The sequence below is a fragment of the Anaerostipes hadrus ATCC 29173 = JCM 17467 genome (assembly GCF_030296915.1).
Classification (GTDB): Bacteria; Bacillota; Clostridia; order Lachnospirales; family Lachnospiraceae; genus Anaerostipes; species Anaerostipes hadrus.
In genome coordinates this window covers 1,448,870-1,506,540 of record NZ_AP028031.1, presented here as the reverse complement: position 1 = coordinate 1,506,540, position 57,671 = coordinate 1,448,870, and the positions used below count along the sequence as shown (strand labels likewise).

The 57,671-nt window shown below is 38.4% G+C and carries 55 protein-coding genes, 2 pseudogenes and 1 riboswitch (1 of these 58 cut by a window edge); of the genes and pseudogenes, 55 read left to right on the top strand and 2 right to left on the bottom strand.

The window, feature by feature from the left end; genetic code table 11:
- The first annotated feature begins 27 nt into the window (after positions 1-27).
- From QUE18_RS07395 to QUE18_RS07335, 13 genes are all read left to right on the top strand, one after another.
- Positions 28-624, top strand: a complete 597-nt coding sequence (locus QUE18_RS07395) for a hypothetical protein (RefSeq protein ID WP_005335616.1) — start codon at positions 28-30, stop codon at positions 622-624.
- 67 nt (positions 625-691) lie between these two features.
- Positions 692-937 carry a hypothetical protein gene (locus QUE18_RS07390; protein ID WP_015530244.1) on the top strand — a complete coding sequence of 82 codons (246 nt, stop codon included), beginning with the start codon at positions 692-694 and terminating at the stop codon, positions 935-937.
- Entirely contained in the window at positions 919-1,413 is a 495-nt protein-coding gene (locus tag QUE18_RS07385; protein WP_009203307.1) for an antirestriction protein ArdA, read from the top strand. Before QUE18_RS07390 ends, QUE18_RS07385 begins: the two co-directional genes overlap by 19 nt.
- A 23-nt stretch (positions 1,414-1,436) precedes the next feature.
- The gene (locus QUE18_RS07380; protein WP_005335611.1) at positions 1,437-1,925 is read left to right on the top strand and encodes an antirestriction protein ArdA; all 489 of its coding nucleotides are present in this window, start codon (positions 1,437-1,439) and stop codon (positions 1,923-1,925) included.
- 114 nt (positions 1,926-2,039) lie between these two features.
- Positions 2,040-2,429 (top strand): conjugal transfer protein, encoded by a 390-nt coding sequence (locus QUE18_RS07375; protein WP_021865983.1) that lies wholly within the window; start codon positions 2,040-2,042, stop codon positions 2,427-2,429.
- Positions 2,416-4,866, top strand: coding sequence for a conjugal transfer ATPase TcpF (gene tcpF, locus QUE18_RS07370; RefSeq protein WP_009203308.1), 2,451 nt, complete (start codon positions 2,416-2,418; stop codon positions 4,864-4,866). The genes QUE18_RS07375 and tcpF overlap by 14 nt, the downstream gene beginning before the upstream one ends.
- A gap of 5 nt (positions 4,867-4,871) precedes the next feature.
- Entirely contained in the window at positions 4,872-7,001 is a 2,130-nt protein-coding gene (locus QUE18_RS07365; protein ID WP_040344134.1) for a CD3337/EF1877 family mobilome membrane protein, read from the top strand.
- Complete coding sequence (locus QUE18_RS07360; RefSeq protein WP_009203310.1) at positions 6,998-8,002, top strand: bifunctional lytic transglycosylase/C40 family peptidase; 1,005 nt, start codon at positions 6,998-7,000, stop codon at positions 8,000-8,002. Before QUE18_RS07365 ends, QUE18_RS07360 begins: the two co-directional genes overlap by 4 nt.
- A gap of 14 nt (positions 8,003-8,016) precedes the next feature.
- A complete protein-coding gene (locus tag QUE18_RS07355; RefSeq protein WP_005335602.1) occupies positions 8,017-8,922 on the top strand; it encodes a conjugal transfer protein in 906 nt (301 codons plus the stop codon).
- Positions 8,923-9,047: 125 nt separating this feature from the next.
- Complete coding sequence (locus QUE18_RS07350) at positions 9,048-9,995, top strand: helix-turn-helix domain-containing protein (RefSeq protein ID WP_008788620.1); 948 nt, start codon at positions 9,048-9,050, stop codon at positions 9,993-9,995.
- Positions 9,996-10,127: 132 nt separating this feature from the next.
- Entirely contained in the window at positions 10,128-11,942 is a 1,815-nt protein-coding gene (locus tag QUE18_RS07345; RefSeq protein ID WP_005335600.1) for an ABC transporter ATP-binding protein, read from the top strand.
- Between the two features lie 5 nt (positions 11,943-11,947).
- On the top strand, positions 11,948-13,681 hold the full coding sequence (locus QUE18_RS07340) for an ABC transporter ATP-binding protein (RefSeq protein ID WP_009203311.1): 1,734 nt from the start codon (positions 11,948-11,950) through the stop codon (positions 13,679-13,681).
- 38 nt (positions 13,682-13,719) lie between these two features.
- Positions 13,720-14,103 carry a metal-dependent transcriptional regulator gene (locus QUE18_RS07335; RefSeq protein ID WP_005335597.1) on the top strand — a complete coding sequence of 128 codons (384 nt, stop codon included), beginning with the start codon at positions 13,720-13,722 and terminating at the stop codon, positions 14,101-14,103.
- Here QUE18_RS07335 and QUE18_RS07330 read toward each other — a convergent pair.
- On the bottom strand, positions 14,100-14,456 hold the full coding sequence (locus QUE18_RS07330) for a helix-turn-helix domain-containing protein (protein ID WP_005335595.1): 357 nt from the start codon (positions 14,454-14,456) through the stop codon (positions 14,100-14,102). The two genes, QUE18_RS07335 and QUE18_RS07330, sit on opposite strands and share 4 nt — an antisense overlap.
- 581 nt (positions 14,457-15,037) lie before the next feature.
- On the opposite strand from QUE18_RS07330, the gene QUE18_RS07325 reads away from it, so the two are divergent.
- The 40 genes and pseudogenes from QUE18_RS07325 to QUE18_RS07130 all read left to right on the top strand — a co-directional run bounded on the left by QUE18_RS07325 (position 15,038) and on the right by QUE18_RS07130 (position 54,000).
- Entirely contained in the window at positions 15,038-15,454 is a 417-nt protein-coding gene (locus QUE18_RS07325; RefSeq protein ID WP_005335591.1) for a sigma-70 family RNA polymerase sigma factor, read from the top strand.
- A gap of 2 nt (positions 15,455-15,456) precedes the next feature.
- Positions 15,457-15,693: a helix-turn-helix domain-containing protein gene (locus QUE18_RS07320; RefSeq protein WP_005335589.1), complete on the top strand. Its 237-nt coding sequence runs from the start codon at positions 15,457-15,459 to the stop codon at positions 15,691-15,693.
- A gap of 495 nt (positions 15,694-16,188) precedes the next feature.
- The gene (locus QUE18_RS07315; RefSeq protein ID WP_009203312.1) at positions 16,189-17,040 is read left to right on the top strand and encodes a metallophosphoesterase family protein; all 852 of its coding nucleotides are present in this window, start codon (positions 16,189-16,191) and stop codon (positions 17,038-17,040) included.
- 297 nt (positions 17,041-17,337) lie between these two features.
- On the top strand, positions 17,338-18,951 hold the full coding sequence (locus QUE18_RS07310; RefSeq protein WP_009203313.1) for a recombinase family protein: 1,614 nt from the start codon (positions 17,338-17,340) through the stop codon (positions 18,949-18,951).
- A gap of 22 nt (positions 18,952-18,973) precedes the next feature.
- Positions 18,974-19,174, top strand: a complete 201-nt coding sequence (locus QUE18_RS07305; protein ID WP_040344139.1) for a hypothetical protein — start codon at positions 18,974-18,976, stop codon at positions 19,172-19,174.
- Between the two features lie 49 nt (positions 19,175-19,223).
- Positions 19,224-20,030 (top strand): annotated as a pseudogene (locus tag QUE18_RS13830) (AAA-like domain-containing protein); the annotation flags it as partial.
- Between the two features lie 459 nt (positions 20,031-20,489).
- On the top strand, positions 20,490-21,314 hold the full coding sequence (locus tag QUE18_RS13825) for an AIM24 family protein (protein ID WP_242852708.1): 825 nt from the start codon (positions 20,490-20,492) through the stop codon (positions 21,312-21,314).
- A gap of 170 nt (positions 21,315-21,484) precedes the next feature.
- On the top strand, positions 21,485-22,273 hold the full coding sequence (locus tag QUE18_RS07290) for an electron transfer flavoprotein subunit beta/FixA family protein (protein WP_008391176.1): 789 nt from the start codon (positions 21,485-21,487) through the stop codon (positions 22,271-22,273).
- Between the two features lie 10 nt (positions 22,274-22,283).
- A complete protein-coding gene (locus tag QUE18_RS07285; RefSeq protein WP_009203316.1) occupies positions 22,284-23,477 on the top strand; it encodes an electron transfer flavoprotein subunit alpha in 1,194 nt (397 codons plus the stop codon).
- Between the two features lies 1 nt (position 23,478).
- Positions 23,479-24,900 carry an FAD-binding oxidoreductase gene (locus tag QUE18_RS07280; protein WP_009203317.1) on the top strand — a complete coding sequence of 474 codons (1,422 nt, stop codon included), beginning with the start codon at positions 23,479-23,481 and terminating at the stop codon, positions 24,898-24,900.
- Between the two features lie 39 nt (positions 24,901-24,939).
- Entirely contained in the window at positions 24,940-26,118 is a 1,179-nt protein-coding gene (locus QUE18_RS07275; RefSeq protein WP_009203318.1) for a YkvI family membrane protein, read from the top strand.
- Between the two features lie 134 nt (positions 26,119-26,252).
- Positions 26,253-26,358: riboswitch (TPP riboswitch) on the top strand.
- A gap of 168 nt (positions 26,359-26,526) precedes the next feature.
- Positions 26,527-27,330, top strand: a complete 804-nt coding sequence (gene thiD / locus QUE18_RS07270; RefSeq protein WP_009203319.1) for a bifunctional hydroxymethylpyrimidine kinase/phosphomethylpyrimidine kinase — start codon at positions 26,527-26,529, stop codon at positions 27,328-27,330.
- Positions 27,331-27,333: 3 nt separating this feature from the next.
- Positions 27,334-28,506 carry a putative hydroxymethylpyrimidine transporter CytX gene (gene cytX / locus QUE18_RS07265; RefSeq protein WP_009203320.1) on the top strand — a complete coding sequence of 391 codons (1,173 nt, stop codon included), beginning with the start codon at positions 27,334-27,336 and terminating at the stop codon, positions 28,504-28,506.
- A gap of 172 nt (positions 28,507-28,678) precedes the next feature.
- Positions 28,679-29,335, top strand: a complete 657-nt coding sequence (locus QUE18_RS07260; protein ID WP_009203321.1) for an SGNH/GDSL hydrolase family protein — start codon at positions 28,679-28,681, stop codon at positions 29,333-29,335.
- A gap of 72 nt (positions 29,336-29,407) precedes the next feature.
- Positions 29,408-30,952, top strand: coding sequence for a nitrite/sulfite reductase (locus tag QUE18_RS07255; RefSeq protein WP_009203322.1), 1,545 nt, complete (start codon positions 29,408-29,410; stop codon positions 30,950-30,952).
- A 12-nt stretch (positions 30,953-30,964) separates the two neighbouring features.
- Positions 30,965-31,582 carry a precorrin-2 dehydrogenase/sirohydrochlorin ferrochelatase family protein gene (locus tag QUE18_RS07250; protein WP_009203323.1) on the top strand — a complete coding sequence of 206 codons (618 nt, stop codon included), beginning with the start codon at positions 30,965-30,967 and terminating at the stop codon, positions 31,580-31,582.
- 18 nt (positions 31,583-31,600) lie between these two features.
- On the top strand, positions 31,601-32,572 hold the full coding sequence (hemB, locus tag QUE18_RS07245) for a porphobilinogen synthase (RefSeq protein ID WP_040344141.1): 972 nt from the start codon (positions 31,601-31,603) through the stop codon (positions 32,570-32,572).
- 1 nt (position 32,573) lies between these two features.
- Positions 32,574-33,857, top strand: coding sequence for a glutamate-1-semialdehyde 2,1-aminomutase (hemL, locus tag QUE18_RS07240; RefSeq protein WP_008391157.1), 1,284 nt, complete (start codon positions 32,574-32,576; stop codon positions 33,855-33,857).
- Complete coding sequence (hemA, locus tag QUE18_RS07235) at positions 33,839-35,083, top strand: glutamyl-tRNA reductase (RefSeq protein WP_009203325.1); 1,245 nt, start codon at positions 33,839-33,841, stop codon at positions 35,081-35,083. Before hemL ends, hemA begins: the two co-directional genes overlap by 19 nt.
- A gap of 3 nt (positions 35,084-35,086) precedes the next feature.
- Positions 35,087-37,429, top strand: a complete 2,343-nt coding sequence (gene hemC, locus QUE18_RS07230; protein ID WP_008391155.1) for a hydroxymethylbilane synthase — start codon at positions 35,087-35,089, stop codon at positions 37,427-37,429.
- 29 nt (positions 37,430-37,458) lie between these two features.
- Positions 37,459-37,995 (top strand): phosphatase PAP2 family protein, encoded by a 537-nt coding sequence (locus QUE18_RS07225; RefSeq protein WP_008391154.1) that lies wholly within the window; start codon positions 37,459-37,461, stop codon positions 37,993-37,995.
- Between the two features lie 137 nt (positions 37,996-38,132).
- On the top strand, positions 38,133-38,378 hold the full coding sequence (locus QUE18_RS07220; protein WP_008391153.1) for a DUF6465 family protein: 246 nt from the start codon (positions 38,133-38,135) through the stop codon (positions 38,376-38,378).
- Positions 38,379-38,599: 221 nt separating this feature from the next.
- Positions 38,600-39,964, top strand: a complete 1,365-nt coding sequence (locus tag QUE18_RS07215) for an MATE family efflux transporter (protein WP_008391151.1) — start codon at positions 38,600-38,602, stop codon at positions 39,962-39,964.
- Between the two features lie 35 nt (positions 39,965-39,999).
- Positions 40,000-41,037: a selenide, water dikinase SelD gene (gene selD / locus QUE18_RS07210; protein WP_008391149.1), complete on the top strand. Its 1,038-nt coding sequence runs from the start codon at positions 40,000-40,002 to the stop codon at positions 41,035-41,037.
- A gap of 97 nt (positions 41,038-41,134) precedes the next feature.
- Positions 41,135-42,097, top strand: coding sequence for a GTP 3',8-cyclase MoaA (gene moaA / locus QUE18_RS07205; RefSeq protein WP_008391147.1), 963 nt, complete (start codon positions 41,135-41,137; stop codon positions 42,095-42,097).
- 5 nt (positions 42,098-42,102) lie between these two features.
- Positions 42,103-42,585: a cyclic pyranopterin monophosphate synthase MoaC gene (moaC, locus tag QUE18_RS07200; RefSeq protein WP_008391145.1), complete on the top strand. Its 483-nt coding sequence runs from the start codon at positions 42,103-42,105 to the stop codon at positions 42,583-42,585.
- Positions 42,570-43,508, top strand: coding sequence for an MOSC domain-containing protein (locus QUE18_RS07195; RefSeq protein WP_008391143.1), 939 nt, complete (start codon positions 42,570-42,572; stop codon positions 43,506-43,508). The genes moaC and QUE18_RS07195 overlap by 16 nt, the downstream gene beginning before the upstream one ends.
- 15 nt (positions 43,509-43,523) lie before the next feature.
- Positions 43,524-44,198 (top strand): molybdate ABC transporter permease subunit, encoded by a 675-nt coding sequence (gene modB / locus QUE18_RS07190; RefSeq protein ID WP_009264884.1) that lies wholly within the window; start codon positions 43,524-43,526, stop codon positions 44,196-44,198.
- A gap of 10 nt (positions 44,199-44,208) precedes the next feature.
- Positions 44,209-44,868, top strand: coding sequence for a sulfate/molybdate ABC transporter ATP-binding protein (locus tag QUE18_RS07185; protein ID WP_008391140.1), 660 nt, complete (start codon positions 44,209-44,211; stop codon positions 44,866-44,868).
- Positions 44,813-45,721, top strand: coding sequence for a molybdate ABC transporter substrate-binding protein (gene modA / locus QUE18_RS07180; protein ID WP_009203326.1), 909 nt, complete (start codon positions 44,813-44,815; stop codon positions 45,719-45,721). Before QUE18_RS07185 ends, modA begins: the two co-directional genes overlap by 56 nt.
- A 20-nt stretch (positions 45,722-45,741) precedes the next feature.
- Positions 45,742-46,776 (top strand): molybdopterin-binding protein, encoded by a 1,035-nt coding sequence (locus QUE18_RS07175; RefSeq protein ID WP_009203327.1) that lies wholly within the window; start codon positions 45,742-45,744, stop codon positions 46,774-46,776.
- A 2-nt stretch (positions 46,777-46,778) separates the two neighbouring features.
- Positions 46,779-47,138 carry a winged helix-turn-helix domain-containing protein gene (locus QUE18_RS07170; protein WP_009203328.1) on the top strand — a complete coding sequence of 120 codons (360 nt, stop codon included), beginning with the start codon at positions 46,779-46,781 and terminating at the stop codon, positions 47,136-47,138.
- Between the two features lie 6 nt (positions 47,139-47,144).
- Positions 47,145-47,381: a putative Se/S carrier protein gene (locus tag QUE18_RS07165; protein ID WP_008391133.1), complete on the top strand. Its 237-nt coding sequence runs from the start codon at positions 47,145-47,147 to the stop codon at positions 47,379-47,381.
- Positions 47,382-47,395: 14 nt separating this feature from the next.
- Positions 47,396-48,001, top strand: coding sequence for a sulfurtransferase-like selenium metabolism protein YedF (gene yedF, locus QUE18_RS07160; protein WP_009203329.1), 606 nt, complete (start codon positions 47,396-47,398; stop codon positions 47,999-48,001).
- Positions 48,002-48,010: 9 nt separating this feature from the next.
- Positions 48,011-48,811 (top strand): annotated as a pseudogene (gene yqeB / locus QUE18_RS13820) (selenium-dependent molybdenum cofactor biosynthesis protein YqeB); the annotation flags it as partial.
- 72 nt (positions 48,812-48,883) lie between these two features.
- Entirely contained in the window at positions 48,884-50,002 is a 1,119-nt protein-coding gene (locus QUE18_RS13815; protein WP_242852709.1) for an aminotransferase class V-fold PLP-dependent enzyme, read from the top strand.
- A 13-nt stretch (positions 50,003-50,015) separates the two neighbouring features.
- On the top strand, positions 50,016-51,428 hold the full coding sequence (gene yqeC, locus QUE18_RS07145; RefSeq protein ID WP_242852703.1) for a selenium cofactor biosynthesis protein YqeC: 1,413 nt from the start codon (positions 50,016-50,018) through the stop codon (positions 51,426-51,428).
- Positions 51,429-51,459: 31 nt separating this feature from the next.
- On the top strand, positions 51,460-52,650 hold the full coding sequence (locus QUE18_RS07140; protein ID WP_009203332.1) for a MalY/PatB family protein: 1,191 nt from the start codon (positions 51,460-51,462) through the stop codon (positions 52,648-52,650).
- A 43-nt stretch (positions 52,651-52,693) separates the two neighbouring features.
- Positions 52,694-53,293: a Na+/H+ antiporter NhaC family protein gene (locus tag QUE18_RS07135; protein WP_242852704.1), complete on the top strand. Its 600-nt coding sequence runs from the start codon at positions 52,694-52,696 to the stop codon at positions 53,291-53,293.
- Positions 53,290-54,000, top strand: coding sequence for a Na+/H+ antiporter NhaC family protein (locus QUE18_RS07130; RefSeq protein WP_009203334.1), 711 nt, complete (start codon positions 53,290-53,292; stop codon positions 53,998-54,000). Before QUE18_RS07135 ends, QUE18_RS07130 begins: the two co-directional genes overlap by 4 nt.
- Before the next feature lie 119 nt (positions 54,001-54,119).
- On the opposite strand, the gene sstT is transcribed toward QUE18_RS07130, so the two are convergent.
- Positions 54,120-55,358, bottom strand: a complete 1,239-nt coding sequence (gene sstT, locus QUE18_RS07125) for a serine/threonine transporter SstT (protein WP_015530457.1) — start codon at positions 55,356-55,358, stop codon at positions 54,120-54,122.
- A 295-nt stretch (positions 55,359-55,653) separates the two neighbouring features.
- Here sstT and trpS point away from each other — a divergent pair, with 295 nt between their 5' ends.
- Complete coding sequence (trpS, locus tag QUE18_RS07120; protein WP_009264871.1) at positions 55,654-56,712, top strand: tryptophan--tRNA ligase; 1,059 nt, start codon at positions 55,654-55,656, stop codon at positions 56,710-56,712.
- A 152-nt stretch (positions 56,713-56,864) separates the two neighbouring features.
- Positions 56,865-57,671: the 5' portion of an acyl-CoA carboxylase subunit beta gene (locus QUE18_RS07115; RefSeq protein ID WP_009203336.1), read on the top strand. It continues 579 nt past the right edge of the window; the window shows 807 of its 1,386 coding nt (coding positions 1-807); its start codon is at positions 56,865-56,867; the stop codon falls past the right edge of the window.

Sequence of the window (57,671 nt, the reverse complement as noted above, 5' to 3'; positions counted from 1 at the left end):
AAGCAGAATTTGAAAGGAGTGTTTTGTGTGAAAGAAAGTACAAAAGCCTATTTAGTAGATATTTATAACAGTATTCCTAAAAAAACAAAGGCTACTTGCTTAAAATTTTACTATCAATATCACAATGTTAATGTCAATGTATATTTTGACGCATTTGATAATCAAAGTGTAGTATTGAGCATTGTTCTTTCCGCTAAAAAGAAATATTATTATACGCCTTTAAATATTTTGAATACTGGTATGATAACAGAGTATTTGAGTGAAATTCCTCCTCAAATACTTGAAAAGATTTTAGTTGACAATCATTTAGATGATTTCTATGAAAATATGGAAAAACATCTTTTAGAGGATAAACCACATTTTAATTACTATAATGAGGACACATACTTTGTCAACACTATAAAATATGCTAAAAGTAAATTGGATTTACCTTTCTGGTGGTATCTTCGTAAAGTACCTATGTCGGATGATACTCTATATAAATTAAATGCTAGAGCAGATATTACATTTGATATATTAAGAAAAATACAGCAAGAAGGATATACTTTAGTCAGAACACCAGACCCAGAAAAGCGAAAAGAACTTACTTTAATTTTGAAACAAATAGGAATCAAATTATCATAGACAAAGAGCAGTTAATTCTTTTGAGTTAGCTGCTTTTTCTATGCAAATTTTAAGATTGGAGGACAACATGAAAACAGATATATTTGAGGATATGAAAGAGCGTGTCGGCTGTGAAAATATTTCCGACCTTCCCTACCGCAAACGTATGGTGTGGGAAATCATCAAGCAGCACTCACCACTTGATTATCCAAAAGAACAGTTAGAAAAGTTTTCTCATTATGTATTCGGTGTAGATTATGCTGTTATAATGGGAATACTGGATATGATGAAAGGAAGTGACAGACCATGCAGGAAATGCGAATCTACCTGTTAAACAATACAAAACCGTATCGTGAGGGTGACGAAGAATATTCCGGTGCTTGGTTCAACTGCCCTGTGGACTTTGAGGAAGTCCGAGAAAAAATCGACGTAGAACATGAAGAACAGATTGAGATTGCAGACTATGAGCTGCCCTTTGACTTACACAGTGATATGCCACTTTGGGAAATCAACGCCAACTGCCGCATGGTGCTGGAATTGGAGGGTACGCCTATCGGCAATGAAATGAAAGCCATTCAGCAGAAATGGTTTTCCAGCTTCGAGGAATTTATCGACCACAAGGACGAGATACGCTACTATGATGTGGGTGACGGTGCAGCTCTGGCAGAATACCTTATCCGTGAAGAATATGTTTTTGGTGAGATTCCTCACGAACTATTGAAACATATCGACTATCACTCCTATGGTAGTGAGCTGGAAATGGACGACAGATACTTATTTACCACAAGCGGCGTATTCCGCTATCAGTAAAGGGGTGATGTGGTATCGAAGAAATGCGAATCTATATCGCCAATCTTGGGAAATACAACGAGGGTGAGCTTGTGGGTGCGTGGTTTACGCCGCCCGTTGATTATGACGAGATGGCAGAACGTATCGGCTTGAATGACAGATACGAAGAATACGCAATCCATGATTATGAGCTACCCTTTGAGATTGACGAGTACACACCCATTGAGGAAGTCAACCGCCTGTGTGAAATGGTGGAGGACTTACCAGAAGACATACAGGACGAATTATCGGAACTGCTAGGCTATTACAGCAGCTTGGAAGATTTGTGCGAACATGCAGACGATATTATCCATTATCCCGATTGTGACGATATGACAGACGTTGCCTATTACTTCATAGATGAATGTCAAAGTCTGGGTGAGATACCAGACAGAATCCGCAGTTACATAGACTATGAAGCCTACGGGCGTGACCTTGATTTAGAGGGGCGTTTTGTCGTCACTAATCATGGCGTGTTTGAATGTCCGTATTAACAATTACAACTGAATTTTTTTATCTGCCAGTGAAATGACACTGGTTATTTTTTTGCAGCAGCCTTGAAACATAGGCTGCTGTTTCCATTTTAGAACAGAAAGGAGCTGTGAAAATTGAAGAAAATCAAAAGCTATACAAGCATATGGAGCGTGGAAAAAGTCATTTATGCAATCAACGATTTTCAACTCCCGTTCCCGCTCACATTCAGTCAGATGGCTTGGTTCGTGGTGTCGCTGTTTGTGGTGATTCTCTTTGGGGAGCTACCGCCCTTTAACATGATTGACGGTGCATTTCTCAAATACTTTGGAATCCCTGTGGCGTTCACTTGGTTTGTATCGCAAAAGACCTTTGACGGAAAAAAGCCTTTTGGATTCCTAAAATCCTGTGTGAGCTTTTTCCTCCGACCAAAAGTGACCTATGCAGGAAAAGCTATCAAACTGAAAAATCAGAAATTCAATACAAGCGTGACCGCAGTTAGGAGTGTGATGTATGTTCCCGATTAAGTACATAGAAAACAATCTGGTGTTCAACCATGACGGTGAGTGCTTTGCCTACTATGAGCTGACACCTTACAATTATTCGTTCCTGTCACCAGAAGAAAAATACATGGTGCATGACAACTTCCGTCAGCTTATCGCCCAGAACCGTGACGGAAAAATCCATGCCCTACAGATTGCCACAGAGGACAGCCTGCGTGCAGTACAGGAGCGTTCCAAAAAGGGAATCACAGGCAGATTAAAAGAGATTGCCTGTAAAAAGGTAGATGAACAGACAGAAGCGTTGGTTGAAATGATTGGTGAAAATCAGATTGACTACCGCTTTTTTCTTGGCTTCAAGCTGCTGGTAAATGAGGAAGAAATCAGCTTCAAGGGTATGCGAAAATCAGCAGCTATGACCTTTGCGGATTTTATCTATGAAGTCAATCACAAGCTGATGGGTGACTTCGTTTCCATGAGTAATGATGAAATCAACCGTTTCCTAAAGATGGAAAAACTCTTGGAAAGCAAAATCTCACGTCGCTTTCAGTTCCGCAGACTAGATAAGAACGACTTCGGCTACCTCTTGGAACATATCTACGGGAATACCGGCGTTGCCTACAGTGATTACAGTTATGACCTCCCGATAAAAAAGTCAAAGCGTGAAACACTGGTGAAGCGATATGACCTTATCCGTCCGACACGCTGCATGATTGAAGAAAACCAGCGATACCTAAAGATTGAGCGTGAAGATCAGACAACTTTTGTTGCCTACTTCACGATTAACAATATCGTGGGTGAGCTGGATTTTCCGTCAAGCGAGATATTTTATTATCAGCAACAGCAATTCACGTTCCCCGTTTCCACTTCTATGAATGTTGAAATCGTTACCAACAAAAAGGCTCTGACGACTGTTAGGAACAAAAAGAAAGAGCTGAAAGACTTGGATAATCATGCTTGGGAATCCAACAACGAAACGGGAAGTAACGTCATGGACGCTCTGGATTCGGTGAATGAACTGGAAACAAATTTAGACCAGTCCAAAGAATCCATGTATAAATTATCCTACGTTATCCGTGTGGCGGCTGATACTCTGGAAGAATTGAAACGCCGCTGTGATGAAGTCAAAGATTTCTATGATGATTTGAATGTCAAGCTGGTTCGCCCATTCGGTGATATGTTGGGGTTGCATGGTGAGTTTATCCCGTCCAGCAAAAGATATATCAATGATTATATCCAATACGTCACTTCGGACTTTCTCGCCGGACTTGGCTTCGGTGCAACACAGCAGCTTGGGGAAACGGACGGTATCTATATCGGCTATAACCTTGATACAGGAAAGAACGTCTATCTAAAACCTAGCCTTGCAGCACAGGGCGTAAAAGGTTCTGTGACAAATGCTCTTGCGGCTGCTTTTCTCGGTTCGCTCGGTGGTGGGAAGTCTTTCTGTAACAACCTTATCATCTATTATGCGGTGCTGTTTGGAGGAAAAGCGGTCATTGTAGACCCAAAATCAGAGCGTGGCAACTGGCAGGAAACGCTACCCGACATTGCACAGGAAATCAAGATAGTTAATCTCACCAGTGAGGACAAAAACAGAGGACTTCTTGACCCGTATGTGATTATGAAGCGAACAAAGGACGCTGAAAGTCTGGCAATCGACATTCTGACATTCCTTACAGGTATTTCGTCCCGTGACGGTGAGAAGTTCCCTGTATTAAGGCGTGCAATCCGTTCCGTGACACAGAGCAAAAAACGAGGACTGCTCCGTGTCATTGATAAATTAAGGAAAGACGGTTCTCCTGTGGCAGAAAATATCGCAGACCATATCGAGAGCATGACCGATTATGACTTTGCACACCTTTTATTCTCGGACGGTGATGTGGAGCAGTCCATCAGTTTAGACAGGCAGCTCAACATCATACAGGTGGCAGACCTTGTGTTGCCGGATAAGGACACGAAGTTTGAAGAATACACCACAATGGAATTATTGTCCGTGGCTATGCTGATTGTCATTAGTACCTTTGCCCTTGATTTTATTCATTCCGACAGGAGCATTTTTAAGATGGTGGACTTGGACGAGGCGTGGACGTTCCTACAGGTGGCACAGGGGAAAGCATTGTCTAACAAGCTGATTCGTGCTGGACGCTCCATGAACGCTGCTGTTTACTTTGTTACACAAAACTCTGGTGATGTGGACGATGAAAAGATGAAGAACAATATCGGCTTAAAGTTTGCGTTCCGTTCTACAGACATAAAGGAAATCAAGAATACTCTTGAATTTTTCGGTGTGGATAAGGAGGACGAGGGCAACCAGAAACGACTTAGGGATTTGGAAAACGGACAATGCCTGTTTCAAGATTTGTATGGGCGTGTGGGCGTTATCCAGATTCACCCTGTATTCTCTGACCTGTTCCATGCCTTTGATACCAGACCGCCAGTGCAGACGGAAGAAATGAGGTGAAGCCTATGGACAAGAGAAAAATAGTCCGTTATCTGCTTATCACGCTTTCGGTGATTCTCGGTGTGCTGGTATTTTTATCTATCACGGGTACGGTAGCTCATGCGGCTGGTCTGGTAGACAATACGGTGAGTGACGCTAACACCTATTCCAAATATCCGCTGGAAAACTACCAGCTTGATTTCTATGTGGATTCAAGTTGGGATTGGCTGCCGTGGAACTGGCTTGACGGTATCGGCAAAAGTATTCAGTACGGACTATATGCCATCACAAACTTTGTCTGGACGGTGAGCTTATACATTTCCAATGCGACAGGTTATGTGGTACAGGAAGCCTACAAGCTGGACTTTATCTCTGATACTGCAAGTTCTATCGGAAAGAACATTCAGACATTAGCTGGTGTGACTTCCAATGGCTTTTCCAGTGAGGGATTTTATGTAGGATTCCTGCTTATCCTCATTCTGGTAATGGGAATCTATGTGGCATACACAGGACTGTTAAAAAGAGAAACCACAAAAGCCATTCATGCGGTTATCAACTTTCTTGTGGTATTTATCCTGTCAGCGTCCTTTATTGCCTATGCCCCAAACTATATCAGCAAAATCAATGACTTTTCCGCAGATATAAGCAGCTCGGCATTATCGCTCGGTACAAAAATCGTGCTGCCCGATTCCAACAGCAAAGGAAAAGACAGCGTAGATTTAATAAGAGACAGCCTGTTTTCCATACAGGTGAAACAACCGTGGCTGCTTTTACAGTACGGGGAATCGGATATAGAAACGCTCGGCTCTGACCGTGTGGAAAGCCTGTTATCGGCAAACCCAGACACAGACGACAGAGAGGATGTTGTGATTGAAGAAATCGAAGATAAGGACAACGCTTATTTGAGCGTCACAAAGACCATGACCCGTTTAGGTATGGTGGTGTTCCTGTTTATCTTCAATATCGGAATCTCGGCGTTTGTTTTTCTGCTTACGGGCATGATGATTTTCTCGCAGGTGTTATTTATCATCTACGCCATGTTTCTGCCGATTAGTTTTGTTTTGTCCATGATACCGACCTATGAAGGCATGGCAAAAAAGGCTCTTACGAAGCTGTTCAATACCGTTATGATGAGAGCTGGAATCACACTGATTATTACCACAGCGTTTAGTATCTCGACTATGTTTTACTCCATTTCCTCCGGCTATCCGTTTTTCATGGTGGCATTTCTACAGATAGTCACCTTTGCCGGAATCTATTTTAAATTAGGTGACTTGATGACAATGTTCAGCCTGCAATCCTCCGATACACAGCAAGTCAGCAGACGAATCATGCGACACCCGTATATGTTCCTCAACCGCAGGGCAAGACGCTTGGAGCGTAAAATCGGTAGGACAATGGCGGCTGGTGCTGCTGGTGGTGTAGCTGGTGCTGCGGCGGCTTCTGCTTCTACAAAAAAGGCAGACAATACCAAACAGACAGGTAATACGCATACCAGAGCAAATCACAATACTTCTGCTTCTTCCAGTGGAGGTAACAGCAAGCCGCCAGCTCTGCCGGATTCCAAATCACAGAAGCCGTTTGCATTGCCGGATAAGAAAAGTCAGACGGATTCCTCACAGACCGTACATAGTTCACAAAGCAATACACAGGAATCACAGTCTACCTCAAAGCGTGGAATTGTGGATAAAAAATCGGTATCGAAACAGCCGCAGTCAGACAAAAAGAATCCGCAGCGTCCGATTGTGGATAAGGAGCGACAAAGCAACGGATCAGCGACAAAGAGAGCTGCCCCGGTGCATGAGCGACCAGCCACAACGCCTGTTCCTGTAAAATCGGATTCACAGGCGGCAGCTTTAAAGCCGGAGCAGAATGTCAAAGAGCGTCCTGTCACAGTGACAAAGGAGCAGCCGCAATCAAGCAAGAGTAAAGAGCCTGTGACAAAATCACAGGAGAATGTAAGAACACAGGTTGTCAGAGAATCCCGTCCGGCAGATAAACAGGCTTCATCAGCAGTAAATAAACATTCACAAGCTACCACAGATATTTCAAGGCAAACGGTACAACGTCAGAAGCAGACAAAGACGGTTCAGAAAAAGACCACAAATCAATCAACAATGAAGAAATCTACAAGTAAGAAAGGCGGCAAGAAATGAAGTTAAGGCATTTTGCTGTGTTCGGTGGGATTTTCACAGTGATTATCTGTCTGCTTCTGTTTCTGTTTATCGTGACCTCAGATGATGAAGAAAGTGGTTCTTCCAGTCTTGATTTTTCTGGACTGAACCTATCAGCGGAAGTATTGAAACATCAGTCTACGGTAGAAAAGTATGCAAAGGAATACAGAATCTCTGACTATGTGAACTATCTGCTTGCGATTATGCAGGTGGAATCCGGCGGCACTGGCACGACAGACGTTATGCAAGCCAGTGAATCTTTAGGATTACCGCTTAACTCCCTATCCGTGGAGGATTCCATCAAACAGGGGTGTAAATACTTCTCGGAGCTTTTGAAATCCGCAGAAGCAAAAGACTGTGACATCAACACAGTGGTACAGTCCTATAACTATGGTGGCGGCTTCATTGATTATGTATCAAAACACGGAAAGAAGTACACCTTTGAGCTGGCGGTCAGCTTCGCAAAAGGTAAATCCGGCGGTGTCAAAGTCACCTATAAGAATGACATTTCCATAAAAGAAAATGGCGGCTGGCGTTACAAGTACGGGAATATGTTCTATGTGAAATTAGTCAGTCAGTATTTGGCTGTGCCTAGTCTCAGTGACGCTACCGCACAGGCAATCTTCAATGAAGCGTTGAAGTATCAAGGCTGGAAATATGTGTATGGCGGCAGCAATCCCAACACTAGCTTTGACTGTTCTGGTCTTACGTCTTGGTGCTATGGAAAAGCTGGTATCAGCTTACCTCGTACCGCACAGGCACAGTATGACGCTGCACAGCACATACCGCTGTCACAGGCAAAGGCTGGTGACTTGGTGTTCTTCCATTCAACCTATAACGCTGGAACATACGTCACTCATGTAGGAATCTATGCTGGAAACAACAGAATGTATCATGCTGGCGACCCTATCGGATATGCAGATTTAACAAGCTCGTACTGGCAGCAACACTTGATTGGTGCCGGACGGGTGAAAACCAATTAGAAAGGAATGGTGCTATGCTATTTAAGAAAAAGGATAAGGAATCAAAACCAAAAAAGGAAAAGAAAGTGCCTGTGATGAAAGTTGGCACGCATAAAAAAACCGTGATTGCCTTATGGCTGGTGTTGATTGCCAGTATCAGCTTTGGGGTGTATAAGAATTTCACCGCCATTGATATGCACACGGTACATGAGAAAGAAGTCATTGAGCAGCGTATTGTTGATACCAACAAGATAGAGAATTTCGTCAAGGCATTTGCGAAGTCCTACTATTCTTGGAGCAACACGCAGGAATCCATTGAGAAAAGAACCACAGCCATTAACCAGTACCTTACAAAGAGCTTGCAGGATTTGAATGTTGATACTGTCTGTATGGACATACCTACAAGCTCTACGGTAACGGACGTTAAGATTTGGGAGGTTGAAGCGACTGGAACGGACGACTTTACCGTTGTCTACTCGGTAGATCAAACGGTAACAGAGGGAGAGACTTCTATCGGTTACACTTCCGCTTACATGGTGGTAGTTCATGTAGATGGTGACGGAAATCTGGTTATTACACAGAATCCGACCATCAGCAGCATACCAACAAAATCCGGCTATGAACCAAAAGTCAAGGAATCGGACGGAACGGTGGACGCTGCCACTACAGAGGAAGTGACAGAGTTTTTGGAAACATTCTTTAAGCTGTACCCTACCGCAACGGAAAAAGAGCTTGCCTACTATGTATCGGGGAATGTGCTTGAACCTGTCAACTGTGACTATATGTTCTCGGAGCTGGTAAATCCTATCTTTATACAAGATGGAGAACAAGTGAAAGTATCGGTATCGGTAAAGTATCTCGACCAGAGGACAAAAGCAACGCAAATTTCACAGTTTGACTTAACGCTGGAAAAAGATAGTAACTGGAAGATTGTAAAATAACATGAAGAAAAGCGTGCATTTTCACATAAATCGGATTTGCACGCTTATGTTTTTATTGTTTTGGGATAAAAAATACAGTATGATAATAGTTAGATGTTGCTAATCGACATATGGAGGTACATAATGTGAGTTCTACATTTAATAAAGACTGGTACAGTGATAAGGCAAAAATTATCAAGCAAGATGAAAATTTTATGATTATAGATTATGGGTGTCAAGGGAAAGGAATTGTTACAAGTTACACGCTTTTTGATGGTATTCAACTCTCTTTTTTGGACTTTGATACAGACATAAGTATGCCTTCTCAAAAATTCAATCCTAATATTATTTCAATTACACATTGTCGCTCTGGACGCTATGAATGTGAGTATGCCAATCATACAGTTTCGTATTTACCAGAGGGATATTTTAGTGTGACTGGAACACAACATTTACCAGTTTCTTTCTCGTTTCCATTAAAAAAATATTATGGACTTAGCCTTGTGATTGATAAACAATCCTTATCAGAAGAAATCAAAAAAATGATGGAAACTATTCCGCTTAACCTTGATAAAATTGGTTCAACATTAGGGATTGAGAATAATGGATATTTAAGTTCCACTCCACCTAAATTACATCATTTATTTTCTGAATTATATGAAGCACTTAACATAGAACAATTAGGATATTTCAAAATTAAAGCAATTGAATTACTTTACCATATAGACCAGCTAACTAAAAATCATGGCTGTGATTTCAAATATTATGATAAACGTCAGATTCAAGCTACTAAAGAAATTCAAACATATATGATAACTCATTTAGATGAACGAGTATCGTTAGAACAACTCGCCTTTCGGAATCAAATTAACTTATCACTGTTTCATAAAATTTTTTTACAGATATATGGTGACACACCATATTCATATTTAAAGAAATATAAGATGAATATTGCAGCACATTGGCTTTTAAATGAAAATATGAAAATTGGAGATATAGCGGTAAGTCTTGGATATAATAATGCTAGTAAATTTGCAATAGCATTTCAATCTGTTTATGGTATTTTACCGAAAGATTACAGAAAACAAAAATAACACTTTTGGGCTATTTTTACCCAAATATACTAGAGATGGAGTAGAAGAAAAATAGTATTTCCTTTAGAATACGTGGTGTGGTTAGATTAAGCTAACCCACCACGTATTTTATATTTAAGGAGGATTCGTACTATGGCAAACAAAAAGCCAAAACAAAACAAACCCAAAACGGGTTTAGCACGATGTTTAGAATTAGCTTCCAATAAGAAAGGATTAGTATTTTTATCGGCTATACTTTCCTCGTTAGCGGCTATAGCGTCGTTTGTTCCGTATATTGCGGTATATTTTATTATTAGTTCCATTTTAAAAGTCTATCCTAATTTAGAATTGCTGGATATGAGCAAGGTTATGAATTATGGCTGGATAGCTTTAGCTGGTATTATTGCTAATATACTATTATATTTTTTAGCAATTTTCAGTTCTCATATGGCAGCATTTGGAACACTTTATGAATTAAAACTTCACTTCGCAGAACATATTACCAAAATTCCTTTAGGTTATCACTTAACCATAGGTAGTGGTCGTTTAAGAAAAATAATGGATGAAAACATTGAGAGCATTGAGGGTTTCATTGCACATCAATTTCCAGATTTTGTTGCTTCTGTAACTGCGCCTATTGTTATGGTTATTATTCTACTGGCTATTGATTGGCGATTTGGTATTGCTTCATTAGTTGGAATTGTGCTTGCTTTTGTCGTACAATTCAGTGGATTTGGTAGCGGAGCAATGAAAGAAAACATGGGAAAATATCAGATCGCATTGGAAGATATGAACAATGCTTCTGTAGAATATGTTCGTGGTATGCCTGTTGTGAAAGCATTTAATCAAACAGCTTCTTCATTTGCTCGTTTAGAACATGCTATTAAAGAATACACAGAATGGGTTCTAAAGTTCTCTCTAGGTTGGCAAAATTATATGCCAGCGTTTACTACCATCATTAACAATATATATTTGGTTATCGTTCCTGTAGGTATTTTGTTAGGAGCTAATGCACAAGATTATAAGAGCTTTACTATGACATTTATATTTTACTTGCTTTTTGTTCCGGCAATCGCTGGTATTTTAAACAAAATAATGTATATCTCTGAATCATTTATGCAAATTGACGGAAATGTAGCAAGAATGGACGAAATTTTCAATATACCTGTTCTACCACAAACTACCAGTCCTAAAAAAACTCAAAAAGATGATGTTGTGTTTGATAATGTTAGCTTTACATATACAGGAAAAAAAGAAGAAATGGCTATTGAAAATGTATCTTTTAAAGCCAATCAAGGACAAATAACAGCTATTGTTGGCTTATCTGGTGGTGGAAAAAGTACAATTGCAAATTTAATTTCACGCTTTTGGGACGTTACAGAGGGAAGTGTAAAAATCGGCGGTGTTGATATAAGAGATATTTCAGAAAAAGACTTAATGAATCATGTTAGCTTTGTATTTCAAGATATTTTCTTATTCAAGCAGAGTATTTTAGATAATATTCGCATGGGAAATCCAAACGCTACAGAAGAACAAGTCATTGAAGCCGCGAAAGCTGCACAATGCCATGAATTTATTTCAAAACTTCCTAATGGCTACAAAACTGTATTTGGAACAAAAGGTATTCATCTTTCTGGCGGTGAGCGTCAACGTATCGCTATTGCTAGAGCTATTATCAAAGATTCCCCTATTATTGTTCTTGATGAAGCAACTGCATTTAGCGACCCAGAAAATGAGTATTTAATTCAAAAAGCATTCGAGAAACTTATGCAGAATAAAACAGTTATTATTATTGCTCACCGTTTATCTACGATTCGTAATGCTGACAAAATTATTGTTATGGAAAAAGGTCATCTAGTTGAAGAAGGTAAACATAATGAATTAGTTGCTGCTGGTGGACGTTATTCGCAAATGTGGAACCATTACACAGAAGCGGTTGATTGGAAAATCAGCGGAAAGGCGGTGTAATAAAGATGAAAAAACTAAAAGAGTTTCTTTTTCTATCAGATAAAGGTTATAAAGATTTAAAAAAAGCTATTGTTGCTTGTACGATAACAAATCTAGCCTTAATGCTACCGTTTTGTGTTACAGTAATGTTATTTAATGAATTACTGAACCCGTATGTAGGAAAGCAAATTGCATGGAATCATATATGGTTGCTTTGGGGAATTGGAGTTGTTTCTGCTGTTTTGGTGTTTTTAGCAGCAAGAAATGATTATAGAAAGACATACATTGCGTCTTATCAAGAATCAAATAAAACAAGACTTAATATTGCAGAGCATTTAAGAAAATTACCAATGAGTTTCTTCAATACAAAGGATTTGTCAGAATTGACAACTAACATGATGTCTGATTGTAGCAGCATGGAATCAATGTTAAGTAGTACAATTCCACCTCTCATTGCAAATGGTATTACTGTTACTCTTACTTGTATTTTACTTGCTTTCTTTGATTGGCGTTTAGCGTTATGTATGTATATTACGCTGCCAGTTGCATTTTTGATAATTTGGTTAAGTAAGAACTATCAGAAAAAATTATTTGAACGACAAGTACAAGCAAAGCTAGACGCTTCTAGTCAAGTACAAGAATACCTTGAGGGAATGAAAATTATTAAATCATGTAATTTAAGTGGTTCTCACTTTTCTGCTCTTAACAAAGCATTATTATCTATGAAAAAGATTGCTGTGAAAGTAGAAATGATTTGTGGCGTATTTATGTCGAGTGCAAGCATGATTTTGCAAGCCGGAATTGGTATTGTCATTTTTGTTGGAACAATGTTGTTAGTTAAAGGTGAAATAGAACTGCTCCCATTACTAATGTTCTTTTTGATGGTTACTCGTATATATGGACCAATTCTTGCGATTCTTTCACAATTAACTACATTACTAAATCTTAATGTTGTTACAGAAAGAATGCGTACTCTTTTAAGTACATCTGTAATGCAAGGAAATGATAAAGAAATTGAAAATTGTGATATAGAGTTGGAACATGTTACATTCAGATATAATACAAAAGATGTCATTAAAGATGTGACTTGTAAAATTCCACAAGGAAGTATCACCGCATTGGTAGGTTCATCTGGAAGCGGGAAAAGTACAATTTCAAAATTGATTGCAAGATTTTGGGATATACAGAAAGGTACAATTCGTGTTGGTGGTAAAGATATACGAACAATGGAGCCAGAAAGTCTTATGCGAAAAATGGCTTTTGTATTTCAAGACGTAACATTATTTAATGATACTGTTTTTAACAATATCAGTATTGGAAACCCTAACGCCACAGAGGAAGAAGTTATGGCGGCTGCTAAAGCTGCATACTGTGATGAATTTGTGCGTAATATGCCATACGGTTATCAAACTGTTTTAGGTGAAAATGGTAGTACATTATCTGGTGGTGAAAGACAAAGAATATCTATTGCACGTGCTTTATTAAAAAATGCTTCAATTATTTTTTTAGATGAAGCAACTGCTTCTCTTGACCCGGAGAACGAAGTTTTAGTGCAAAAGGCTATAGCTCAATTGGTTGAAAACAAAACAGTAATTATGATTGCTCACCGTTTAAGAACAGTTGTAGACGCAGACCAAATATTAGTATTAGATGATGGCAAATTAGTTGAATATGGCACACATAATGAATTGATGAAGAAAAAAGGTGTATATCAAAAATTGTATCATATTCAGCAAGAAAGTCTTGGGTGGACAATTTAAAAACTGATTGAATCAAATATTTAAGAGGTGATAATAATGTGACATTGGGAAAGTCATTAGAAGATTATTTAGAAACAATACTTATACTTAAAATCAAAAAAGGCATGGTTCGCTCTATTGATGTGGCTGATTATATGGGATTTTCAAAGCCTCGTGTAAGTCATGCAGTAAAGCAACTTAAAACACAAGGATTCCTACTAATGGATAATAATGGTCAATTGCTTTTAACAGACAGTAGGCAGGCTATGGCTGAGAAAATTTATGAGCGACATTGCTTTTTTACAAAATATCTTACAGAAATGGGTGTAGACCCAAAACTAGCAGAATCAGACGCTTGCAAACTGGAACACGTAATCAGTGACGAGTGTTTTCAAAAATTAAAAGAATCAACTCGTATAGGGAGTGAAAAAGAGGAAGTTTAATCTTCCTCCACTTCCCTAGATTTAATAATTCCGTCAGCGACACTTTCCATGATAACTAAATCTTTATCAGACAGGTTATCAAGCTGCTTTTCTAACTGTATTCTTCTGGTGCTTTTCGCCAGATCAGAAGCAGGAAGAAAAAAAGCGTCTACTGATACATTCAATAAATGAACAATGTCATAAAGCACTTGTAAACTTGGGTGATGCCCCTTATTTTCAATATTTGTCAGATAACGTGGGTCAATCTCAATCATTGCTCCCACTTGTTCACGGGTTAGACCCTGTTTCATACGAGCTTCTTTGATGGCAAGACCAAAAGCTCTGAAATCGTACTTATCTTCTTTTTTACGCATATGTAATCACCTCAATACATTTTACTGTTCCTGTTGATTTTCTAACAGGTATAGAAAAACGTGTTATATGGTTTGTCAGTTCCTAGTGTGTTAAAAGAACAAAATTACTGTTATACGGTAAATAAAAAAAACCGTTATCGGCAGTAACCTTTTTGCTTATCCAAAAATATTTCTGATTTGATGGCGGTCAAGATAAAGCCGCCGTTTTTCTTTTTCCTCAATTCGGTGGATAAATCATATAAGGTTTTTTTGTTTTGCGGCTCTAGGAGGTAGCCGCATTGAAAGAATCTCATAATCGACATTTTATGACATACCCTTTATTGTCAAAAAAACTGAAATTACCATAGCAGGACAATACACCCTTGAATGTGGTTTTTTACATCATATAACAGGTACAAATGATAAAGCACAAGAACGCTATACAGCCTTTTCTCTTGTGCTTTTTTCGTGCGTAAAAATATTTTTCAAGTTCATTTCTGAAAACGCAACAAATAGCTGCTGCGTGGGTAGCTACTGTGCGGAAAGGGGGATAGAGGGAAAACACCCTCATCTACTCTCACGCAGAAAGGAGGTGAATCAGCATGAAGTCATCTTCTTTCCAACAGGCTATTCAAGCACAGTTTGATTGCCTTACAAAGAAAGTCATTAAAAGAGCAGCAATGAAGTATAACCGTGATATTTCAAGACGCTTGAAACATGAAGTTCCGTTTTCTGAAATTTCAGATTTGGAATTGAACAAAGCAGGCGTTTATGACAAGTATTCCAGCGATTATACAGCGTTCAATGTTCTTGGCATGGAAGTACAAGTATCTGACGACCAGTTAAGCAAAGCACTCAAATGTTTGCCAGAGAGAAAACGCAATATCATTTTGTTGTCATACTTTATGGATATGTCTGACGCAGAAATCGGAGAGCTTATGAACGTGGTACGCACTACTGTTTACCGTCACAGGACAAGCACTCTGGAAGAATTACGAAAAATGATGGAGGAGGAATAAGCATGGACAAAGACCAAAAACATATACCGTTTGCTGTGATTGTGGCGGCTACGAATGGTGATGAAACTGCAATACAGGAAATCTTGGATTTCTATGACGGGTACATATCAAAGTTGAGCTTACGCAAATTGTATGACGAATACGGTAACGTCTACATGGTAGTGGATTCTGAATTAAAAGGCAGAATACAGGCAGCAGTCATGGATATGATTGCAAACTTTGAGATAGTCGTAATCTAATCATTCAGACGGGCGGAGCATTTTCCCCTTTCCTCTGCTCCGCTTGTCAATCTATGAAAGTCCATTATCTAGGTAGTGGATTTTCATAGACTGGCAAATACAGTCGGTAGTTCTTTGACAACTGAATAAAGCAGTCAGATACGTTTGATATGCAGCGAGCCAGCGGAAATTGTACGCCATGACCTAAAAAAGCGAGCGATTCATGCAATGATCCGAGAGCGACTTGTGGAATGGTCGTTCTGCCATGACCTGTATATCTGAATAATGATACACTCGCATGGTGCGGTTCTGCTCATAGGAATGAGAATGGTGAAAGTCCAGTGGAGCTTCCAAAGCCATCTGACTGCTTCGGAAACACACAGTAAAGGAGGTGCATAAGGCAAAAATTTTGCAGTCTGTATGTCAGATATAAGCTGCTGATAATCTATCTCTGATATGGTATACTTTTAACTATGATTAGGAAGAAATGCTGTATTAAAAGGGGTAGAAAGTGATATGAAGATATTGTATGTTACAGATTTACACGGAGATAAAAAGAAGTACAGAAAGATTCTGGACGTAGCCATTGAAAAGGAAATCAAAGTCATTGTAAATGGCGGGGATATGTTACCAAAACAATGTGACCGCCACAGTGAGCAATCGTTTTTTATCAATGGATTCCTTGATGAATATTTTGAGGAACTGAAAAAGCAGGACATCACATACCTTGCCATGCTTGGAAATGATGATTTACTGGCAGCAGATGAAATGTTTGACAATCTTTGCGACAGATTTGAAAATGTCTGCAATATAGCTGGTAGGAAATTTTCTGTCAATGGATATGAATTTATCGGCATGAACTATATTTTAGACCATCCGTTCGGTTGTAAAGACAGGGTTGTTACAGAAACACATTATATTCCGCAGCGTCAGTTAAGTCCTGTAGCCGGAATCTCTAATGCTGTTGATTATGACAGGATTTACAACTGGCTGGAATATTCCAGAACAGAATTACCGCATATGTGTGATGTGCTGAAGAAACTTCCATTGCCGGACGATAGACAAAAAGCGGTTTACGTTATGCACATGCCGCCTGCGGGATTGAGATTAGGACAGTTGCGCTATCAAGATTTGGATATATGCTCTGTTGATATTTACGAATTTCTGAAAGAAAAACAGCCACTTCTTTCTCTGCACGGACATATACATGAAAGTCCTGACACAGAGAAAGGAAAGTGGATAAACCAGATTCATCAGACAACCTGTATTCAGACTGGACAGACGGAACTTAATGACAAATACATGGTTTATGCGGAGATTGATTTGCAGGAAAAGAAGTATGAACGCAAAGTAATCAGTGTAGATTAGCAGAAAGACACCAGAAATGGTGTTTTTTTGTTGGAAGAAATGAGGTGGGATTATAGGAAAAACAGTACAGTCCAATACAATAAAAATAGGAAATACGACCTTTTATGTAACGTCAGTGTTCTCCGGTACAGTGGATTTGCAGCATTTGATTAAAAGGCTGATTCAAAAGGAAATCGAGCAGGAAAACAATGGATATTAAATTGAGAACAGTGTAATAAGCGGCTGAAAATAATTAAGTAGCGTGGTATAATATTAACAGGATATAAGTTGTTTGTTTGCTGTTGGAAAGGAGTAAAAATGACGAAACAGCAAGCAAGATTAAGAGTTAGATTATATGCACGTTTATCCAAAGATGATGGTGACGCTGATAAAGAAAGCAACAGTATCACAAACCAGTTGCAAATGCTCCGATATTATTCAAAGGAAAAAGGATTTGAAATCATTGACGAGTATGTAGATGATGGCTATTCCGGCACAACATTCAACAGACCGGATTTAAACCGCATGATTGAGGACGCTATGGAAGATACACAGCCTAGTGGAATCATGGTAAAGGATATGTCAAGGTTCGGTCGCAACAATGCCATGTTCATGTATTACGTGGAAGAAATCTTCCCGAACAATGACATTCTCTTTATCGCACTGAATGATGATGTTGACACAAGATATGAGGATAACGAGATGATGCCATTCAAATCTATTATGAATGAGTATTATGCACGTGATACCTCAAAGAAAATCCGAAGCGTCAAGAAAACAACTGCTTTAAGTGGCGGGTTCTGCGGTTCATTCGCTCCGTATGGTTATAGGGTTGACCCGAACAATAAGCGTAAACTACTGATAGACCCGGAAACAGCGCCTATCGTCAAGCGTATTTTTGAAATGTCGAAACAGGGAAACAGTGTTCATCAGATAGCAAGAACATTGTGTGAAGAAAAGATTTTGATTCCGAGAGCCTACAGAGCAATGAAGAATGGCACGCTGGAAACAAGCACAGGGTTCCGATTCCCTACCGACTGGGTTGGAAAAAATGTTAAGATGATTTTGGAAAATCAAGTGTATCTCGGTCATATGGTATCGCACAAGACACAGACAAAATCATTCAAGAACAGAAAACTGGTAGCGGTTCCTAAGGAAGATTGGATTGTTGTAAAAAACACCCATGAAGCTATCATTGATGAAGAAACCTTTGAACTGGTACAGAAATTCATCAGTGTAAAGAAAAGACCAAATAAGACTGGACGACCAAATATGTTTGTGGGGCTTGTAAAATGCCCGGACTGTGGACGCAATATGGCGTTCTCCAATCCAAACGGGAGAGAGCCGAGATTTCGTTGCAGGACATATGCCAGAAACAGCAACCTCTGCACAACTCATGCAATTTCCTATGACGCATTAGTGAAGATTGTCATGGACGACATTCAAAAGCATATCAAGAATATGGAAACATTAGGCGACCAGTTCATTGAAGAAATGAGGGTGTTGAGTGAATCCGGCGGCGGTAAGAAAATCAAGCAGTTTAAACAGGAATTGGAACTGGCAGAAAAGCGTATTGCTGAAATTGACAGTATCATAATGAAGCTGTTTGAGCAGAATGTAGCAGGAAAGATTTCTGATGGACGTTTTGAGAAAATGTCTGTAACTTATGAAAATGAGCAGAGAGAACTTGAAGAAAGGCGTAAGGCATTAAAAGAGAAAATCGAAGCCGAGGACTACAAGACGAAAAATACAAACAAATTTTTAGAAACCATACGCAAGTATGAAAATGTAACAGAGTTAAACCGTTCTATGCTGGTTGAACTGATTGACAGTATATATGTGTATCAAGCAGAGGGAACCGGCAAAGAACGTACTCAAAAAGTGGAAATCAATTATAGATTTCTTTGTGAGTCCCAATGTGGTATTGCATGATGGAAATGGGAGAGTCGGGCGTATGATCATTCTAAAACAATGTCTGGATCATAATATTGTTCCAGTGATCATCCGTGATATTCATAAAGCAGAATATAATCGATATCTTAATAAAGCACAGCACGAACAAGACTATAAAGGATTAGAAGCTTATTTTGAAAAAGAACAGAAATATTATCAGGAAAGCACAATCCCAATGATATTTGATTTTGATGAATTGTAGAATAAGGGTGTAATTAATAGAGAGTGGACAAGAAAGGAGGTTGGGGTTTATGGCTAAGAAGTTTTGTACAACAGGAACATGTATCCCGGAGAAAAATTATATGGTTGATCTTAGCAACAGGATTCAGCAGATTATCAATCAATATATCGAATCAGGACAATACTTTACGATCAATCGAGCCAGACAATATGGTAAGACAACCTTGCTTTATCTTCTGGAAAAAGAATTGCGAAAACAAGATTATCTGGTTTTGAGTTTAAGTTTTGAAGCTGCCGATGAATATTTTGAATCTCTGGGAAGTCTTGCCGAAGGACTTTCACTTGATATTGAAGAGTGTTTGCGAGAGCAGAATGTAGATGAAAAAGTTTTAGAGGAATGGAATCATTCAATCTCTGAGAGATTTCCTATGAGATCATTAGGAACAAAAATCAGCAACCTATGCAGAAAATGCGGTAAAAAGGTAGTTCTAATGATCGATGAAGTAGACAAAAGTTCAGACAATCAGATTTTCTTATCTTTCCTTGGACTTCTAAGAGAGAAATATTTAAAATGTCAGCAAGAAAAAGATGTAACATTTCATTCTGTAATTCTTGCAGGTGTTTACGATATTAAAACATTAAAGTTAAAACTACATCCACAAGAAGAATCGAAATATAACAGTCCATGGAATATCGCAGTTGATTTTAATATTGAGATGAGCTTTTCTGTAAGTGATATTCAGACAATGATACAAGAATACGAGCAGGAACATCGTACAGGTATGGATGTAAAAGAAATCAGTCGGATTTTATATGATTATACGTCAGGATATCCATATTTGGTTTCAAAGATATGTCAGTTATTAGATGAAAGAGTATCCGATGTTCAAGTGTGGACAAGAGAAGGAATTTTAAGTGCAGTCAAGGTTTTGTTAAAAGAACCAAACACATTGTTTGATGATATGACCAAAAAGTTGTTAGATCATCCACAGTTAAAAGAAATGCTTCAAAACATTTTATTTGCAGGAGTTGACTTCCCATTTAAACGAGAAACACCGATTATAGATTTGGGAGTTACGTTTGGCTTCTTAAAGGATAAAAATGGAATTGTAGCAGTATCGAATCGGATTTTTGAAACACAGTTATATGATATGTTTTTATCAGAAACAGCAGTTAATAATCAAATGTATATGAAGGTATCATCTGATCGAAATCAATTTATTGTATCTGGAATGTTGCAAATGCCATTGGTAATGCAAAAGTTTTATGAATATTATGAAGAAATTTATTCAGAAAAAGATCAAAAGTTTATAGAAGAAACAGGAAGGGGAAAGATTATGTATAAAATCAGCAATTTCAGTGACAACGACGATGTAAAGATCATCGACAAATCAGGACCGTTTGAAGTCATCGAATACCAGAGAGACTTAAGTGTTATGCCAGAAGATGCTCAGTTAGCATTTTTTTGCAGCCAGATGAATGTAAGAAAACGACAGTTGAAATGTGAATTATCCAAAGGAAATGTAACGATTCAGTCAGGTGCCATGCAGTGGATGGCAGGAGATGTCTCTGTGACAACAGGAATTAAAGGAGCAGGAGATTTTTTATCCAAGACGATCCGAGGAAAAGTAACTGGAGAATCTGTGATCAAGCCAGAATATACTGGAGATGGAACTCTTGTTTTAGAACCTACATATAAACATATCATTTTATTAAATCTTGACGAATGGGGAAATTCGATCGTATTAGATGACGGATTGTTTTTAGCATGTGAATCTACGTTAAAACAAAAAGCAGTCAGAAGAAAGACATTTTCTTCTGCATTTGCAGGAGGGGAAGGATTCTTTAATCTTGGATTAAAAGGAAGTGGAGTTGTGTGCATAGAATCTGATTGTCCAAGAGAAGAATTAGTCGAGATCACATTAGAAGATGATGTTGTAAAGATTGACGGAAACTTGGCAATCGCATGGAGCGGAAGTCTTGATTTTACGGTAGAACGAGCAGGAAAATCTTTGCTTGGTTCTGCGGCCAGTGGAGAAGGATTGGTTAATGTATACCGTGGAACAGGAAAAGTATTATTAGCACCAGTTGGGAATCAGGCGATGAAACCTCAACAAGTGATAGAAAAAGAGCCAGTGATCGTCGGTGACGATGACGAATAGAAGAAAAAATAGATAAGGAAATAGCATTTGTTACGAAAAAATAAACAACAGATGCTATTTTTTTGTATGATTAACTCGACAATAAAAAAATGGTGTCGTATAATGAGTAGTGTTACGTTAATCAGTTAAAGTGAAAGAGTGACAAATAATACGAAAGAAGCAGCAGAACAATGAAAATTCTAGTATGTATGAAACAGGTACCGGCAGGTACTAAAGTTGACATTGACCCAGAAACAGGGGCAATGAAGCGTTTATCCGGGGAGACAAGAACGAATCCTTATGATTTATTTGCCTTGGAAGCAGCATTACAATTAAGAGAGAAAGTAGGAGGAAGTGTTACAGTTCTCACCATGGGACCTCCACAGGCTGAGGAGATGATGAGAGATGCGTATACGATGGGAGCAGATGATGCAGTCATTTTATCTGACCGCAAGTTTGCAGGAGCAGACGTGCTTGCAACATCTTATGCACTATCTCAGGGAATCACTGCGATCGGAGATATAGATCTTATTATTTGTGGAAAGCAGACAACCGATGGAGATACCGCTCAGGTTGGGCCAGCGATCGCAGAGCATTTAGGAATCCCACATGCAGCATGGGTGTCTGAGATCGTAGATGCAGACAGCGAGTCTATTCAGGTAAAACAGGATTTAGTCAGTGTATCACAGACTTCAAAGATTCCATATCCATGTCTGATCACAGTTGACAAAGACATGTGTGTACCAAGATTACCATCTTATTTACTGCAGAAACAGTCCAAAGACCGCCCAGTGAAGATTATGACATTTGAAGATATGGCAGATCAGAACTTAAGCAAATATGGACTTGTCGGATCACCAACCGCAGTAGAGAAAATGTTTGCACCGCCAGAAGTAGAAAAGCAGGTTTATTTTGACGGAGATGCAAAAGAAAAGACAAAACAATTATTTGACGTATTAGTGAATAAGAAAGTGATTTAGGTGAGATGACATGGAACTAATAAAATTTGATGCAAAACGCTGCAGTCTATGTGGTAAATGCGTGGAAAAATGTCCGTTTGGGGCATTAAGTTTTGAAGATAATGGGATTGTTGTCGGGGACACTTGCCGAATGTGTGGAATGTGTGTCAGACAATGTCCAGAAAAAGCAATCAGTTTTGAGCAGAAAGCAGGATCATTTGATAAAGACAAATGGAAAGATTTTTTGATCTTTGTAGAACAGGAACGTGGAGACATTCATCCGGTTGCATTTGAATTGATCGGTGAAGCAAGAAAGATGGCTTCGAAAGTAAATTTTAAAGTCAAATGCGTGATCGCAGGTGGAGCAGGAACCATTGAGAATGCACATAAACTTCTAGACTATGGAGTTGATCAGGTCTTTGCATATGAGGATGAATCATTAGAAGGATTCAGAGCAGACTGTTATACAGATGTTGTTGCAGAATGTATCGCAGCACAGAAACCAAGTTCTGTCTTGATCGGAGCAACAGCACTTGGAAGATCATTAGCCCCAAGACTGGCAACAAGATTCCATACAGGATTAACAGCTGATTGTACAACCCTTGATATTAAGTCAAACACAGACATGGTACAGATTCGTCCAGCATTTGGTGGAAATATCATGGCTCAGATTTCTATCACAAAATCAAGACCACAGTTTGCAACTGTAAGATACAGAGTTATGGATTCGGCACAGAAGGTTGAGAGCACAAAAGGAGAGGTTATTGTCTGTTCAGTGAAGGAAGAGATGAAACAATCCCCGATCGAGATCTTAAAATCCGAAGTGATCGAGAAGACAAAGAACATTGAAGATGAAGATGTCTTAGTTGTAGCAGGACGAGGGGTCCGCAATGAAAAAGATGTGGAAATGTGTGAAGAATTAGCCAAAGCTTTAGGTGGACAGTTAGCATTTACAAGACCGATGATCGAGAATGGTTTTGGGGATGTTGCACATCAGGTTGGATTATCTGGAAGAACTGTTCGTCCAAAACTGATCATTACTTGTGGAGTTTCTGGTGCGATTCAGTTTACATCTTGTATGACAGGATCTGAATGCATCGTAGCGATCAACAATGATCCAGAAGCTCAGATTTTCAATGTGGCACACTATTGTATCGTAGATGACCTGTACAAAGTCGTTCCATATCTGACAGAATTAGTAAAACAACAGAAAGGGGACGAATAAGATGCCATATCCATATAAGAAGATGACCCAGGAAGATTTTGATAAGATCATTGAGATCACAGACAACGAACGTGTATGGGTCGGCGATGAGATCGCAAAAGAATATTACAAAGACGAGATGCCGGAATATGGAGTATTTCCACCGGAATTATACGTGGAAGTATTGAATAAAGAAGAAGTTTCAGAAATCATGAGATATGCTTACGAGCAGAATATTCCAGTTGTCTGCCGTGGGGCTGGAACAGGACTTGCAGGTGGAGCAACTTGTAAATACGGTGGAATCATGTTATCTGTGATGCGTATGAATAAGATTTTTCCAGTGGATCACAAGAACCAGACGATCACGGCACAGCCAGGAGCATTGTTAATTGATATTCAGGCGGCAGCTAAAGAAGAAGGATTATTCTACCCACCAGATCCAGGAGAAAAAACAGCTTCTATCGGTGGAAATGTCATTACCAACGCAGGTGGAATGAAAGCGGTAAGATATGGTCTTACAAGAGACTTTGTCCGTTGTATTGAAGCAGTTATGCCAGATGGTTCTATTATGAATTTCTCATCCAATGTCGTAAAGAATACAACAGGATTTGATGTGAAAGATTTAGTGATTGGTTCTGAGGGAATCTTATGTATTTTGACAGAAGTTACGTTAAAGTTATTGCCTGCACCAACATGTTCAAGTACATTGGTTATGCCATTTAGAAGCTTGGAAGAATGCGCTGATATGGTGCCAAAAGTATTAGATCTGCCATTTGTTCCAACAGCGATTGAATTTTTGGAAAGAGAATTGATCGATATTGTAGAAAGAAGTCTACATAAACTGTTTCCAGTGAAACACGGAGAAGCGGTATTGATCGTTATGTATGATGCATCAAGCAAAGAAGAACTTGATCGTGCAGTAGAAGCAGCTGCAGAAGCGGCATTAGAAAATGGAGCTTTAGATTGTAATATCGCAGGAACGCCAGAACGTGCGGCATCTGTGTGGGAAGTACGAGGAGCAATTCTTGAAGGAATGAAGGCAGATTCCGTTGCACAGGAAGAATGTGATGTTGTTGTTCCAAGATCAGAGATTGCAGAATATGTAAAACAGGCAAAGAAGATTGCATCTGCACATGGAATCCGCGTAGAGCCATGTGGTCATTGCGGAGATGGAAATATTCATACCGAAATGCTTCGTGGACCAGAGATGAGCGATGAGGATTGGAAGAAGGCAACCCATGAATCATTAACAGAATTATATGCATTATCAAAAAAACTTGGTGGACAGTTATCCGGAGAACATGGAATAGGAAACGGACGTCTTGATTTCTTAGAGGAATTTGCGGGACCAAGAATGATCGAACTATACAAGTCTATTAAACGTGCATTTGATGACAAGCTGATCTTGAATCCAGGAAAAATGATCAAGATCGATGAAAACTAGAATATCAGACTACATTAAGAGAAAAGAGAGGACGACAAAATGAGCGGCAAAAAAAGTTTACTAGTTGACAAGAGTAAGATGCCTCTTGCCATGGGAATCGCATTCGTGGCATTTACGACACAGTTTGGAGGTGGATTTGCTTCCGGAGCACAGATTTATCAGTATTTTATCAACTACGGAATCTGGTGTCTGTTAATGCCACTGATCACACAAGGATTATATGCATTATTTTTCTGGTATGGAATGCGTTATGCATACAAACATAAAACATATGATTACAGAAGTTTTTCTGACAGTTTATATGGAAAGACAAGACCGATCATGTCAAATCTATATGAAATCTGTTATCTGATCATGATCGGAACGGCATCCGCTGCAGCATTTGCAACTGGTGGATCAACACTTCAAATGCTATTTGGAATCCCATACTGGGTATGTACATTGATCATAGCGGCATTTATTTTCGTGATCGCACTTTTTGGAACAAGTGTCGTAAGAAAATGTGCATCTACTTTAAGTGTACTGATCTTGATCGGATTAGTTCTTGTATTAGTACCAAACATCATCGTACAGTGGGATGCGATCACAGCAGCAATCTCTAACTTAGTATCAGGAAAGATGCCTGTGATCTCTGGAGAAAGCGGAGCTTTTGGAGCAGCCTTATATTCTGCAGTTTTATATTTCTTCTTCCAGTTAGCATCTGTATCTGTTATGTACCAGCATATGGAACCTGTGACAGATAAGAAGCAGATCAACAAAGCAGCCATTGAGATTTTTGTATTTAATTTCTTTGCAATGGAATTATCCATCATCGGATTATTAGCCGTTGCATACGCAGCAGACCTTGTAACAGCAACAGTTCCTATGTTAGTTTTAGTACAAAATGGAGTATCTTCAGGATTATTAACACCGATCATCTCTGTTTTGATCATCCTTGGATCTATTTCAACGGCGGTAAACATGATCTCTGGAATCGTAACAAGATGTGTCAATGCAGTAGAGCGTCGTATGAGATCTGAGCAGGAAAGACAGAATGGACATTTAGTAAGAAATGCCATTGCAACACTGATCTTTACATTTTTAGCATTTGCGATCGCACAGTTTGGATTGTTGGCTGTTGTAAAACAGGGATATGCGTACCTTGGATATGCAGCATTTATCACATTGTTTATTCCATTTATTATTCATGTGATCGTGACAAAAGGAAAAGAGATTTAAAATTTATTATGAAAAAGTTAGGGTTAACGATATTTCCAAGAAAGGCAAGAAAAATAAGTTGAAAATTAAAAAAAGCAATAAAGTACGAAAATAGGAACTTGCTTTTTAGAGAAACTTGCTATATACTTATTAAGTTATAAAAACAGGGAGCTTGTTAAACAGGCTGAGAGGAAAGTAAAACTTTCGACCTTTGAACCTGATTTGGGTAATGCCAACGTAGGAAACGAAGATGATAAGTCGCGAACATACGGAAAGTTACAAAATCAGTAGCTTTCCGTTTTTTTCGTATGATAAAGGATTCCTATTATGGAAGAATTTACAATGATACGAAACAATGCGGTCAACTGGGAGCACCACTTTTGATCGCAATAGAAAAATAATGCATAAGAGAGAAAAGGAGAGATACTTATGAGAACAGCATTATCAATCGCTGGAAGTGATTCCAGTGGAGGCGCTGGAGTTCAGGCTGACTTAAAGACCATGACAATGAATGGTGTATTTGCAATGAGTGCGATCACAGCACTGACAGCCCAGAATACAACCGGCGTAACAGGAATATTAGAAGCAGATCCAGAATTCTTAAAGAAACAGATCGACGCAGTTTTTGAAGACATCAGACCCGATGCAGTCAAGATCGGGATGGTTTCCTCAAGCGGACTGATTAAAACGATCGCAGAAAGATTACAGCATTATAAAGCGGAAAATATCGTTGTTGATCCAGTGATGGTAGCAACAAGCGGATCACGATTATTAGAAGAAGATGCCGTAGATACATTAAAGAAAGAATTATTACCGATCGCTACGGTAATTACACCGAATATTCCAGAAGCTGAGATTCTGTGTGGAATGGAGATCCACACAGAAGAAGACATGGTAGCGGCTGCAAAAGCGATCTATGAAGATCTTGGATGCGCAGTGTTATTAAAAGGTGGTCATAATATTAACGATGCAAATGACCTTTTATATACAAAAGAAGAAGTTTCCTGGTTTAAAGGAAAAAGAATCAATAACCCAAATACACATGGAACAGGATGCACTCTTTCAAGTGCTATCGCAGCAAATCTTGCCAAAGGTTTTGACCTTAAGATTTCTGTACAGCGTGCAAAAGACTATATTTCAAGAGCATTGGCAGATATGTTGGATCTTGGAGCTGGAAGCGGACCAATGAATCATGCATTTGATTTAAAAGATGAATGGAAAGAGGAGGCATAGACAATGGGTAGCAGAAGAACATCAATTTTTGAAAACGGACTGATCTGGTTTGGAGCCGGAGTGTCCTTGGCAGAAATTTTAACAGGTACATATTTCGCATCTTTAGGATTTTCTACAGGATTATTAGCAATCATCATTGGACATATCATTGGATGTGGTATGATGTTTTTTGCCGGATTTATCGGTGGAAAGACAAGAAAAAGTGCAATGGAAACGGTAAAAATGAGTTTTGGATCAACGGGAGCTTTGTTATTTGCAGTGTTAAATATCCTGCAGTTAGTTGGATGGACAGCGATCATGATCTATGACGGATCATTAGCAGCAGCAGGAATCTTCAATATTGCGAACTGGGTATGGCCAGTCATTATCGGAGGATTGATCATTATCTGGATTCTGGTAGGAATTGAAAATTTAGGAAAGATTAATACGGTTGCAATGGCAGCATTATTTATTTTGACATTAGTTTTAAGCTTTATTATTTTCGGACATGGTTCATTAAAGCCGGTTGCAAATGATGGATTAACTTTCGGAGCAGCTGTAGAACTTGCAGTTGCCATGCCATTATCATGGCTGCCACTGATCAGTGACTACACAAGAGAAGCTAAAGAACCAACGAAAGCAACATGGGCAAGTGTGATCGTTTATGGATTGGTCAGCTGCTGGATGTATGTGATCGGTATGGGAATCTCTATCTTTACAGGAGAATCCGATATCGCACAGATCATGGTAAAAGCAGGACTTGGAATTGCAGGATTATTAATTATCGTATTCTCAACTGTAACAACAACATTCTTAGATGCTTGGTCTGCCGGAATTTCCAGTGAATCCCTATCTAAGAATATCAATGGAAAATGGATCGCAGTCGCGGCAACAGTGATCGGAATGATTGGGGCAATTGTTTATCCGATGGACGATATCACAGATTTCTTATATCTGATCGGATCAGTCTTTGCACCAATGATCGCTGTACAGATCGCAGATTTCTTTATCCTTCATCAGGATTTTTCAAGAAAATCTGTATGCATTCAGAACATGCTTGTATGGGTTGTTGGCTTTATTGCATACCGCTGGCTGATGGGTGTCGATACGATCCTTGGAAACACACTTCCTGATATGGTGATCACGATTGTTTTAAGTGTGATCGTAAGTTTATTGTTTGGGAAGAAGAATGATTAAGACCTTTATAAATTAATCTCATATAATAATAACGTATAATACCTTATAGGAAAAATCTATATCCTATAGGGTATTTTTCTATTTAAAACCTATTGACAATCAAACTCACATTTCTTATAATCATATTATTCCTATTAGAATTATATGAAATGCAACGAAGAAGGTGACAGACATGAAAGAGATATTATGCTTTGGAGATTCCAATACATATGGATTGATCCCAGGTACAACAAGAAGATATGACAGAGAAACAAGATGGACAGGAATTTTAGCAGAGAAACTTTACGATAAAGGATATCGAATTATAGAAGAAGGATTATGTGGAAGAACCAGTGTATTTGACGATGCAACAAGAGATGGAAGAAATGGAGCGAAAGTACTTCCAATGCTCTTAGAGACACACGCACCACTTGACCAGGTTGTTTTAATGCTTGGAACCAATGACTGCAAAACATATAACCATGCAAGTGCAGATCGCATCGGAAAAGGAATCGAAAAACTGATCCAGCAGATCAGAAAAGCTGATCCAGCGATCGATATTTTATTAGTATCTCCGATCGAATTAGGAGAAGATGTATGGAAACCAGGATTTGATCTTGAATTTAATCAGCATTCTGTGAAAGTATCCAAGCAATTAAAACAGACTTATTTAAAGATTGCATGGAAGTACGGATGTGATTTCCTTGCAGCAAGTGATGTAGCCAAGCCAAGTAAGGCAGATATGGAACATATGAATGAAGAAGGACATAAAAACCTTGCAAAAGCAATCGAATCATTTCTTGTAGAAAAGGAAAGAAATCATTCAAACAATTATGTAAATGTGGTATGATAAGACAAATGTGGTATTTTATAAGGATTCACATAATAAAAGAAACAAAATGTTCAGAAAGGAATTTTACATATGGAAACGATCAATCCACAGGAATGGAAACAAGACCTGCCAGCATTTAAAGAAAAGACAGACCAGTTTTATGCAGGAGAACTAAGTAAAGCAGATTACAAAGGATTTTCCGGTGGTTACGGAAGTTATGCACAGAAAGATGGAAAAGCAAGTATGATCCGTCTTCGTATGTCAGGTGGCCATTTAACAAAAGATAAATTGAAATTTATCGCAGACAGTATTAAAACATATAATGTAGATAAAGTTCACCTGACGACATGTCAGACGATTCAGTTACATAACTTACAGCCAGAAGCAATTTATGGAATCATGGAAGGTGGATTAGATCATGGCATTGTCACAATGGGTGGAGGTGGAGATTTTCCACGTAATGTAACCGTATCTCCATTGTCAGGTGTTGAAAAAGGAGAATATTTTAACGTTCTTCCATATGCCGAAGCAGCTGGAGAATATTTGATGACATTTATCAAAAAAGAAGTTATGCCAAGAAAATTAAAAGTTGGATTTTCAAACGGGCCAGCTAATGAGACACATGCAACATTCCGTGATCTTGGATTTGTGGCAAGGGAAGATGGAAACTTTGATGTTTACAGTGCTGGAGGACTTGGTAACAATGCGAGATTTGGACTGAAAGTTGCTGAGAATGTACAACCAGAGAAGATTCTTTATTATATTTGTGCAATGAGAGAAACATTCATCGCACATGGAAATTATAAACAACGTGGAAGAGCAAGAACGCGTTATATGCAGGAGACTTTAGGTGAAGAAGGATATATCAAAGCTTTCCATGAGAAATTAGATGAAGTTTTCGCATCCGGACAGGATCTTGATCTTCATGTAGAAATTTCTGAAGTGAAGAAACAGGGAGATGGAAGTAAAGTATCTGGTAAACGAGTGATCGATCAGAAACAGGAAGGATTATATGCAGTTTCTTATCACCCATTCGGTGGCTGTCCAAAACCTGAGAAATTAAGAGAAATCTATGATGTGATCAAAGATATGGATGAAGTGGAAGCAAGAATTTCACCAGATGAGACAATGTACATCATCAATCTGACAGGAGATGAAGCAAAGAAAGTTTTAGATGCGACAGATGATGGTGCAGAAACGTTGTTTGAGACATCTGTATCTTGTATCGGAGCAACGATCTGTCAGGTTGGATTAAGAGATTCTCAAGGATTATTACACAAAGTGATCGAAGCAGAAAGAGAAGCTGGATTAAAGGATGGTTCACTGCCTAAGATTCATATTTCTGGATGTATGTCTTCTTGCGGAACACATCAGATCGGAGAGATCGGATTCCACGGAAGTATGAAAGTAATTGATAAAGTTGCTCATTCTGCATTTGTACTTCATATCAATGGATCTGATCTTCAGGGAAAAGAGAAGATGGGAGAAGAAGTTGGGATCATTTTAGAAGAAGATATTCCACAGTTCTTGGTAAAATTAGGACAGGCAGTTGAGAGTGAAGAACTTGACTTTTCACAGTGGAATTTAAAACATCCAGAAGGAATCAAGGAAATCGCAAAAGAATATATAAAATAGGACACAGAGATAATGGCATATTTTCCAATGTTTGTACAACTAAAGAAGAAAAAATGTCTAGTGATCGGCGGTGGTAAGATCGCACTTCGTAAGATTGAAGTTTTAAAAGATTTTGAAGCAGATATTACCGTGATCGCACCAGAGATGATAACACAGATTCGGCAGATCGATCAGATTTGCCGAATCTTTCGAACGTTTATGGAGAAAGATTTTAATGAGGCAGATTTTGTGATCGCAGCAACCGATGATCAAAAAACAAATCATGAGATCAGCCAGATCTGCAGACGAAAGAAGATTCCTGTCAATGCGGTCGATCAGAAAGAAGATTGCAGCTTTATTTTTCCATCCTATGTAAAAGAAGGAGAAGTTGTCGCTGCATTTTCAAGTGGCGGGCAGAGTCCGTTGATCACACAGTATTTAAAAGAAAAGATCAAACCAGATTTGAATAAAGAATTAGGACAACTCGCACAGATCTTGGGAAGTCTGAGAAAGCTTGCAAAATCATGCATTGCCACAGAACAGGAACGAAAGGCATTTTATAAAGAATTATTACAAATCGGATTAGAGGATATTGATTCATTGGAAGAACAACGAATCAATGAAATCATTCAAAAATATATATCAGAGTGAAATCGAGGAACAGTAAAAATGGAACGTACAAGAAGATTAAGAACAAGCAACTATATGAGAGATATGGTAAGAGAAAATCATGTGAGAATTGACGAATTGATCTATCCAATCTTTGTTACAGAAGGAGAAAATATTAAACATCCTGTAGAATCTATGCCAGGGATTTATCAGTATTCGCTGGATCGTTTATCAGAGGAAATTAACAGGATCAAAGAAGCGGGGATCAAAGCAATTTTAATCTTTGGAATCCCAGATCATAAAGATGAAGTCGGAAGTGGTGCATACGCTGAAGATGGAATTGTGCCAAAGGCGATCCGCCAGATCAAAAAAGAATATGAAGAACTTTTGATCATTGCGGATGTATGTCTTTGTGAATACACATCTCATGGACACTGTGGACTTGTGAAAGACGGAGTGATCTTAAATGATGAAACACTTCCGCTTCTTGCAAAAGCATCTGTAAGTTATGCAAAAGCAGGGGCAGATATCATTGCGCCAAGTGATATGATGGATCTTCGAGTGAAAGCTATTCGTGAAGCTTTAGATGAAGCAGGATTTGTATACACACCGATCATGTCTTATAGTGCCAAGTTTGCGTCAGGATACTATGGACCATTTCGTGATGCAGCACATTCTGCACCAGGATTTGGAGATAGAAAAACATACCAGATGGATCCGGCAAATGGACAGGAAGCTCTAAGAGAGATCGGGGAAGACATCGAAGAAGGAGCAGACTTGATCATTGCCAAACCAGCACTTGCTTATATGGATATTATGAAAGAAGCATCTATGAAATACAATATTCCGATCGTTGCATACAATGTAAGCGGAGAATATGCTATGGTAAAAGCAGCTGCGGCCAATGGATGGATCGATGAGAAAAAGATCGTTATGGAAAATATGGTCGGATTAAAACGTGCTGGTGCAAAGATGATCATTACATATCATGCACTTGATGTTGCAAAATGGCTGAAAGAAGAGGGAAGATAAAATGAAAGATACAAGATCAAAAGAATTATATGAACGAGCAAAAGTACATATTCCGGGAGGGGTAAACAGTCCAGTTCGTGCATTCCGTGCGGTAAATCGTACTCCAAGATTCATGGAATCTGCAAAAGGAGACCGTATTATTGACGCCGATGGAAATGAATATATCGATTATGTATGTTCATGGGGACCTGGAATCTTAGGACATGCTCATCCTCAAGTCATCAAAAAAGTCATGGACTCTTGTGAAAACGGTTTGACTTTCGGAGCACCAACAGAGAAGGAAGTGATCCTTGCAGAATTGATCAGTGAATTGATCCCGTCTATGGAAGTAAGCCGTCTGGTAAGTTCTGGAACAGAAGCTGTTATGAGTGCGATCCGTGCAGCCAGAGGATTTACAGGGAGAGATAAGATCGTTAAATTCCGCGGATGCTATCATGGACATTCCGACAGTTTGTTAGTAAAAGCAGGATCGGGAGCACTTACAACATCTGTTCCAGATAGTGCTGGAGTTCCAAAAGATGATACGAAGAATACATTAGTCGCAGAATACAATGACAAAGATTCTGTACAAAAACTATTTGATGAAAATAAAGATCAGATCGCAGCAGTGATCGTAGAACCGGTGGCAGCTAATATGGGATTAGTACTTCCAGAAGAAGGATTTCTCGAATTTTTAAGAGAGATCACAAAAGATCACGGATCATTATTGATCTTTGATGAGGTTATTACAGGTTTTAGGCTATCTCTAGGAGGAGCACAGCAGTATTATAATATCAAGCCGGATATCACAACACTTGGAAAAATTGTTGGTGGAGGAATGCCGATCGGTGCGTATGGCGGAAGAAGAGAAATCATGCAGATGATCTCTCCAGATGGGCCAGTTTATCAGGCAGGAACATTGTCAGGAAACCCAGTTGCAACAACGGCAGGAATTGAGACATTAAATATCTTAAAAAATGATCCGCAGATTTACGAAAGACTAGAGCAAAAAACAAGAAAACTTGCTGATGCAGCAAGAGAAGCAGGAAAAGGACATATTTGTGTTAATCAGATTGGATCTTTAATGAGTGTATTCTTTACAGACCAGAAAGTCAGAGATTTTGAAAGTGCTGTGACATCCAATACAGAACAGTATGCAGATTATTTTGGATATTTACTAGATCGCGGAATTTATATTGCACCATCTCAGTTTGAGACAATGTTTATTTCTAACGCACATACAGAAGAAGATATTGAGAAAACATGTAAACTTGCAGGAGAGGCTCTATGCAGTTTGGATTTCTAGGAATTGATTATAAAAATGCAGATCTTACCATTCGTGATGAAATTTCATTTACGGATCAGAAGAAGCTTGAATTTTTTCATAAAGCAGAGGAAATCGGGGTTGAACAGGTGATGATCTTATCGACCTGTAACCGCAGTGAGATTTATTATTTTTTTGATGATGAACAACAGATCAAAAAAATACAAAATATATACTGTGATATGTTCGATAAAGCAGAGATTGAGCAATATATCAGACATTGCGAAGAAGATAAAGCAGTTTCTTATCTGTTTCAAGTAACCGCAGGATTAGAATCTATGGTACTAGGAGAAGATCAGATTCTTGGACAAGTAAAAGATGCCTTGGATTTTTCAAGAACCATGGGATTTAGCAAGAAAGAACTAAATAAAGTCGTAAGAGATGCTATTACTTGTGCAAAAAAGGTAAAAACAACGTTTAGAATAAGTGAGAAACCAGTATCTGTTGGATATATCGGAATCTGTGAATTACAGAAAATATGTGATATCAAAGACAAAATGGTCTTGGTGATCGGAAGCGGAGATACTGCAGTTCTTGCACTTCGTTATCTGCAGGAATATGAAGCAGGCAAGATTTATTTATGCAGCAGAACACTGGCACATGCAGGAAATGTTCAGAAAGAGTTTCAAGAGATTGAGATCATTTCTTACGAACAAAGATATGAGATCATGAAACAATGTGATATTGTAGTATCTGCAACATCAGCACCACATGTGGTTGTAAAACAAGAATATTATACGCCAGAAAAACAAGTTACATTTTTAGATCTTGCAACACCAAGAGATATTGATCCAAAACTTTCAGATGACGCAAAGGTAAATCTGATCAATTTAGATACGATCAAAGAGATTTCTAAAGCAAATCAGTCAGAACGTGAAGAACTTTGCAGACAAAGCAATACGATGATCAGCAAAGCAAAAGAAGAAACGATGCAGTGGCTGTTTCAGGCACCAATGGAAGAAACAATTCGCTCCTTGCAGGAAAAATGTACAGAGATCGTGGAAGATAGTTATTCATATTTATCAAGAAAAATAGATTTTGGAACAAGAGAGCAGAAACTTCTAAAGAAGGTGTTAAATGCATCCTTGCAGCGCATGATCAAAGAACCGATTCAGGAATTAAAACATTTAGAAACAAGACAGGAACAAGCAGATTATAAGAAGATGGTAGAACAGCTTTTTGGGATAGAGACAAAGAAAGGAAAATGACCTATGAAATATATCATCGGATCAAGAGGATCACGCCTTGCACTGATCCAGACAAAATATGTTCAGGAAAAATTAGCGAAAGCTTATCCAGAACACACTTTTGAAATCCAGATCATTAAAACAAAAGGTGATAAGATTCAGAATAAACCATTAGATAAAATTGGTGGAAAAGGTCTGTTTGTCAAAGAGATTGAAGAAAAGATCATTTCTGGGGAAATCCATATGGGAGTTCACAGCATGAAAGACATGCCGTCAACCCCGGCAAAAGGCCTTGTTTTTACAAAAGTATGGAAAAGGGAAGATCCAAGAGATGTGTTGATCCTTCGAACAGCGAAACATCTGTCTGAATTACGAGAAGGTGCTGTGATAGCAACAGGAAGCAAAAGAAGAGCATTTCAGTTATTAAAGTTAAGACCAGACCTTCAGATTATAAATATTCGAGGGAATGTTGATACGAGACTTCGAAAAATGGAGGAACAACAATTAGATGGAATCGTTCTTGCGGCAGCAGGTCTTAAAAGACTAGGAATGGAAGATGTGATCACGCAATATCTGGCGCCAGAAGACATGATCTCAGCACCAGCACAGGGTGCTCTGGCTTTGGAAGTAAGAGAAGATCAGAAAGAATTGCAAAAGATGTTGGATGTATTTTGTGATGAAGAAACAATGAACGAAGTATGTGCAGAACGAAATTTCTTAGAACAAATGGGAGGCAGTTGTCATACTCCGGCAGGTGCCAGATGTCAAAAGACAGATCAAGGGTACGAACTATATGCTATGTTTGGAAATGAAGATGGAAGCAAACAGGCATATACGAAAGTTTATGGAACATGCCCTGAGATCTTAGCACAAACGGCAGTAAAAAATATCAAAAAACAGCTGGCAGGAATCGTATATTTAATTGGTGCAGGACCGGGAGATCCAGGACTTATCACGGTTAAAGGAAAAGAAATCTTAAAAAAAGCGGATTGTGTCATTTATGACAGATTGATCCCACAAGAATTATTAGATGAAACAAAAGAAGGATGCGAACATATCTATGTTGGAAAAGAAAATCATCATCATACGATGAAACAAGAACAGATCAATGAATTATTAGCACAAAAAGCATTACAATATGATATCGTAGTGCGTTTAAAAGGTGGGGATCCATTTGTCTTTGGAAGAGGTGGAGAAGAAGCCCTATATTTAGCCGATCATGGAATTTATTGTGAAGTTGTTCCAGGAATCAGCTCCTGTATCGCAGCTGCGGAACTTGCGGGGATTCCTGTAACTCATCGAGGAATCTCCAAAGGATTCCGTGTTGTGACAGCACATGATCGAAGAAATCAGTTATCTGATCTTAATTTTGCATCTATGGCAAAGTCTGAAGAAACTTTAGTGTTCTTAATGGGACTTTCGAAACTAGAAGAGATCACAACGAATCTATTAAAAAATGGAATGGATGCCAATACACCTGTTGCAGTTGTTTCTAGTGCAGCATCTACAAAGCAGCAAACGTGTGAAGCAACATTAAATACGATTCATGAAAAAGTAAAGCAAGAAAAACTTTCATCACCAGCAGTCATTGTTGTAGGAGAGGTTGTGAAACTTCAAAAACAGATTCAAAAACTAGAAGATACAACCTGTCATTTAGTTACCAAAATAGGAGATCAGCCATCAAAGTTAGCGCAGATATTAAAAGATCATGGATATAAGGTCAAGGAACTTCAGACAGGAGAGATTTCTTATAGATATGACTGGATTTCCAAAGAGGAATTAGCGAAAGTGACCTATCTGATTTTTACAAGCAGATATGGAGTTCATGGTTTTATGAAACAGATGAAATCTTCGAATCTGGATATTCGAGATCTCTTCGATAAAAAAATTGTCGTTGTAGGTAAAAAGACAAAAGATGTCTTGATGCAATATGGGATTATAGCAGATCTTATGCCAGAAGAAGCAGGAGAGATCAATCTTTCCGAACTTATGAAACAGGAAGTAGATGCAAAGGATGTGGTCTGGTACTGTAAAGGCATATCTGGTGGAGAAAAATTAAAAAAAGCTCTTACACCGATCTGTCAGGTAACAGAAAAGGTCATGTATGAAAATAATAGAAAGATTTTAAGTGAAATTCCAGAAATGAAAGATATCCGAAGTGTTTCTTTTACCTGTGCATCATCAGCTCGAAGATTTTTTGATCAGATAGGAGAAGAAAAGCAACAATGGATAGAGAATATTCCGTGTATCAGTATTGGAGAAAAGACAACGAAGCAGCTTCGAGAAATAGGAGTACGGCATATTTTAGAATCTAAGGATACAACCTATGTATCAATGTTTTATAAAATCAAAGAATCAATGTTATAATAGAAAAAGAAAGGCAGAGTAAAATCATTATGGGATTTGAATTTCAGATTTTAGACAAACTTCAAACGATCCATACTCCATTATTAGACAGATTTATGGTAGCTATTACGAAACTGGGAGATGCAGGGATCGTATGGATCATTTTAACAGTCATTTTATTACTAATACCAAAAACAAGAAAATCAGGAGTATACATGGCAGTTGCATTAATTGCAGATTTGATCATTTGTAATGTGATCTTAAAACCGATCGTGGCAAGAATAAGACCATATAGCATTAATCAGACGGTCCAGCTGTTGGTCACACCATTGAAGGATTATTCTTTTCCATCGGGACATACAGCTGCATCATTTGCATCGGTCAGTGCGCTGTATTTTGCGGGAAGAAAGAGAATGGCAGCAGGAGCTTTGATAGTATCTGTTTTAATCGCATTTTCAAGAATGTATTTATACGTTCATTATCCAACGGACGTTTTAGGAGGTTTGATCATTGGGCTCTTATGTGGATGGATCGCAGATATGATCATCCAAAAAGTTATGGAAAAAAGATCAAGGAAAAGTAGATAGATTTTGTACTAAATCAGATTCAAGTTGAATAAATTGGAAAAAAAGGCTATAATATGAATTATAAATCGTATGTAGAATACAATGTACGCATACAAGAATCTAATAATAATCACATCAAGAGTTGACATAAAGAGTAGATGATCAAGAAGAAGGAGAGTAGTATGAAAACAAAAATCGAAGTACAGTTTCAGGAACGCAACATAGATGTAAAAGACACAGAGAAACTTGTTAAAGAAAATTTAAAAGCAGCTGGTGTTAAAATGAACACGATCGTAAATTTAGATATCTATTATCAGCCAGAAGAAGGTGATATCTACTATGTTGCAACAACAAAAGATGGCAAAGAGCTCAGCAATGAAGAAGCATTAAAAATCGAAGAATAAACTACATATCTATAAATGCCAAAAAATTAAATTCTAATTATAAAGGTAAAGACCATTTAATAAATATCGCAATGATGAATCTGCAGATGATTTTATTAAGTGGTTTTTATTTTTCATTTTTGGGGATACTAAATGAAATACAGGCAGGCAATATGTGCTTGACAAGCAGACAAAGCTTCTATATCCTATTATGAGGAAATGAAAAGAACAGGAGAAAAAGATTGAATGATTTAAGCATCAAATGGAAAGATTTTTATAAAAATGTATTTGCACTGGTCGTTCCGATGGCATTGCAGAATCTGATCAACGTTGGAGTAACAGCAGCCGATGTTGTGATGCTTGGAAAAGTCAGTGAAAAAGTATTATCAGGGGCCTCTCTTGCTGGCCAGATTCAGTACATTATGGTACTGTTTTTGTTTGGATTAACATCGGGGGCAACCGTTCTTACTGCACAATACTGGGGAAAAGGTGACAAGACAGCGATTGAAAAGATCTTGGCATTAGGGATTAGATCAGCAGTGATCATAACTGCGATATTTACTATCGCAGCATTTACAATTCCAGCATCGTTGATGAGAATTTTTACAAATGATCCACAGGTGATCACAGAAGGAGTTAAGTATTTAAGGATCGTTGCATGTTCATATATTATCATGGGAATTACCAATGTATATTTATATGTCATGCGAAGCATTGAACGAGTGATCGTGGCAACAGTTGTTTATCTAGCATCATTTTCATGCAATGTGATTTTTAATGCGATCTTTATTTTTGGATTATTTGGATTCCCAGCTCTTGGAATCCGTGGAGCAGCGATTGCGACATTGATCGCAAGGATTATGGAACTTGTTCTGGTTTGTGGTTATGCAAAAATATATAATAAAGATGTAAAATTCAGAGTTCACTATTTCCTTCATCAGGACAAACTGTTAGTGAGAGATTTCTTAGTCTATTCCCTCCCAGTTGTTTTAAATGAGGTAATGTGGGGGCTTGGAACATCAGCCAATACAGCAGTTCTTGGACATATGGGAAGTTCTGCAGTTGCAGCCAATTCTGTTGCACAGGTGGCGAGACAGTTAGCAACGGTTGTGTCTTTTGGGCTATCCAGCGCCACAGCGATCTATCTTGGAAAGACGATCGGTGAGAGAAAATTCGATCATGCAAGAGCCTATGCCAAACGGTTTATCATTTTAAGTGTGGTGATGGGAGTGATCGGAGGAGGATTGATCTTAATAGCATCTCCAGTTGTAATTTCTTTCTTATCCTTAAGTGCAACTGCAAGATACTATCTGAAAATGATGTTTTATGTGATGTCTTATTTTGTGATCGCGCAGGCATTTAATACAACAATGGTCGTTGGAATCTTCCGATCTGGCGGCGATACGAAGTTTGGCTTGATCATGGATGTATCAACGATGTGGGGATGTTCGATTTTATTAGGAGCATTGGCTGCATTTGTATTACATTGGAGTGTGCCGGCAGTTTATGTATTATTGATGAGTGATGAATTGATCAAAGTACCGATCACATTGATCAGATATCGCAGTTTCAAGTGGTTAAAAGATGTAACAAGAGATAATGTTTAAGAAAGATCATGAACATTTACGGGAGGATAAGGTCTATGGAGACAGAAGTGAAATTAACAAAACTCGCCCAGTGTGCAGGATGTGGGGCAAAAGTTGGAGCTGGAACTTTAGCAAAATTATTAGACGGAATTCCAACAAGATCAGATGAACGGTTATTAGTTGGTTTTGATAAAAGTGATGATGCGTCTGTCTATAAAATTGATGAAAATACAGCACTTGTTCAGACATTGGATTTCTTCCCGCCGATCGTTGACGATCCGGAAATGTTCGGAGAGATTGCAGCAGTGAATGCGATCAGTGATATTTATGCGATGGGAGCAGATCCAAAGCTTGCCTTAAATATCATGTGTGTCACAAAAGATATGCCAAAAGAAAGCATTCAGGCAATTTTACGAGGTGGTTATAAAAAAGCATATGAAGCAGGAGTGATCATCACAGGTGGACATACGATTCACGATCAAGAGCCCAAATATGGTTTATCTGTTTCTGGATTTGTACATCCTCAAAAATTTTTGACAAACAGCGGGGCAAGACCTGGAGATATTTTAATTTTGACCAAACCGTTAGGAGTTGGAATTTTAACAACATCAGCAAAGGCTGAATTTATCGATCAAAAAGTAATGGATAAGATCTATGATCAGATGAGACAGCTCAATAAATATGCCAGAGATATTATGGTAAAATATGAAGTGCACAGTTGTACGGATGTTACTGGGTTTGGATTACTTGGACATGGTTATGAGATGGCACAGGGCAGTGATGTAACGATTCATTTTATGACAGAAGAGATTCCATATCACAAAGAAGCTCTTTCTATGGCAGACCTTGGAATGATCCCGGAAGGTGCTTATAGAAATCGTAAATATGCAAGTGAAGGTGTTTCAAAAACTAAAAAAATAAATAGAGCATTGGAAGATATTTTATATGATCCACAGACATCTGGAGGATTGATGATCGCAGTTAGCGAAAATGATGCAAAAAATTTATTAGAGGATTTACAAAATACAATTCCATGTGCTAAAATAATTGGGTACATAGAAGAAAAAGAAGAAAAATCAATCATATTAGAATAGAAGAACGAACAGACAGGAAGAATGTTAAAACATGGTTTTTCCTGTCTGATTTTAGGCAGGCGTTATTCTTGGTTGAGAATAACGATAGGAGAAAGAGATGAAAGATCAATTTCAAAGAACCATTGATTATGCAAGAATATCGATCACGGATCGTTGTAATTTATATTGTACCTATTGCCGCCCTGATCATGAAGAAATGTTGTCACATGGGGAGATTTTAAGATATGAGGAGATCCTAAGAGTATGTAAGATTCTTACAACGCTTGGAATTGACAAATTTAAGATCACAGGTGGCGAACCGTTGGTACGAAAAGGTTGTTCAGATTTTATCCGTGAATTAAAGAAAACGGATGGAGTTAATAAAGTTACGTTAACAACCAATGCAATCTTATTATCAAAAGATTTAGTGAAATTAGCAGAGGCAGGAGTGGATGGGATCAATATAAGTCTTGATTTTATGGATCAGGAGAAATATAAAAAGATCACAGGATTCGATGGATACAAACAGGTCATATCAGTAATTAATAAAGCGGTCAATATAGGATTGAATATAAAGATAAATGTTGTGTTGACAGAATGGACGACGATGGAGGATATTCAAAAATTTATAGACTATATGAAAGATCATAAAATCTGTATACGATTTATTGAACAAATGCCGCTTGGAAATAAGAAGACAACGATAGCATTAACAAGAAATGAAATCAGAAAGAACCTAAAAGATCAAGGGATCAGATTTCACAAAACCGAACAAAGAATGGGAAATGGGCCAGCAGTTTATGAAACAATGGAAGGATATAAGGGAATGATCGGATGGATCGAGGCATTGCATGGAAAATTTTGTGATACATGCAACCGTATTCGTTTGACTTCTATCGGTGGGATCAAACCATGTCTTTATTATGAAGAAGCAGGAAATTTAAGAGATCTGTTAAGAAAGGATGAAACGTCAGACGAAGAGATCAAACAGGTTTTAAAAGAAATCATTTATAAAAAACCACAGGCACATCATTTTGAAGAAATGCCGTCAAACAGCAAGATGTATACAATTGGAGGATAAGATAAATGGGAGAATTTTCACATTTTGACCAGCATGGGAATGCGGTCATGGTCGATGTGACGAAGAAAAAAGAAACAACAAGAACAGCGATCGCACAAGGAAAGATCAAAGTTAATGATGAGATCTTTGAAAAAGTCAAAGAAGGAAGTATGGCAAAAGGAGATGTCTTAGGAACTGCAAGGATCGCAGGGATCATGGCGGCAAAGAAGACATTTGAACTGATCCCGATGTGCCATCTTCTGATGCTTACAAAGTGTAAAGTTGATTTTGAAATGCTAGAAGAAACCAAAGAGATCAAAGCAGTCTGTCTTGTCAAAACAATAGGGAAAACAGGCGTTGAGATGGAGGCACTGACAGGAGTACAGATTGCTTTATTAACGATTTATGATATGTGCAAGGCAATTGACAAACATATGGTTATGTCAGAGATACATTTAGTAGAGAAAACAGGTGGAAAGAGTGGTGATTTTGTATGGAAGGAATCATAAAAGCAGTCTGTATCAGTGAAAAACGAGGAACCGTGAAGAAAAATATCAACGAAGTCAATGTGATCAAAGACTTTGGATTAGAAGGAGATGCCCATGCAGGAAAATGGCATCGTCAGGTTAGTTTTTTGAGCGCGGATATTGTGGATGAATTCAATGAAAAAGGTGCTTCCGTGATCGAGGGTGATTTTGGGGAAAATATTCTTGCTTACGGCATTGATTTTAAGAAACTTCCAGTTGGAACAAAACTGATCTGTAATGATGCAAAGTTTGAGATTACTCAGATTGGGAAAGAATGCCATAGTCATTGTGAGATATATAAACGTGTTGGGGACTGTATCATGCCAAGAGAAGGTATCTTTGCAAAAGTATTAGAAAGCGGAACAATCAAAGTCGGAGATAAGATTGAGGTCATTTACCCAGAGAAAGATATGCCATACATGGCAGCAGTCATGACATTGAGTGATAAAGGCTCCAGAGGAGAACGAGTGGATACAAGCGGTCCAAGAGCAGCAGAAATCTTAAAAGAACATGGATTTAAGATCGTAGAAGAAATCCTTCTTCCGGATGAAGAAGCTCAGATCAAAAAACATCTGATCCGTTTAAGCGACAGCCGGCAGGTTGATTTAATTATTACAACCGGTGGGACAGGGCTTTCTCCAAGAGATCGTACACCAGAAGCAACTTTAGCTGTTGCAGACCGCAATGTACCGGGAATCTCAGAAGCGATCAGAGCAGGTTCTATGACGATCACAAAACGAGCCATGTTATCAAGAGGTGTCAGTGTAATAAGAAAGAAAACATTGATCATTAATCTTCCTGGAAGCAAAAAGGCAGTGGAAGAGAGTCTTTCTTTTATCATTGATCAGCTGCCACATGGATTAGATACTTTAAGGGAAAACACAGAAGATTGCGGAAGAAACTAAGAGAGGAGACAATGTATGGATATATCACCGATCATCATATCGATGAAAACGGCAACGATCGCGATTTTATTTACCTTTATTTTAGGATTATTAGCAGCAAGATGGATCTTATATCGTAAATCAGACGCAACAAGAATCTTCTGGGATGGGATCTTTACGATGCCATTAGTATTACCACCAACTGTTGCAGGGTTTTTCTTGCTTGTATTTTTCGGATCATATGGACCAGTAGGAAAATTATTTGAAAATTATCTTGGAATCAAGATTGCATTTTCATGGGGCGCAACGATCCTTGCGGCAGTTGTGATGTCATTTCCATTGATGTACCGTTCTGCAAGAGGTGCCCTGGAACAGATTGATGAAGATCTTATCTTTGCTGCAAGAACACTTGGAATGAGTGAGTGGAGCATTTTCTTTCGAGTTATGATCCCAAATGCACTGCCAGGGATCATTTCTGGTGGAGTGCTTGCATTTGCCAGAGGACTTGGTGAATTCGGAGCAACAGCAATGATCGCTGGAAATATTCCGGGAAGAACAAGAACTCTGCCACTTGCAGTATACTCTGAAGTTGCAGCGGGAAATATGGATGCAGCATATCAGTATGTACTTGTGATCGTGATCATTTGTTTTGCAATCGTAGCAGCCATGAATATTTACCTGATCATGGAAAAGAAGAAACAGGAAGCGTAAGGAGAGATGTATGAGTCTTGAAGTAAAGATCAAAAAGAAACTAAAAGAATTTACATTAGAGTCAGAACTTAATGTAGAAACAGGTTGTACAGGGCTTATGGGACCTTCTGGAAGTGGAAAAAGCATTACTTTAAAATGTATCGCAGGTGTGGAAACTGCAGATAGTGGGAGAATTGTACTAGATGGGAAAATACTTTATGATTCCGAGAAAAAGATCGATCTGCCACCACAAAAACGAAAGATTGGATATTTATTTCAGGGATATGCACTGTTTCCTAATATGACGATTGAAGAGAATATCAAAACAGGATTAAGAGCAAAAGGATTTCCGAAGGATGAAATCGAACAAAAGACAAATGATATGATGAAACGATTTCATATCGAAGAATTAGCAAAAAGATATCCAAGACAGATTTCAGGAGGGCAAAAACAGCGAACAGCGTTAGCAAGGATGCTTGTGTGTGAACCGGAAGTCATCCTGATGGATGAGCCATTTTCAGCGTTGGATGAATACTTAAGAGAACAGATGCAAGATGAATTATCCAATATGCTGGCAATGTTGGATAAACCAGCGATCTTGGTGAGCCACAGCAGTAAGGAAGTAGAAAATCTATGTGACAAAAAATACCATATTCAAAGAGGTCATATGGAAAAAGCCACATTACTATGAAATTTTACATAACATTTTTAAGAAAGTGAGGAAGTTGCAAATGAAAAAGAAATTTTTAGCAGTGTTATTAGCAGGAGCTATGGTTCTTGGGGTAACAGCATGTGGAAGCAATAAGGACAGCTCTAAATCCACAACAGAGGCAGTAAAGAAAGAAGAAACAACAACCATCACACTTGCAGCTGCAGCTAGTCTTGAAAAATGCTACACAGAGAAATTAATTCCAATGTTCGAAAAAGAAAATAAAGGAATTAAAGTAGAAGGAAGTTATGATAGTTCAGGAAAATTACAGAGCCAGATTGAAAATGGAATGGCAGCTGATGTATTTATGTCAGCAGCGACTGAACAGATGAACAATCTTGTCAAAGGAAAATACATCAGCAAGGGGGATGTTGTAGAATTATTAGAAAACAAAGTTGTACTGATCGCTCCTAAAAAAGGTGATGAAAAAGTTTCATCCTTTAAAGATATCACAAAAGCTGATACAATAGCATTAGGAGATCCTAAGAGCGTTCCAGCTGGACAGTATGCACAGGAAATCTTGACAAACTTAAAGAACTGGAATGATGTGAAGAAAAAAGCAAGCTTTGGAACAAATGTAACAGAAGTTTTAAATTGGGTAGCAAAAGGAAGTGCTTCTTGCGGTGTTGTATATGCAACAGATGCAGCAAGTAACAAGGATGTAAAAGTTCTTGCAGAAGCACCAGCAGATGCTTTAAAAACGCCAGTTATTTATCCAGTTGCAGCATTAAAGAAAAGTAAAAATAAAGATGCAGCTGATAAATTCGTAAAATTCTTACAGAGTGAAAAAGCATTAAAAGTCTTCAGATCTTATGGATTTACAATTAATAAATAAGAAGTAGAAGGTGAAAAACAATGAAATTAGTGGATACAAAAGATGCTGTAGGAACTGTGCTATGTCATGATATCACACAGATCATCAAAGGTGTTACAAAAGACGCAAGATTCAGGAAAGGTCATGTAGTCAAAGAAGAAGATATCCCAGTGTTGTTATCCCTTGGAAAAGATCATTTATACGTCTGGGAAGCCGGAGACGATATGCTTCATGAAAATGATGCAGCAAGGATCCTTTGTGATCTGTGCAAGAATGAAGGAATGAAAGAGTCAGAAGTTAAGGAAGGTAAGATTGAATTATCTGCCGAATATGACGGACTCTTAAAGATCGACAAAGAAAAACTATTTACCGTCAATTCTTTCGGACAGATGATGATCGCGACAAGATCTGGAAATACTCCAGTCAAAGCAGGGGACAAACTAGCAGGTACGAGAATCATTCCACTGGTCATTGAAAAAGATAAGATGCAGGAAGTCAAAGACAGGGTTGGGGATACACCAATCCTGTCTCTTCTGCCTTATAAGAAGAAAAAAGCCGTGATCTTAGCTACAGGAAATGAAGTGTATTATCATAGAATTGAGGATACATTTACTCCAGTTGTGGCAGAAAAGATCAAAGAATACGGTGCAGAAGTGACCAGTACAAAACAGTTGCCAGATGACAATGAACTTTTAACAAAAACAATCTTAGAAGCTATCGAAAATGGGGCAGAAATGGTATTATGCACAGGAGGAATGAGTGTTGATCCAGATGACAAGACACCACTTGCGATCAAGAATACAGGAGCCGATATCATATCTTATGGAGCACCTGTTTTGCCAGGAGCAATGTTTTTACTTGCATATTATAAAAAAGGAGATCAGATAATTCCGATCATGGGACTTCCAGGATGCGTTATGTATTCAAAGAGAACTGTTTTTGATCTTATTCTGCCAAGGATCATGGCAGATGATAAAGTAAGTGCAGAAGAACTTGCACACCTTGGAGAAGGCGGATTATGTCTTGGATGTAAAGTTTGTACTTATCCAAACTGTGGATTCGGAAAAGGGTGGTAGACATGAAATCATATTTACCAAAACGTTTTGATTTCAGGGTCAGAGTTTTTATGGAAGAACCAGATTTTGGAAAAGGAGTTGCACAGTTATTATCATTAACAAGAGAGAAAGGTTCTTTATCTGCTGCATATAAATCCATGGGAATGGCTGCAAGCAAAGCATGGAAGATCTTAAATCGTGCGGAAGCAGACCTTGGAGTCAAATTAGTAGAACGAAAATCCGGCGGAAAGCAAGGGGGAGGTTCACACCTTACACCAGAAGGCGAAGATATTCTGAATCGTTATGAAAACTTTCAGAAAGAAGTTGCTGAAGCAGTAAAACGTTCTTTTATAAAAAACTTTGGAAATTCAGGAGAAACATAAAATATCATGAGAAAAAAAGAATTAAAAACAGTGATCACATTTGAGACAACAACACAGGCGATCGGTATGGAAAGTGCCTGCAAAAAACATCAGATCGCAGGAAGATTGATCCCAGTACCAAAAGAGATCACAGCAGGATGTGGAATGGCATGGATGACCCCTTTAGAAAATGAAGAATCTGTGGTACAATTTATGTCAGAATATGAAATCACCCCACAAGGGGTATTTCAGGTAGAAATTTAAATGGGAGGTTAAGTATGAAACAGATTGATGAAAGAGGGAATGCTTGTCCGATTCCGGTTGTACACACAAAGAAAGCATTAGAATCAATGGATGGAGAGACAAAATTAATCGTTCTGGTAGATAATGAACCAGCTGTCCAGAATGTTACAAGATTTGCAGAAGGTAAAAACTGCGAAGTTAAAAGCGAGAAGATCTCAGACAATGAATTTAAGATTGAGATCATGGCAGAGAATTATACACCGGCAGATGAGGAAGAAGAGATTGTCTGTGCACCATCTGCAAAGGATGATTTTATCATCGCTGTATCATCCAACGAGATGGGACAAGGAGAGAAAGCTCTTGGTCAGACATTGATCAAAGCGTTTTTATTTGCAGTAACAAAACAGGATAAACTTCCATCAAAGGTATTATTTTATAATTCAGGAGCATATCTTACATGCGAAGATTCTGATTCTTTAGAAGATTTAAAAACATTAGAAGCAGAAGGGGTCGAAATATATACTTGCGGAACATGCTTAAATTTCTATGATATTACAGATAAATTAGCGGTTGGTTCCATCACAAATATGTATGATATCGTAGAAATGATGGAAAAAGCAGGAAAAGTGATCAAACCTTGAGGAATATCTATGAAAGATTTAATCATTGTAAGAGGCGGTGGAGATATCGCCACAGGTACAATTTATAAATTGGTAAAAAGTGGTTTTCATGTATTGATCTTAGAAATTGCACATCCATCTGCAATTCGTAGAAATGTTGCATTTTCAGAAGCAGTTTATGAAGAAAAGTGGCAGGTTGAGGATATGACCTGCCATCTTGCACATGATATCAAAGAAGCAGAACAGATCATGAAAGCAGGGAATCCGGCATTAATGATCGATCCAAATGGAGAAATGATCAAACAATTGCATCCGATCGCAGTTGTTGATGCCATTCTTGCGAAGAAAAATCTTGGTACAACAAGAGATATGGCACCGATCACGATCGCTTTAGGACCTGGATTTACAGCAGGGGAAGATGTCGATGTTGTGATCGAGACGATGCGTGGACACAGGCTTGGAAGGATCATCAAAGAAGGCAGTGCGATCCCGAACACAGGAATTCCAGGAGTGATCAAAGGCTTTGGAAAAGAACGAGTGATCCATTCCCAAGCTAAAGGGATTTTAAGAAATATCTGTCATATCACAGATATGGTAAGCAAAGGCCAGTTATTAGCAAAGATAGAAACACCAGAAGGTACGATTGTTGATGTACCTGCAAGTATGGATGGATTACTGAGAGGTTTAATTCGTGATGGATATCCGGTGACAAAAGGATTTAAGATCGCAGATATCGATCCGAGAGCTGAAGAATACGATAACTGCTTTACAATTTCAGATAAAGCCAGATGCATTGCAGGTGGTGTTTTGGAAGCATTATTATATTTGAAAAATAATCTTTCCGATCAGCAGGAAGAACCGAATGTTCCTATATGTACCCATGAGAAACAAAAGGTAGAAACAATTTATGCAGATTATGCAGCAACGCATATCACGAAACCAGAGTGTGTCAAGGATGCAGTTATGAACGCATTGGCACTTGGCAACAGCGGAAGAGGTGTCAACGAAAGTTCTCTGGATGCTGCAAGAAAGATTTACGAAGTTCGTACGAAAGTAGATCAGTTTTTTGACGGCTATGGAGCAGAACAAGTTGTATTTACCAGTGGAATTACAGAAAGCTTAAACACAGTGATCAAAGGAAGCTTAAATCATGGTGATCATGTGATCACAACGTTTATGGAGCACAACAGCGTTCTTCGTCCATTATATGAGATGGAACGACAAGGAGTTTGCTTAACGATCACTTCACCAGATGTGGGGGATATCAAACAGGCAATCACAAAAGATACCAAGATGATCGTGATGACGCATGCATCCAATGTGACAGGTGAAATGTTTGATATCCAAAGTGTTGGAAAACTTTGTAGAGAAAAAGGAATTTTATTTGTCGTTGATACCGCTCAAAGTGCTGGAGTGATTCCAATCTCCATGAAGGAAGATAATATCGATATATTATGTTTTACCGGACATAAAGGCTTGATGGGACCGCAGGGTATCGGGGGGATCTGTATTAGAAAAGGTGTAGAGATTCGTCCGTTAAAAACAGGTGGAACAGGAATCTTATCATTTTCGAAAACACAGCCAGGAGTGCTGCCACAGGCATTGGAAGCAGGAACATTAAATGGGATCGGAATCGTAGGACTTGGGGCAGCGATTGATTTTATCAATACATATGGAATTGATAAGATACGTGAACAGGAAATGAATCTTATTGAAATATTTTATAAAAAAATTCAGAAGATCCAAGGAATTAAAATTTACCATGAAAAGCAATTAGATCTGACAAAACAAACCGCCATTTGTTCGATCAACCTGGAAGAATATGATTCCGGAAGTGTCAGTGATGAATTAATGGAACGTTTTCAGATACAGACAAGATCAGGTGCTCATTGTGCACCATTGGTACATGAGCATTTCGGTACGATAGAGCAGGGTATGGTAAGATTCAGTTTTGGACATGAGACAACAATGAAAGAAATCAACCAGATAATAAATGCAGTTAAGATTCTTGCAGAAGAATAAAGAGGAAAAAGATATGATCATTGCAGTTGCAGGTTCCGGTGGAAAAACAACGAGAGTTCATAAGTTAGCACAGTATTATAGAAGTCTTGGAAAGAAAGTCTTTGTCACAACGACAACTCATATGAAAAAGGAATCCGATACCGTGATCCCTGAAAATATAGAAGATATTCGAAAGCAATTAAATGAAACCGGATATTGTATGGCGGGAATGCCTGCGACGCCAGAAAATGCATTAGTACAAAAAATCGGACCATTACCAGAAGATTTCTATGAAACTGCAGTAAAAGAAGCAGATATCACGCTGATAGAAGCCGATGGTTCCAGGGGAATGCCGGCAAAGATTCCAGCGGATTATGAACCAGTGATCCCTGAAAATATCGATGAGATTCATATTGTGATCGGAATGTCAGCACTTGGGAAACCAGCCAGCAAGGTTGTTCACAGACTTTCATTAGCGGACAAGGATTTAGAGATTAAAGAAGATACGATCCTTACACCGCTGCATTTACAAAAATTACTGAAGAAAGGATATCTAGGACCATTGAGAGAGCAATATAAAGATACAAAAATCAAAGTATATCCAGGACAGGCAGGTACACTATATCAAAGAGTGATCGCTCGATTCTTACAGGAAGAAAAAGATGTCGCACAGATCAAGGACGATTGGTTTAAGATTCAGCCGAAATTAGTTATCTTCGGGGCTGGACATGTAGCGATCCAGTTACTCCGGATTGCGAAATTTTTAGATTTCTACACGATTATGATCGATGACAGAGAGGAATTTGCAGATTCAGAGAAACTATCACAAGCAGATGAAGTTTACTGCAGAGATTTTCATGACATAGAAGATATTTTGCCAGAACAAGATAACGCATTTTATGTGGTTGTCACACGTGGACATGCAAATGACAGATTATGTGCAGAAACGGTATTACGAAGACCATATCTCTATCTTGGAATGATCGGAAGCAAAGGAAAAGTTGCAAAAACCTTCGAGATAATGAAAGAAGAAGGATACAGTGAAGAACAGATCAGCACGATCCATGCACCAATCGGATTAAAGATCGGTGCAAGAACGCCAGAAGAGATTGCAATCAGTATCGCAGCAGAGATGATCGCAATCAAAAATCACGAAACAGAAAGTACGATGAGTAAAGAACTTTTTGAGACAAAAGAATCAGGAGTGCTGTGTATTATCACAAAGAAATCCGGTTCATCTCCACGAGGTGTTGGAAGTATGATGCTTGTCACAAAAGATGGAATTATTGGAAGTATTGGTGGAGGAAACTTAGAAAAAACTGTTATGGAAGAAGCACCATCGATGAAAGAGATCACAAGAAAAAAATATGATCTATCGAATGCACAGAGTGCAACACTTGGCATGATCTGTGGTGGTAAAAATGAAATATTATATGTTCCAGTATAAAAAGACAGAAAAAACAACACAGGAGTAGAAAATGGGAAAATACAATTTTGACGAAGTAATCGACAGACATGGAACAGATTGTTTGAAATACGATTTTGGAATGAAGAGAAAAGGAAGAGATGACCTGCTTCCTCTTTGGGTAGCAGATATGGATTTTCGTCTGCCAGATGAGATTCTTGATGAATTTCATAAAAGAATTGATCATGGGATTTTTGGATATACGGATCCCTTAGATGAATATTTTGATGCAATGAACCACTGGTTTTCAACAAGATACGGATATACGATCAAACCAGAATGGGTAACACTTGGAGCAGGAATCGTTTATGCACTTGGAACAAGTGTTAAGGCATTTACCGAAGAAGGAGATGCCATGATGGTTATGCAGCCAGTGTACTATCCATTTAGTGAAGTTATCAAAAATGATGGAAGAAAACTGGTAAACTGTCAGCTTCGTTATGAAAACAATCGTTATTCCATTGATTTTGAAAAAATGGAACAAATGATCAAAGAAGAAAATGTAAAAGCACTGATCTTCTGCAACCCACACAATCCAGTAGGAAGAGTCTGGACAAGAGAAGAAATGGAAAAAGTCGCAGAAATCTGTTTAAAATACAACGTAATCTGGATGGTTGATGAGATGCATTGTGATTTTATTTTTCCAGGACATGAGTTTACAAGCTGTATGAATCTGGATAAAAAATTTCATGAGATCATTGCTCTTTACAGCTCGCCAGGAAAGACATTTAATGTTGCAGGATTACAGCCAGCAAATATCATTATTCCAAACGAAGAATTAAGAAAAAAATATCAATGGGCTAATACACAGGCAGCTTACAGTCAGGGAAGCTTAATGGGACAGCTTGCTGTGAAAGTATGTTACACAAAAGGTGCTGACTGGGTAGATGAATTGGTAGAATATATATATGAAAACGTAAAGTATATGAGCCGATATGTAAAAGAGAACTTTCCAAAAGCAAAGATGGTAGAACCAGAAGGGACTTATTTAGTATGGGTTGATTTCTCAGGATATGGATTCAGCAATGAAGAATTAGAACATTTAATGTTAGAAGAAGCAAAATTGTGGCTGGATTCTGGAATCATCTTTGGACCAGAGACAGCACAGTTTGAGCGTTTCAACGTTGCGTGTCCACGAGTGACGGTTGAGCAGGCACTGACACAGTTAAAAAATGCACTGGATAAGCATCTGGCAGAGAAATAAGACAGATTTATCTGGATACATATTAAGATTGAGAGGAAAAGAAATGGAGAAACAAAAGAAAAATCTAGGATCTGTGGCCTTTCTTCCACTGATCGTATTTCTAGTATGTTATGTAGGATGTGGAATTACATTTACCTTGATGGGAGCAGACGACCCATTTGGAAAATTTCCACGTCATGTCGCACTTTTGGCAGGATGTGCGGTAGCACTTCTTTTAAACAGAAGTATGGATGTAAAAGATAAATTAAATATTATGACGACAAACATGGGAAATTCTGGAGTTATGATGATTGTTTTGATTTATCTGATGGCAGGGGGATTTCAGGGAGCAGCAGCGGCAATGGGAGGAAAAGATTCTGTTGTTAATCTATGTCTTCATGTGATTCCAGTAACATTTTTGATTCCAGGTGTATTTTTAATGTGCTGTTTTATTTCTACATCGATAGGAACATCCATGGGAACCATTGCAGCAATGGCACCAATCGCGATCAATGTGGCACAGGGAGCACACTTAAATGTTGCGATCGTTGGAGCAGCAGTGATCGGAGGTTCTTATTTTGGAGATAACCTTTCCATGATTTCTGATACAACGATCTCAGCAGCAGAAGGATGCGGTTCTGAGATGAAAGATAAGTTTAAATGAACTTCTTTATCGCATTACCGGCTGCGATCGTGGCAATGATCCTTTATTCAGTGGTCGGAGGTACTGGAAGTGGAGCAATCAAGGCAGGAAGTTACAATATCATTGAAGTCCTTCCATATCTTATCGTTCTTGGAGCAGCATTGATGGGGATTAACGTTGCAGTTGTACTTTTTGTAGGAATCCTCTCTGCAGGTATTATCGGATTTTGTGTGGGAAGCTGCGGATTTTTTGACTGGATTCAGGCAATTGGAAATGGTATGAGTGATATGTTTAGTATCAGTATGGTTGCGATCTTGGTATCTGGAATCATTGGTATTGTTCGCGAATATGGCGGAGTTGAGTGGCTGGTAGGAGCGATTAGTGGCAAGATCAAGAATAGACGTGGTGCAGAATATGGAATCGGGCTGATGTCAGGAATTCTTTCCGCGGCAATGGTAAATAACACGATTGCTATTATTGTTACTTGTCCGATCGCAAAAGAAATCGGTGAAAAATACAAGATTGCACCAAAGAGACTTGCCAGTCTGGTAGATATCTTTGCCTGTGCATTTATCTCATTGATGCCACATGATGGAGGTATGTTAATGATCACGGCACTCGCAGATGTGTCACCACTTAATGTGTTAAAATATTCATTTTATATGTTTGGATTGATCATTGCTACTTGTGTGACGATACAGTTTGGATTGATGGATGAGAAAAATTAGATTGTAATACAGAAGTGTAGTGAATATTCATAAAAATAATATAAGAAAAAAGGGTAATCACCTTGGAACGTATGAACACGTCCAAGGTAAATAACCCTTTTTTTATATTTCCACAACTTTTATTTATTAGGGATCAATACAATATCTTCCCCAGCTTTTCTTCTCTGATATAACTCAGCAGTTGCTGTAAGTAATACATCAGAAGAAGAGTTTAAGCAAGTTTCAACAGAATCCTGTACTACTCCGATGATGAATCCAACACCAACAACCTGCATGGCAACATCATTTGAGATACCAAATAAAGAACATGCAAGAGGGATCAACAGCAGGGATCCACCAGCAACACCAGAAGCACCACATGCAGAAACAGCAGCTAAGACACTTAAGATGATTGCTGTAGGAATATCAACAGAGATACCCATTGTATGAGCAGCTGCAAGAGACATAACTGTGATCGTGATCGCAGCACCATCCATGTTGATCGTAGAACCAAGAGGGATAGATACAGAATAGTTATCTTCATTTAATCCCAGTTTTTCGCAAAGAGCCATGTTCATAGGAATGTTTGCAGCAGAACTTCTTGTAAAGAATGCTGTTAAACCACTTTCTTTTAAGCATTTTAAGATCAGTGGATATGGGTTTCTGCGAAGCATACTAAATACGATGATTGGGTTTGTTACAAATACAGTAAATAACATACATCCAACTAATAGGGCAAGAAGTTTACCATAATCAGTAAAGATGCTTAATCCGTTTGTAGATACAGTGTTATATACAAGTCCAAGAATACCAAATGGAGCACAGTTGATGATCCAGTGTACAGCTTTTGTAACTGCAGCAGAGATATCATGAAGAGCTTTTTTAGTTCCAGGAGTTGCAGCTTTTAATGCAAGTCCAAAAACAACAGCCCATGCAAGGATACCGATGTAGTTTGCCTTTACAAGGGAATCAACAGGGTTTGATACGATATTCATTAATAAGTTCTTTAATACTTCTAACACACCCGTTGGAGGAGCGGCTTCAGATGTAGCAGCTTTTCCAAGACGTAATGTGATTGGGAAGAGAAAACTTCCACATACTGCGACAACAGCACCAATAAAAGTTGTTAGCATATAAAGGATGATAACAATACGCATATTTTTTGCACCGTTGCTCTTAGAATTTGCTAAAGAAGCAATGACAAGTACAAATACAAGGATTGGGGCTACAGCACGAAGAGCACCAACAAATAAATCTCCAAGTAGAGCAAGCCCTGTTGCTTTTGGAGCAGCTACACCAAGAATAGCACCGATGATCAGACCGATTAAGATTCTTACGATCAGACTTAAGCTATTCCACTTTTGCAATAAGTTTTTCATTTTAAAAATTCCTTCTTTCATTATTTTTTTATTTTTAAGTGATATTTTGATACTTACATCATATTTTCTTAAAAATAAAGAATCAATCTTATTCATTATATTTACTTTTATTCCTTAAGTCAATACAAAATGTCTTTTTTACGGAAATGAATGTCTTTCTGGTGCGGACACACAAAAATCTTTTCACAATGAAATATTGACACTTTACGCATTTGATTTTACAATAAAACATAAGAGTATAGATCATAAGAGAAGACGTACAAAGTCTATACGGAAAGCGGAAAAGGAGAAAATAATGAAACAGGTAATATTAACAGGAGACAGACCAACGGGACGACTGCATGTTGGACATTATGTAGGATCTTTAAAAGAACGAGTGAGACTGCAGAATTCTGGTAAATTCGACGAAATTTATATCATGATCGCTGATGCCCAGGCATTAACAGATAATGCAGAACATCCAGAGAAAGTAAGACAGAACATTATGCAGGTAGCACTTGATTATCTTGCATGTGGGTTAGATCCAGAGAAAGTCAATATCTTTATTCAGTCTATGGTACCAGAACTTACAGAACTGTCTTTCTACTATATGAACTTAGTTACAGTTGCAAGAGTGCAGCGTAACCCAACAGTAAAAGCAGAGATCAAACAGAAGAATTTTGAAGCAAGCATTCCAGTTGGATTTTTCACATATCCGATCAGTCAGGCAGCAGATATCACTGCATTTAGAGCAACGGTCGTACCAGCAGGAGAAGATCAGATGCCAATGGTAGAGCAGTGCAAAGAGATCGTACACAAGTTTAACTCTGTATATGGAGAGACATTAACAGACCCACAGATCGTACTGCCAGATAATCAGGCATGTTTAAGACTTCCAGGAATCGACGGAAAAGCGAAGATGAGTAAATCTCTTGGAAACTGTATTTACTTATCTGATGAACCACAGGATATCAAGAAGAAAGTAATGTCCATGTTTACAGATCCAAATCATTTAAGGGTTGAAGATCCAGGACAGGTAGAAGGTAATCCAGTATTTATCTACTTAGATGCGTTCTGTAAACCAGAATACTTTGAAGAGTTCTGGCCAGAATACAATAACTTAGATGAATTAAAAGCCCATTATCAGCGTGGAGGACTTGGAGATGTCAAAGTGAAGAAGTTCTTAAACAAAGTACTTCAGGCAGAATTAGAACCAATCCGCGAGAGAAGAAAGATGTGGGAAGCAAAACTTCCAGAAGTTGCAGAAATTCTTCAGCAGGGAACAAAAGCTGCAAGGGCAAAAGCACAGGAAACAATGAAAGATGTGCGTCATGCGATGAGAATCGATTATTTTAATGAAGAAGGATTATTTTAATTTTAGATCATATATTTTTAAAGTAAAGCATGACAAAAGGGTCTGCATATCCGTAGGATAGGCAGGCCCTTTTTTAACTTTATATCATAGGAAATTCCGATGAAATGCCACGATAGAATTAAAATACAAAAGAACAAGAAAAGGAGGTTTTTATGGAAAATAAATCAAAAGGGAAAGCAGTTGAAAGAATTTATGCATTGCTTGATGAGAGAAGTTTTGTAGAAATCGGACAGGCGGTAACAGCAAGAAGTACAGACTTTCAGTTAGACAAAGTAGAGACTCCATCGGATGGGGTTGTAACAGGATATGGACTGATCAATGGATGTCCAGTTTATGTATACAGTCAGGATGCCCAGGTACTTGGTGGTTCCATCGGAGAAATGCATGCAAGAAAGATCGTAAATCTTTATGACCTTGCGATCAAGACAGGAGTTCCAGTCATCGGGATGATCGATTGTGCAGGAATCCGTCTACAGGAATCAACGGATGCACTTCATGCATTTGGAATGATCTATAAGAAACAGGCAGAGGCATCTGGAGTGATCTTACAGATCAGTGCAATCTTTGGAAATTGCGGGGGTGGTCTTTCTGTATTTACAACGTTAACAGATTTTACATTAATGGAAGAAAAAGGACAGTTGTTTGTAAATGCACCAAATGCGATCGAAGGAAACAGGAAAGAAGTATTAAACAGTGCAAGTGCAGTCTTCCAGAGCAAAGAAGCAGGAACGGTAGATTTTGTTGGAAATGAAACAGAAGTTTTCGAAGAGATCCGAAAGTTAACCCAAATCTTTCCATCAAACTACAAAGATCAAAGCAAGGTCATAGATTGTGTAGATGACCTGAATCGTCTCTGTGAAAATATTTCAGCAGGAAATGGAAAGGAAATCTTGATACAAATTGCAGATCAGAATGAATTTGTAGAATTAAAGAAAGACTATGGAAATGATATGGCGATC

Bases quoted from the DNA above. Each gene is read 5' to 3' on its own strand.
- QUE18_RS07195 (WP_008391143.1), top strand. From the start codon at position 42,570: ATGGAAGGAATCATAAAAGCAGTCTGTATCAGTGAAAAACGAGGAACC.
- QUE18_RS07170 (WP_009203328.1), top strand. From the start codon at position 46,779: ATGAAATCATATTTACCAAAACGTTTTGATTTCAGGGTCAGAGTTTTT.
- sstT (WP_015530457.1), bottom strand. From the start codon at position 55,358: ATGAAAAACTTATTGCAAAAGTGGAATAGCTTAAGTCTGATCGTAAGA.
- QUE18_RS07220 (WP_008391153.1), top strand. From the start codon at position 38,133: ATGATCAAGAAGAAGGAGAGTAGTATGAAAACAAAAATCGAAGTACAG.
- hemB (WP_040344141.1), top strand. From the start codon at position 31,601: ATGGAACGTACAAGAAGATTAAGAACAAGCAACTATATGAGAGATATG.
- QUE18_RS07385 (WP_009203307.1), top strand. From the start codon at position 919: ATGCGAATCTACCTGTTAAACAATACAAAACCGTATCGTGAGGGTGAC.
- QUE18_RS07315 (WP_009203312.1), top strand. From the start codon at position 16,189: ATGAAGATATTGTATGTTACAGATTTACACGGAGATAAAAAGAAGTAC.
- QUE18_RS07330 (WP_005335595.1), bottom strand. From the start codon at position 14,456: ATGCGTAAAAAAGAAGATAAGTACGATTTCAGAGCTTTTGGTCTTGCC.
- yqeC (WP_242852703.1), top strand. From the start codon at position 50,016: ATGATCATTGCAGTTGCAGGTTCCGGTGGAAAAACAACGAGAGTTCAT.
- QUE18_RS07355 (WP_005335602.1), top strand. From the start codon at position 8,017: ATGCTATTTAAGAAAAAGGATAAGGAATCAAAACCAAAAAAGGAAAAG.
- moaC (WP_008391145.1), top strand. From the start codon at position 42,103: ATGGGAGAATTTTCACATTTTGACCAGCATGGGAATGCGGTCATGGTC.
- QUE18_RS07285 (WP_009203316.1), top strand. From the start codon at position 22,284: ATGGAACTAATAAAATTTGATGCAAAACGCTGCAGTCTATGTGGTAAA.
- hemA (WP_009203325.1), top strand. From the start codon at position 33,839: ATGCAGTTTGGATTTCTAGGAATTGATTATAAAAATGCAGATCTTACC.
- trpS (WP_009264871.1), top strand. From the start codon at position 55,654: ATGAAACAGGTAATATTAACAGGAGACAGACCAACGGGACGACTGCAT.
- QUE18_RS07185 (WP_008391140.1), top strand. From the start codon at position 44,209: ATGAGTCTTGAAGTAAAGATCAAAAAGAAACTAAAAGAATTTACATTA.
- QUE18_RS07340 (WP_009203311.1), top strand. From the start codon at position 11,948: ATGAAAAAACTAAAAGAGTTTCTTTTTCTATCAGATAAAGGTTATAAA.
- QUE18_RS07390 (WP_015530244.1), top strand. From the start codon at position 692: ATGAAAACAGATATATTTGAGGATATGAAAGAGCGTGTCGGCTGTGAA.
- QUE18_RS07275 (WP_009203318.1), top strand. From the start codon at position 24,940: ATGAGCGGCAAAAAAAGTTTACTAGTTGACAAGAGTAAGATGCCTCTT.
- QUE18_RS07175 (WP_009203327.1), top strand. From the start codon at position 45,742: ATGAAATTAGTGGATACAAAAGATGCTGTAGGAACTGTGCTATGTCAT.
- tcpF (WP_009203308.1), top strand. From the start codon at position 2,416: ATGTTCCCGATTAAGTACATAGAAAACAATCTGGTGTTCAACCATGAC.
- QUE18_RS07135 (WP_242852704.1), top strand. From the start codon at position 52,694: ATGGAGAAACAAAAGAAAAATCTAGGATCTGTGGCCTTTCTTCCACTG.
- modB (WP_009264884.1), top strand. From the start codon at position 43,524: ATGGATATATCACCGATCATCATATCGATGAAAACGGCAACGATCGCG.
- QUE18_RS13825 (WP_242852708.1), top strand. From the start codon at position 20,490: ATGTATAAAATCAGCAATTTCAGTGACAACGACGATGTAAAGATCATC.
- QUE18_RS07320 (WP_005335589.1), top strand. From the start codon at position 15,457: ATGGACAAAGACCAAAAACATATACCGTTTGCTGTGATTGTGGCGGCT.
- QUE18_RS07360 (WP_009203310.1), top strand. From the start codon at position 6,998: ATGAAGTTAAGGCATTTTGCTGTGTTCGGTGGGATTTTCACAGTGATT.
- hemC (WP_008391155.1), top strand. From the start codon at position 35,087: ATGAAATATATCATCGGATCAAGAGGATCACGCCTTGCACTGATCCAG.
- QUE18_RS07140 (WP_009203332.1), top strand. From the start codon at position 51,460: ATGGGAAAATACAATTTTGACGAAGTAATCGACAGACATGGAACAGAT.
- QUE18_RS07250 (WP_009203323.1), top strand. From the start codon at position 30,965: ATGGCATATTTTCCAATGTTTGTACAACTAAAGAAGAAAAAATGTCTA.
- QUE18_RS07260 (WP_009203321.1), top strand. From the start codon at position 28,679: ATGAAAGAGATATTATGCTTTGGAGATTCCAATACATATGGATTGATC.
- QUE18_RS07255 (WP_009203322.1), top strand. From the start codon at position 29,408: ATGGAAACGATCAATCCACAGGAATGGAAACAAGACCTGCCAGCATTT.
- QUE18_RS07345 (WP_005335600.1), top strand. From the start codon at position 10,128: ATGGCAAACAAAAAGCCAAAACAAAACAAACCCAAAACGGGTTTAGCA.
- yedF (WP_009203329.1), top strand. From the start codon at position 47,396: ATGAAACAGATTGATGAAAGAGGGAATGCTTGTCCGATTCCGGTTGTA.
- QUE18_RS07280 (WP_009203317.1), top strand. From the start codon at position 23,479: ATGCCATATCCATATAAGAAGATGACCCAGGAAGATTTTGATAAGATC.
- QUE18_RS07310 (WP_009203313.1), top strand. From the start codon at position 17,338: ATGACGAAACAGCAAGCAAGATTAAGAGTTAGATTATATGCACGTTTA.
- QUE18_RS07305 (WP_040344139.1), top strand. From the start codon at position 18,974: ATGATCATTCTAAAACAATGTCTGGATCATAATATTGTTCCAGTGATC.
- QUE18_RS07380 (WP_005335611.1), top strand. From the start codon at position 1,437: ATGCGAATCTATATCGCCAATCTTGGGAAATACAACGAGGGTGAGCTT.
- thiD (WP_009203319.1), top strand. From the start codon at position 26,527: ATGAGAACAGCATTATCAATCGCTGGAAGTGATTCCAGTGGAGGCGCT.
- QUE18_RS07225 (WP_008391154.1), top strand. From the start codon at position 37,459: ATGGGATTTGAATTTCAGATTTTAGACAAACTTCAAACGATCCATACT.
- hemL (WP_008391157.1), top strand. From the start codon at position 32,574: ATGAAAGATACAAGATCAAAAGAATTATATGAACGAGCAAAAGTACAT.
- QUE18_RS07290 (WP_008391176.1), top strand. From the start codon at position 21,485: ATGAAAATTCTAGTATGTATGAAACAGGTACCGGCAGGTACTAAAGTT.
- QUE18_RS07165 (WP_008391133.1), top strand. From the start codon at position 47,145: ATGAGAAAAAAAGAATTAAAAACAGTGATCACATTTGAGACAACAACA.
- QUE18_RS07325 (WP_005335591.1), top strand. From the start codon at position 15,038: ATGAAGTCATCTTCTTTCCAACAGGCTATTCAAGCACAGTTTGATTGC.
- QUE18_RS07365 (WP_040344134.1), top strand. From the start codon at position 4,872: ATGGACAAGAGAAAAATAGTCCGTTATCTGCTTATCACGCTTTCGGTG.
- QUE18_RS07130 (WP_009203334.1), top strand. From the start codon at position 53,290: ATGAACTTCTTTATCGCATTACCGGCTGCGATCGTGGCAATGATCCTT.
- cytX (WP_009203320.1), top strand. From the start codon at position 27,334: ATGGGTAGCAGAAGAACATCAATTTTTGAAAACGGACTGATCTGGTTT.
- moaA (WP_008391147.1), top strand. From the start codon at position 41,135: ATGAAAGATCAATTTCAAAGAACCATTGATTATGCAAGAATATCGATC.
- selD (WP_008391149.1), top strand. From the start codon at position 40,000: ATGGAGACAGAAGTGAAATTAACAAAACTCGCCCAGTGTGCAGGATGT.